53 protein-coding genes (2 of these 53 only partly in view) are annotated in these 57,671 nt (G+C 51.6%); 29 read left to right on the top strand and 24 right to left on the bottom strand.

Annotated elements, in window-relative coordinates; all coding sequences use genetic code 11:
* The 6 genes from M4I31_RS00830 to araD all read left to right on the top strand — a co-directional run.
* Positions 1–721: the 3' portion of a DUF4862 family protein gene (locus tag M4I31_RS00830; RefSeq protein ID WP_085049085.1), read on the top strand. It extends 212 nt beyond the left edge of the window; 721 of the gene's 933 nt are visible here — the last part of the coding sequence; the start codon falls outside the window, past its left edge; it ends in the stop codon at positions 719–721.
* Between the two features lie 31 nt (positions 722–752).
* The gene (locus tag M4I31_RS00825; RefSeq protein WP_038635232.1) at positions 753–2,072 is read left to right on the top strand and encodes an MFS transporter; all 1,320 of its coding nucleotides are present in this window, start codon (positions 753–755) and stop codon (positions 2,070–2,072) included.
* 100 nt (positions 2,073–2,172) lie between these two features.
* Positions 2,173–3,675, top strand: a complete 1,503-nt coding sequence (locus M4I31_RS00820) for an FGGY-family carbohydrate kinase (protein WP_085049086.1) — start codon at positions 2,173–2,175, stop codon at positions 3,673–3,675.
* Complete coding sequence (gene ulaD, locus M4I31_RS00815) at positions 3,675–4,337, top strand: 3-keto-L-gulonate-6-phosphate decarboxylase UlaD (protein ID WP_069323730.1); 663 nt, start codon at positions 3,675–3,677, stop codon at positions 4,335–4,337. The genes M4I31_RS00820 and ulaD overlap by 1 nt, the downstream gene beginning before the upstream one ends.
* Positions 4,330–5,190 (top strand): L-ribulose-5-phosphate 3-epimerase, encoded by an 861-nt coding sequence (locus tag M4I31_RS00810; RefSeq protein WP_085049087.1) that lies wholly within the window; start codon positions 4,330–4,332, stop codon positions 5,188–5,190. Before ulaD ends, M4I31_RS00810 begins: the two co-directional genes overlap by 8 nt.
* Positions 5,184–5,879: an L-ribulose-5-phosphate 4-epimerase gene (araD, locus tag M4I31_RS00805; RefSeq protein WP_085049088.1), complete on the top strand. Its 696-nt coding sequence runs from the start codon at positions 5,184–5,186 to the stop codon at positions 5,877–5,879. Before M4I31_RS00810 ends, araD begins: the two co-directional genes overlap by 7 nt.
* Positions 5,880–5,883: 4 nt before the next feature.
* On the opposite strand, the gene M4I31_RS00800 is transcribed toward araD, so the two are convergent.
* A complete protein-coding gene (locus M4I31_RS00800) occupies positions 5,884–6,699 on the bottom strand; it encodes a helix-turn-helix domain-containing protein (RefSeq protein WP_038635243.1) in 816 nt (271 codons plus the stop codon).
* 251 nt (positions 6,700–6,950) lie between these two features.
* Between M4I31_RS00800 and M4I31_RS00795 the strand changes: the two genes are divergently transcribed.
* The gene (locus M4I31_RS00795; RefSeq protein WP_085049089.1) at positions 6,951–8,351 is read left to right on the top strand and encodes an MFS transporter; all 1,401 of its coding nucleotides are present in this window, start codon (positions 6,951–6,953) and stop codon (positions 8,349–8,351) included.
* Between the two features lie 10 nt (positions 8,352–8,361).
* Positions 8,362–10,317 (top strand): glycoside hydrolase family 127 protein, encoded by a 1,956-nt coding sequence (locus tag M4I31_RS00790; protein ID WP_085049090.1) that lies wholly within the window; start codon positions 8,362–8,364, stop codon positions 10,315–10,317.
* Between the two features lie 87 nt (positions 10,318–10,404).
* Here M4I31_RS00790 and M4I31_RS00785 read toward each other — a convergent pair whose 3' ends face one another.
* The gene (locus tag M4I31_RS00785) at positions 10,405–11,145 is read right to left on the bottom strand and encodes a MipA/OmpV family protein (RefSeq protein WP_038635252.1); all 741 of its coding nucleotides are present in this window, start codon (positions 11,143–11,145) and stop codon (positions 10,405–10,407) included.
* Positions 11,146–11,266: 121 nt separating this feature from the next.
* Between M4I31_RS00785 and M4I31_RS00780 the strand changes: the two genes are divergently transcribed.
* Positions 11,267–12,217, top strand: coding sequence for a LysR family transcriptional regulator (locus M4I31_RS00780; protein ID WP_038635255.1), 951 nt, complete (start codon positions 11,267–11,269; stop codon positions 12,215–12,217).
* 16 nt (positions 12,218–12,233) lie between these two features.
* Here the strand turns inward: M4I31_RS00780 and M4I31_RS00775 are convergent, their stop codons facing one another.
* The 9 genes from M4I31_RS00775 to M4I31_RS00735 all read right to left on the bottom strand — a co-directional run bounded on the left by M4I31_RS00775 (position 12,234) and on the right by M4I31_RS00735 (position 22,541).
* Positions 12,234–13,370, bottom strand: coding sequence for an HlyD family secretion protein (locus M4I31_RS00775; protein ID WP_042311628.1), 1,137 nt, complete (start codon positions 13,368–13,370; stop codon positions 12,234–12,236).
* A gap of 5 nt (positions 13,371–13,375) precedes the next feature.
* Positions 13,376–13,699, bottom strand: coding sequence for a DUF3302 domain-containing protein (locus M4I31_RS00770; RefSeq protein ID WP_042311625.1), 324 nt, complete (start codon positions 13,697–13,699; stop codon positions 13,376–13,378).
* 333 nt (positions 13,700–14,032) lie between these two features.
* Positions 14,033–15,571 (bottom strand): aldehyde dehydrogenase AldB, encoded by a 1,539-nt coding sequence (gene aldB / locus M4I31_RS00765; protein WP_038635264.1) that lies wholly within the window; start codon positions 15,569–15,571, stop codon positions 14,033–14,035.
* Between the two features lie 92 nt (positions 15,572–15,663).
* Positions 15,664–16,815 carry an L-threonine dehydrogenase gene (yiaY, locus tag M4I31_RS00760; protein ID WP_038635267.1) on the bottom strand — a complete coding sequence of 384 codons (1,152 nt, stop codon included), beginning with the start codon at positions 16,813–16,815 and terminating at the stop codon, positions 15,664–15,666.
* Positions 16,816–17,000: 185 nt separating this feature from the next.
* Complete coding sequence (gene selB, locus M4I31_RS00755; protein WP_085049091.1) at positions 17,001–18,848, bottom strand: selenocysteine-specific translation elongation factor; 1,848 nt, start codon at positions 18,846–18,848, stop codon at positions 17,001–17,003.
* Entirely contained in the window at positions 18,845–20,236 is a 1,392-nt protein-coding gene (selA, locus tag M4I31_RS00750) for an L-seryl-tRNA(Sec) selenium transferase (RefSeq protein ID WP_085049092.1), read from the bottom strand. The genes selB and selA overlap by 4 nt, the downstream gene beginning before the upstream one ends.
* Before the next feature lie 98 nt (positions 20,237–20,334).
* Positions 20,335–20,943: a glutathione S-transferase gene (locus M4I31_RS00745; RefSeq protein ID WP_085049093.1), complete on the bottom strand. Its 609-nt coding sequence runs from the start codon at positions 20,941–20,943 to the stop codon at positions 20,335–20,337.
* Positions 20,944–21,039: 96 nt separating this feature from the next.
* On the bottom strand, positions 21,040–22,176 hold the full coding sequence (locus M4I31_RS00740) for an HlyD family secretion protein (RefSeq protein ID WP_038635278.1): 1,137 nt from the start codon (positions 22,174–22,176) through the stop codon (positions 21,040–21,042).
* A gap of 2 nt (positions 22,177–22,178) precedes the next feature.
* Positions 22,179–22,541, bottom strand: coding sequence for a DUF3302 domain-containing protein (locus tag M4I31_RS00735; protein ID WP_069323722.1), 363 nt, complete (start codon positions 22,539–22,541; stop codon positions 22,179–22,181).
* A 530-nt stretch (positions 22,542–23,071) separates the two neighbouring features.
* Here M4I31_RS00735 and mtlA point away from each other — a divergent pair.
* The 3 genes from mtlA (at position 23,072) to mtlR (ending at position 26,954) form a co-directional block, all read left to right on the top strand.
* Positions 23,072–24,988, top strand: coding sequence for a PTS mannitol transporter subunit IICBA (mtlA, locus tag M4I31_RS00730; protein ID WP_038635284.1), 1,917 nt, complete (start codon positions 23,072–23,074; stop codon positions 24,986–24,988).
* A gap of 230 nt (positions 24,989–25,218) precedes the next feature.
* Positions 25,219–26,367 carry a mannitol-1-phosphate 5-dehydrogenase gene (gene mtlD, locus M4I31_RS00725; RefSeq protein ID WP_121529697.1) on the top strand — a complete coding sequence of 383 codons (1,149 nt, stop codon included), beginning with the start codon at positions 25,219–25,221 and terminating at the stop codon, positions 26,365–26,367.
* Positions 26,364–26,954, top strand: a complete 591-nt coding sequence (gene mtlR, locus M4I31_RS00720; protein ID WP_005120486.1) for a mannitol operon repressor MtlR — start codon at positions 26,364–26,366, stop codon at positions 26,952–26,954. The genes mtlD and mtlR overlap by 4 nt, the downstream gene beginning before the upstream one ends.
* 12 nt (positions 26,955–26,966) lie before the next feature.
* Here the strand turns inward: mtlR and M4I31_RS00715 are convergent, their stop codons facing one another.
* Positions 26,967–27,173 (bottom strand): hypothetical protein, encoded by a 207-nt coding sequence (locus M4I31_RS00715; RefSeq protein ID WP_003827334.1) that lies wholly within the window; start codon positions 27,171–27,173, stop codon positions 26,967–26,969.
* Between the two features lie 293 nt (positions 27,174–27,466).
* Between M4I31_RS00715 and M4I31_RS00710 the strand changes: the two genes are divergently transcribed.
* From M4I31_RS00710 to trmL, 6 genes are all read left to right on the top strand, one after another.
* Positions 27,467–27,829, top strand: a complete 363-nt coding sequence (locus M4I31_RS00710) for a YibL family ribosome-associated protein (protein ID WP_038635293.1) — start codon at positions 27,467–27,469, stop codon at positions 27,827–27,829.
* Positions 27,830–28,089: 260 nt separating this feature from the next.
* Positions 28,090–29,745 (top strand): L-lactate permease, encoded by a 1,656-nt coding sequence (gene lldP / locus M4I31_RS00705; protein ID WP_038635296.1) that lies wholly within the window; start codon positions 28,090–28,092, stop codon positions 29,743–29,745.
* Positions 29,742–30,518: a transcriptional regulator LldR gene (gene lldR / locus M4I31_RS00700; protein WP_006687599.1), complete on the top strand. Its 777-nt coding sequence runs from the start codon at positions 29,742–29,744 to the stop codon at positions 30,516–30,518. Before lldP ends, lldR begins: the two co-directional genes overlap by 4 nt.
* A complete protein-coding gene (gene lldD / locus M4I31_RS00695; protein ID WP_038635300.1) occupies positions 30,515–31,705 on the top strand; it encodes an FMN-dependent L-lactate dehydrogenase LldD in 1,191 nt (396 codons plus the stop codon). Before lldR ends, lldD begins: the two co-directional genes overlap by 4 nt.
* Positions 31,706–32,024: 319 nt before the next feature.
* Positions 32,025–33,365, top strand: a complete 1,341-nt coding sequence (locus M4I31_RS00690) for an aromatic acid/H+ symport family MFS transporter (protein WP_085049095.1) — start codon at positions 32,025–32,027, stop codon at positions 33,363–33,365.
* Positions 33,366–33,410: 45 nt separating this feature from the next.
* Entirely contained in the window at positions 33,411–33,884 is a 474-nt protein-coding gene (trmL, locus tag M4I31_RS00685) for a tRNA (uridine(34)/cytosine(34)/5-carboxymethylaminomethyluridine(34)-2'-O)-methyltransferase TrmL (protein ID WP_085049096.1), read from the top strand.
* Positions 33,885–33,978: 94 nt separating this feature from the next.
* Here the strand turns inward: trmL and cysE are convergent, their stop codons facing one another.
* The 5 genes from cysE to M4I31_RS00660 form a co-directional block, all read right to left on the bottom strand.
* Positions 33,979–34,800 (bottom strand): serine O-acetyltransferase, encoded by an 822-nt coding sequence (gene cysE, locus M4I31_RS00680; protein ID WP_016154965.1) that lies wholly within the window; start codon positions 34,798–34,800, stop codon positions 33,979–33,981.
* 77 nt (positions 34,801–34,877) lie between these two features.
* A complete protein-coding gene (gene gpsA / locus M4I31_RS00675; protein WP_085049097.1) occupies positions 34,878–35,897 on the bottom strand; it encodes an NAD(P)H-dependent glycerol-3-phosphate dehydrogenase in 1,020 nt (339 codons plus the stop codon).
* Positions 35,897–36,364 (bottom strand): protein-export chaperone SecB, encoded by a 468-nt coding sequence (secB, locus tag M4I31_RS00670; RefSeq protein ID WP_038635313.1) that lies wholly within the window; start codon positions 36,362–36,364, stop codon positions 35,897–35,899. Before secB ends, gpsA begins: the two co-directional genes overlap by 1 nt.
* 46 nt (positions 36,365–36,410) lie before the next feature.
* Positions 36,411–36,662, bottom strand: a complete 252-nt coding sequence (grxC, locus tag M4I31_RS00665) for a glutaredoxin 3 (RefSeq protein ID WP_003024152.1) — start codon at positions 36,660–36,662, stop codon at positions 36,411–36,413.
* A gap of 52 nt (positions 36,663–36,714) precedes the next feature.
* Entirely contained in the window at positions 36,715–37,146 is a 432-nt protein-coding gene (locus M4I31_RS00660; RefSeq protein WP_003024148.1) for a rhodanese-like domain-containing protein, read from the bottom strand.
* 247 nt (positions 37,147–37,393) lie between these two features.
* Here M4I31_RS00660 and gpmM point away from each other — a divergent pair, with 247 nt between their 5' ends.
* The 3 genes from gpmM to M4I31_RS00645 are packed head-to-tail and all read left to right on the top strand — an operon-like array spanning position 37,394 to position 41,158.
* Entirely contained in the window at positions 37,394–38,938 is a 1,545-nt protein-coding gene (gpmM, locus tag M4I31_RS00655) for a 2,3-bisphosphoglycerate-independent phosphoglycerate mutase (RefSeq protein ID WP_069323718.1), read from the top strand.
* A 33-nt stretch (positions 38,939–38,971) separates the two neighbouring features.
* Positions 38,972–40,231 carry a murein hydrolase activator EnvC gene (gene envC, locus M4I31_RS00650; protein WP_233638173.1) on the top strand — a complete coding sequence of 420 codons (1,260 nt, stop codon included), beginning with the start codon at positions 38,972–38,974 and terminating at the stop codon, positions 40,229–40,231.
* A gap of 3 nt (positions 40,232–40,234) precedes the next feature.
* Complete coding sequence (locus tag M4I31_RS00645; protein WP_085049099.1) at positions 40,235–41,158, top strand: divergent polysaccharide deacetylase family protein; 924 nt, start codon at positions 40,235–40,237, stop codon at positions 41,156–41,158.
* Here M4I31_RS00645 and M4I31_RS00640 read toward each other — a convergent pair whose 3' ends face one another.
* From M4I31_RS00640 to kbl, 3 genes are all read right to left on the bottom strand, one after another.
* Positions 41,159–42,196, bottom strand: coding sequence for a glycosyltransferase (locus tag M4I31_RS00640; RefSeq protein WP_085049100.1), 1,038 nt, complete (start codon positions 42,194–42,196; stop codon positions 41,159–41,161).
* 193 nt (positions 42,197–42,389) lie between these two features.
* Positions 42,390–43,415: an L-threonine 3-dehydrogenase gene (gene tdh / locus M4I31_RS00635; RefSeq protein ID WP_069323715.1), complete on the bottom strand. Its 1,026-nt coding sequence runs from the start codon at positions 43,413–43,415 to the stop codon at positions 42,390–42,392.
* Between the two features lie 9 nt (positions 43,416–43,424).
* Positions 43,425–44,621, bottom strand: a complete 1,197-nt coding sequence (gene kbl / locus M4I31_RS00630) for a glycine C-acetyltransferase (RefSeq protein WP_085049101.1) — start codon at positions 44,619–44,621, stop codon at positions 43,425–43,427.
* 214 nt (positions 44,622–44,835) lie between these two features.
* Here kbl and rfaD point away from each other — a divergent pair, with 214 nt between their 5' ends.
* The 7 genes from rfaD to M4I31_RS00595 are packed head-to-tail and all read left to right on the top strand — an operon-like array spanning position 44,836 to position 52,105.
* Positions 44,836–45,768, top strand: a complete 933-nt coding sequence (gene rfaD, locus M4I31_RS00625; protein ID WP_003827312.1) for an ADP-glyceromanno-heptose 6-epimerase — start codon at positions 44,836–44,838, stop codon at positions 45,766–45,768.
* A 9-nt stretch (positions 45,769–45,777) separates the two neighbouring features.
* Positions 45,778–46,824, top strand: coding sequence for an ADP-heptose--LPS heptosyltransferase RfaF (rfaF, locus tag M4I31_RS00620; protein WP_069323713.1), 1,047 nt, complete (start codon positions 45,778–45,780; stop codon positions 46,822–46,824).
* A 3-nt stretch (positions 46,825–46,827) separates the two neighbouring features.
* Positions 46,828–47,796 (top strand): lipopolysaccharide heptosyltransferase RfaC, encoded by a 969-nt coding sequence (gene rfaC, locus M4I31_RS00615; RefSeq protein ID WP_085049102.1) that lies wholly within the window; start codon positions 46,828–46,830, stop codon positions 47,794–47,796.
* Between the two features lie 16 nt (positions 47,797–47,812).
* Entirely contained in the window at positions 47,813–49,093 is a 1,281-nt protein-coding gene (locus M4I31_RS00610) for an O-antigen ligase (protein WP_139815587.1), read from the top strand.
* The gene (locus M4I31_RS00605; RefSeq protein WP_085049103.1) at positions 49,090–50,103 is read left to right on the top strand and encodes a glycosyltransferase family 2 protein; all 1,014 of its coding nucleotides are present in this window, start codon (positions 49,090–49,092) and stop codon (positions 50,101–50,103) included. Before M4I31_RS00610 ends, M4I31_RS00605 begins: the two co-directional genes overlap by 4 nt.
* Position 50,104: 1 nt before the next feature.
* Positions 50,105–51,160 (top strand): lipopolysaccharide core heptosyltransferase RfaQ, encoded by a 1,056-nt coding sequence (gene rfaQ, locus M4I31_RS00600; RefSeq protein ID WP_085049104.1) that lies wholly within the window; start codon positions 50,105–50,107, stop codon positions 51,158–51,160.
* On the top strand, positions 51,161–52,105 hold the full coding sequence (locus M4I31_RS00595; RefSeq protein ID WP_085049105.1) for a glycosyltransferase family 8 protein: 945 nt from the start codon (positions 51,161–51,163) through the stop codon (positions 52,103–52,105).
* Positions 52,106–52,132: 27 nt separating this feature from the next.
* Here M4I31_RS00595 and M4I31_RS00590 read toward each other — a convergent pair whose 3' ends face one another.
* The 4 genes from M4I31_RS00590 to M4I31_RS00575 are packed head-to-tail and all read right to left on the bottom strand — an operon-like array spanning position 52,133 to position 56,137.
* Entirely contained in the window at positions 52,133–53,125 is a 993-nt protein-coding gene (locus M4I31_RS00590; protein WP_085049106.1) for a glycosyltransferase, read from the bottom strand.
* A 47-nt stretch (positions 53,126–53,172) separates the two neighbouring features.
* Positions 53,173–54,192 carry a glycosyltransferase gene (locus tag M4I31_RS00585; RefSeq protein ID WP_085049107.1) on the bottom strand — a complete coding sequence of 340 codons (1,020 nt, stop codon included), beginning with the start codon at positions 54,190–54,192 and terminating at the stop codon, positions 53,173–53,175.
* Between the two features lie 30 nt (positions 54,193–54,222).
* Positions 54,223–55,020: a lipopolysaccharide core heptose(I) kinase RfaP gene (gene rfaP, locus M4I31_RS00580; RefSeq protein ID WP_038635354.1), complete on the bottom strand. Its 798-nt coding sequence runs from the start codon at positions 55,018–55,020 to the stop codon at positions 54,223–54,225.
* A complete protein-coding gene (locus M4I31_RS00575; RefSeq protein ID WP_085049108.1) occupies positions 55,013–56,137 on the bottom strand; it encodes a glycosyltransferase family 4 protein in 1,125 nt (374 codons plus the stop codon). Before M4I31_RS00575 ends, rfaP begins: the two co-directional genes overlap by 8 nt.
* A 396-nt stretch (positions 56,138–56,533) precedes the next feature.
* On the opposite strand from M4I31_RS00575, the gene waaA reads away from it, so the two are divergent.
* Positions 56,534–57,671 carry the 5' portion of a lipid IV(A) 3-deoxy-D-manno-octulosonic acid transferase gene (waaA, locus tag M4I31_RS00570; protein ID WP_069323706.1) on the top strand. 140 nt of this gene lie beyond the right edge of the window, so the window shows 1,138 of its 1,278 coding nt (coding positions 1–1,138); it begins with the start codon at positions 56,534–56,536; its stop codon lies off the right edge, out of view.

Genomic DNA, 57,671 nt, shown 5'->3' with positions numbered 1-57,671 from the left:
CACAGCGATTATGGAGACCATGCGCCGTCGCGGCATCAATAGCGGTTTTGGGCTGGCCTCCAGCGACGAAGAGCAGCGTCAGGCCTGTGTGGCGTATTACCGCCATCTGCACCAGAAAATCAACCGTATTAATGCGGCTAGCGCCGGGAAAATAATCGCCCTTGAACTGCATGCCGCTCCGCTGGCAAGCAACCCCAATGTCGCTCAGGCCACCGACGCGTTTGCCCGTTCGCTCCAGGAAATTACCCTTTGGGACTGGTCCTGCGATCTGGTGCTGGAACATTGCGATGCTATGACTGGCCCCGCGCCACGCAAAGGATTTTTGCCGTTAGAAAACGTACTGGACGCGATCGCCGGTTACGACATCAGCGTGTGTATTAACTGGGCGCGATCGGCGATTGAAGGGCAGGACCTCGCCCTACCGCTGGCCCACACGCAACAGGTCCAACGGGCCGGGAAACTGGGCGCGCTGATGTTCTCCGGCACGACGATTACAGGAGAATACGGCGAGTGGCAGGACCTACACGCGCCGTTTGCTCCTTTCTGCCCGCAGAGCCTGTTGACCGCCGATCATGCCCGCGAATTATTCACCTGTGCAGGAACCGATCTATTGCAATTTGCCGGTATTAAATTGCTGGAAATAAATGCCAATGCAGATGTGAACCATCGCGTAGCGATATTACGCGACGGCATCGCTGCATTAAACAAAGCAAAACTATAAAAATAACATACTACTCTACGAGAATATTAATATGAACATGACCTCTCGCCCTACACTCAAAGATATACCCCGTCAGCGCTGGCTGCGGATTATTCCCCCGATTCTGATCGCTTGTATTATCTCTTATATGGACCGCGTTAATATCGCATTTGCGATGCCCGGCGGTATGGATGAGGAATTAGGTATTTCCGCCACCATGGCCGGTCTGGCCGGGGGAATTTTCTTCATCGGTTATCTGTTTTTACAGGTTCCCGGCGGAAAAATTGCCGTACACGGCAGCGGCAAGAAATTTATCGGCTGGTCGCTGGTTGCCTGGGCGGTTATTTCCGTTCTGACGGGATTGATCACTAATCAGTATCAACTGCTGGTTTTGCGTTTCTTACTCGGCGTGGCCGAAGGCGGCATGCTGCCGGTGGTGCTGACGATGATCAGTAACTGGTTCCCCGACGCCGAACGCGGTCGCGCCAATGCGATTGTGATTATGTTTGTGCCTATTGCCGGGATCATTACCGCCCCGCTCTCGGGCTGGATAATCACCGTACTCGACTGGCGCTGGCTGTTCATCATTGAAGGTTTACTCTCCGTCGTCGTTCTGGTGCTGTGGGCCTATACCGTTTACGACCGTCCGCAGGAAGCGCGCTGGATCTCTGAGGCGGAGAAAAATTACCTGGTAGAAACTCTGGCCGCCGAGCAAAAAGCGATTGCCGGAACAGAGGTCAAAAATGCCTCTCTGGGCGCGGTGTTGTCCGACAAAACCATGTGGCAGCTTATCGCCCTGAACTTCTTCTATCAGACCGGGATTTATGGTTACACCCTGTGGCTGCCGACCATCCTCAAAGAGTTGACCCACAGCAGCATGGGGCAAGTTGGCATGCTCGCTATTCTGCCGTACGTCGGCGCGATTGCCGGGATGTTCCTGTTCTCTTCCCTCTCTGACCGGACCGGTAAACGCAAGCTGTTCGTCTGCCTGCCGCTGATTGGCTTTGCCCTGTGCATGTTCCTCTCTGTAGCGCTGAAAAATAACGTCTGGCTGGCTTATGCCGCGCTGGTTGGCTGCGGATTCTTCCTGCAATCAGCCGCGGGGGTGTTCTGGACTATTCCGGCGCGTTTGTTCAGCGCGGAAATGGCCGGTGGCGCACGTGGGGTCATCAATGCGTTGGGGAACCTTGGCGGTTTCTGCGGTCCTTACGCGGTCGGCGTACTTATCACCCTGTACAGCAAAGATGCTGGCGTTTACTGCCTGGCCGTCTCACTGGCTCTGGCCGCGCTGATGGCGCTGCTGCTGCCGGCGAAATGTGATGCGGGCGCAGCTCCGCTAAAGACACTGAATCCACATAAACGCACAGCCTGAAACAATGCCCGGGGGCGCTGCGCTCACCGGGCCTACAAAACCAATAAATACCCAAGGCCGGATACGCAAAGCGCCATCCGGCAAAAATGAGATAACAAAGATGAGTGATAGAGAGACCTTTTGGCTGGGGATCGATTGTGGCGGTACGTATCTGAAAGCCGGTTTGTATGATGCCAAAGGTCATGAGCATGGAATTAACCGTCAATCGTTGCAGACCGTATCGCCATTACCGGGTTACGCCGAACGCGATATGCGCCAACTGTGGCAACAGTGTATCGCCACCATTGCCGGGCTGTTGAAACGCACCGGCGTATCCGGTGAACAAATCAAAGGCGTCGGTATCTCCGCTCAGGGCAAGGGACTGTTCCTTCTTGATAAACAGGATAAGCCGCTGGGCAATGCCATTCTCTCTTCCGACCGACGGGCGATGGACATCGTTCAGCGCTGGCAGCAGGATGGGATCCCCGCACAGCTTTACCCGATCACCCGCCAGACATTGTGGACCGGACATCCCGCATCCCTCCTGCGCTGGGTGAAAGAAAATGAACCGCAACGCTACGCGCAAATCGGCTGCGTCATGATGGGCCATGACTACCTGCGCTGGTGTTTAACCGGCGTGAAAGGCTGCGAAGAGAGCAACATCTCCGAGTCAAATCTCTACAACATGACGACAGGTCAGTACGACCCGCGTCTGACCCAGTGGCTGGGCATCAGTGAAGTCGACAATGCGCTACCGCCCATTGTCGGTTCAGCAGAAATATGCGGGGAAATCACCGCTCAAACGGCTGCCATAACCGGTCTGGCGGCGGGTACACCCGTCGTCGGCGGTCTGTTTGATGTGGTTTCCACCGCACTCTGCGCCGGGATCGAAGATGAACACACCCTCAACGCGGTGATGGGGACCTGGGCTGTCACCAGCGGGATCGCTCACGGCCTGCGCGACCACGAAGCGCATCCTTACGTCTATGGCCGCTATGTCAATGACGGGCAGTACATCGTTCACGAAGCCAGCCCGACCTCTTCCGGCAATCTGGAGTGGTTTACCGCCCAATGGGGCGAACTCTCTTTTGATGAGGTCAACCAGGCCGTTGCCAGCTTGCCGAAAGCCAGTAGCAATCTTTTGTTCCTGCCTTTTTTGTATGGCAGTAACGCCGGGCTGGAGATGACCAGCGGTTTTTATGGCATGCAGGCTTTACACACTCGCGCCCACTTATTGCAAGCCATCTACGAAGGCGTGGTTTTCAGCCATATGACCCATCTCAACCGCATGCGCGAACGTTTTACGCAGGCGCATACCCTGCGCGTTACCGGTGGTCCGGCGCACTCCAACGTCTGGATGCAAATGCTGGCGGACGTCAGCGGTTTACGGATCGAACTGCCGCAGGTTGAAGAGACCGGCTGCTTTGGCGCAGCGCTCGCCGCCCGCGTCGGCACCGGTGTTTATCACAATTTCAGCGATGCCCAGCGCAGCTTACAGCACCCGGTACGCACCCTGTTGCCGGACGCCGCGGCGCATGCGAACTATCAGCGCAAATACCGCCAATACCAGAATTTAATTACCGCACTGCAGGGCTATCACGCCCGTATTAAGGAGCACGAATAATGAGTCGACCATTACTGCAACTGGCGCTTGACCACACGAATCTGCAAGCGGCCCAACGCGATGTCGCTCTGTTACAGGAAAGTGTCGATATCGTTGAGGCCGGCACGATTCTCTGTTTAACCGAAGGTCTGGGCGCGGTGAAAGCGCTGCGCGCTCAGTGCCCAAATAAAATTATCGTCGCCGACTGGAAGGTGGCCGACGCAGGTGAAACCCTCGCCCAGCAAGCGTTTGGCGCAGGCGCCAACTGGATGACCATCATCTGCGCCGCGCCCCTGGCTACCGTAGAAAAAGGTCATAGCGTCGCACAGTCCTGCGGCGGTGAAATTCAGATGGAACTGTTCGGCAACTGGACCCTGGATGATGCCCGCGACTGGTATCGCGTCGGGGTTCGCCAGGCGATTTATCACCGTGGACGCGATGCGCAGGCCAGCGGTCAACAGTGGGGGGAAGTAGATCTGGCGCGGATGAAGGCGCTTTCCGATATTGGTCTGGAGCTGTCGATTACCGGTGGTATTACGCCCGCCGACCTGCCGCTGTTTCGCGACATCAACGTCAAAGCCTTTATCGCCGGACGCGCGCTGGCGGGAGCACAAAACCCGGCGCAGGTGGCCGCCGAATTCCATGCGCAAATCGACGCCATCTGGGGAGCACAGTATGCGTAACCATCCGTTAGGTATCTATGAAAAAGCGCTGGCGAAAGACCTCACCTGGCCGGAACGGCTGGTGCTGGCGAAAAGCTGCGGTTTTGATTTCGTTGAAATGTCGGTAGATGAAACCGATGAACGTCTGTCTCGCCTTGACTGGACTCCTGCCCAGCGTGCATCGCTGGTGAGCGCGATGCTGGAAACCGGCGTGGCCATTCCCTCCATGTGCCTGTCAGCCCACCGCCGCTTTCCCTTTGGCAGTCGCGATGAAGCCGTCCGCGCCCGGGCAAGCGACATCATGACCAAAGCCATCCGCCTGGCCCGGGATTTAGGTATTCGTACCATTCAACTGGCCGGTTACGACGTCTATTACGAAGAACATGACGAAGGTACACAGCAGCGCTTTGCCGAGGGGCTGGCATGGGCAGTTGAGCAAGCCGCCGCCGCGCAGGTGATGCTGGCGGTAGAAATCATGGATACCGCATTTATGAACTCGATCAGCAAGTGGAAAAAGTGGGATGAAATGCTCTCATCGCCGTGGTTCACCGTCTACCCGGACGTGGGCAACCTCAGCGCCTGGGGTAACGACGTCAAAGCTGAATTGACGTTGGGCATCGACCGTATCGCCGCGATCCATCTGAAGGACACGCTGCCGGTAACCGAAACCCATCCGGGCCAGTTTCGCGATGTACCCTTTGGCGAAGGATGCGTGGACTTTGTGGGCATCTTCAAAACGCTGCATGAGCTGAACTATCGCGGATCGTTTCTGATTGAAATGTGGACGGAAAAAGCAAAAGAACCGGTGCTGGAAATTATCCAGGCCCGACGCTGGATAGAAGACCGTATGCAGGAAGGAGGTTTCCCATGTTAGAACAACTGAAAGCCGAGGTGTTGGCAGCGAATATGGCGCTGCCGGCACATGGTTTAGTCACCTTTACCTGGGGTAACGTCAGCGCAGTGGATGAAACACGCAAACTGATGGTTATCAAGCCATCCGGCGTGGAATATGACGTGATGACCGCCGACGATATGGTGGTGGTGGATATCGCCAGCGGCGACGTGGTTGAAGGCAGTAAAAAACCCTCGTCTGACACGCCAACCCATCTGGCGCTGTATCGCCGTTACCCTGAGATCGGCGGCATTGTGCACACGCACTCACGCCACGCGACAATCTGGTCGCAAGCGGGTCTTGATCTCCCTGCATGGGGTACCACGCATGCCGATTACTTTTACGGCACTATCCCATGCACCCGACTGATGACCGAGGAAGAGATCAACGGTGAGTATGAATACCAGACCGGCGAAGTCATCATTAAAACGTTTGAGCAACGGGACCTGAACCCGATGCAGGTTCCGGCGGTACTGGTGCATTCACACGGCCCGTTCGCCTGGGGTAAAAACGCCGCGGATGCTGTGCATAACGCCGTGGTACTAGAGGAGTGCGCTTATATGGGGCTGTTCTCACGCCAGTTGGCCCCACAGTTACCGGATATGCAGCCTGAGTTGCTGGATAAACACTATCTGCGTAAACACGGCGCGAATGCCTATTACGGACAGTAGCATGTCAGGCGCTATTGATATGTTCTTTGCAATAGCGCCGTTTCCAGGCCGCGGGCGTCAGGCTGGTATGCTTGCGGAAGATTTTGCGAAAATAGCCCACGTCGTTAAATCCACATCTCCTCGCCACTTCAGTGAGCGACAGCGAATCGCTGATTAACAGTTTTTCTGCCGCCCTCACCCGTTGCCGATGCAACGCTTCGGTGAGGGTCAGCCGAAAAGCGCCACGGAAAACACGTCCCAGATAGTCTGCATTGCAATGCAGTTCTTTCGCCAGCGTTGAAGCGCCAATCGGCAGGTGGAACTGAGTGTGAATCATTTGCTGCGCTTTCCACGCCAGCGCATTCCCGGGGCGATCAACAGGTTGCTCGCTGGCGGCCGCGGATATTTGCTGCAAAATCAACAGCAGGATCAGTTCCAGCGCCATGCTGCGATGAATATTTTCCTGCTCGTGTAAGAACTGGCGGAACAGTGAAATAATATATTGCGGCTCGCTCACCCGGGTATGCTGGGGAATCGCAAGTAACGGTTGTGTTGATGAAGCATCGTTTCCTGTCGTTAACTCAAAGTGCAGCCAGTAAAATTTTAAATCGGGCGGAAATTGTCCTACGCCAATATGTAAGCGATGCGGCCACAGCAGCAGACTTTCCCCGGCACTAACAGAAAAAATGTTACTGCCTTCGCGAATCGTTAATGTCCCTTTTTCAACAAAGATTATTTCCCAGGATTGCAATTGCCGCGCAGGATGGCTACCGATGCCGCGTGAAATAAATAACCCACCGTTTTGCACTTTAATCGGCAGAGACATGGACAATTCGAGCATATATATTCAAATTCCCGCTTTTTTATTAATTAAACCGGTCTTTACCTTTGATTATTCACGATAAAATTGCTTTTCGCCGGATCGAAATCACATTTTCCCAATGAAGTCGGAATTGTCATCTTTTTATACTTTTCTCTTCCCTTGTTGACCCAAACATAACGTGCAAAATTAATCATGTATTTTGCAAACTACATCCAAATAACCCGCGGCGTAGCGGGATACTTTCCGAATATCACTTCCGGGAGTTATTTATGACTTCGGCTCCGATTACGACATCTGATTTGGCACAGCGTGCGCAAGACGACAAATTATCCCTGCGTGAAAAAATAGGTTATGGGTTAGGCGATGCAGGCGGGACGGTCATTACCTGCCTGATCATGAATTTCCTGACGTTCTTCTACACGGATGTCTTCGGGCTAACGCCCGCGCTGGTCGGCACATTGTTTATTGCCCTGCGCGTGTTTGATGCGATTTCCGACCCCATCATGGGCGTTCTCGCCGACCGTACGCAAAGCCGCTGGGGACGCTTCCGCCCCTGGCAACTATGGGTCGCGGTTCCTATTGGCATTATTGGCGTGCTCACATTTACCGTCCCAGACGCCAGCATGGGCGTAAAAATCGCCTGGGCATTCTGCACCTATCTGTTGCTCTCCGTCGGCTATACCGCCATCAACGTACCGTACTGTGCGCTGATTAACACCATGACCACCCGCCACAACGAGGTGATCGCCTGCCAGTCCTGGCGCTTTGTGCTGTGCGGCGTGGCGGGTTTTCTTGTCTCCGTCGGCCTGCCGTGGATGGTGGATGTGCTGGGCCAGGGCAATGCCGCGCAGGGTTACCAGTTCGGTGTCGGCGTGCTCTGCGCCGTTGCAGTGGTCATGTTCCTGTGCTGCTTCTTCTGGGTGCGTGAGCGTGTTCCGCTGGCGATGATGGGGAAATTTACCCTGCGCGAACATATTGGCGGCCTGCGCAAAAATGACCAGTTGCTGCTGATGCTGGTGATGTCGTTCCTGCTGATCAACGTCTTTAATATTCGCGGCGGCGGGTACATGTACTTCATTACCTATGTGCTGGAAGGCAGCACCGCTTACACATCGCTGTTTTTCACCATGGTCACCTTCGCCTCTATCATCGGTTCAGTGCTCGTCAGCCCGCTGACCCGTCGGTTCGATACCGTCAAACTCTATTACTACACCAACCTGGTGTTGGCGGCGCTGGCGGTGCTGATGTGGTTCTTGCCAACCGGCCCGGCTTATCAGACATTGTGGCTGGCGGTTATCCTCGGGAACGGCATTATCCTGGGCTTCACGCTACCGCTGCACTTCTCGCTGATGGCCTTCGCCGATGATTACGGCGAGTGGAAAACCGGCGTGCGCTCTTCCGGCATGAATTTCGCCTTCAACCTGTTCTTCATCAAACTGGCCTGGGCCTCCAGCGCGGGGATCATCAGCCTGTTGTTTATCTTTGTCGCCTATCAGCCCGGCGCCGGTAATCAAACCGCCAGCTCGCTGCAAGGGATTACTGCCATGGAGACGCTGCTGCCCGCACTATTCCACCTGCTGCTGGCGCTGTCTGTTCGCATCTGCAAACTCAATAACCCGATGATGTCGCGCATTGCCACCGATCTGCGTCAGCGTCATATACAGCCTTAAGGAGCACGAAATGAACGTACTGGAAGTCGACCTGCATAAGCTCACGGTCAGCGATCCGTTCCTCGGACAATATCAGCAACTTGTGCGTGACGTGGTGATCCCCTACCAGTGGGATGCGCTCAATGACCGCATTCCAGAAGCGGAGCCAAGCCATGCGATCGAGAATTTCCGCATCGCCGCAGGCCTTCAGGAAGGCGAGTTTTACGGGATGGTTTTTCAGGACAGCGACGTGGCGAAATGGCTGGAAGCCGTCGCCTGGTCGCTGTGCCAGAAACCCGATGCTGAGCTTGAGAAAACTGCCGATGAGGTTATTGAACTGGTCGCCGCCGCCCAGTGTGATGATGGCTACCTCAATACGTATTTTACGGTCAAAGCGCCGGATGAACGCTGGACTAACCTCGCTGAGTGTCATGAGTTGTACTGTGCGGGTCATTTGATTGAAGCGGGCGTCGCTTTCTACCAGGCGACGGGGAAACGTCGTCTGTTAGAGGTGGTGTGCCGCCTGGCAGATCATATCGACAGCGTTTTTGGGCTGGGAGAAGATCAACTGCGCGGCTACCCCGGACACCCGGAAATCGAGCTGGCATTAATGCGTTTGTACGAAGTCACTCAGCAACCACGCTATATGGCGCTGGTAAATTACTTTGTTGAGCAACGCGGTGCGCAACCTCATTTTTATGACGAAGAGTACAAAAAACGCGGCCAAACGTCTTACTGGCACACCTACGGTCCGGCGTGGATGGTGAAGGATAAGCCCTATAGCCAGGCACACCAGCCTGTTTCAGAGCAGCAAACGGCTATCGGTCACGCCGTCCGTTTTGTTTATCTGATGACCGGCGTGGCGCATCTGGCACGCTTAAGTCAGGACGAAAGCAAGCGTCAGGATTGTTTGCGTCTGTGGAACAATATGGCCCAGCGTCAGTTGTATATCACCGGCGGGATCGGCTCGCAAAGCAGCGGCGAGGCGTTTAGCAGCGATTACGATCTGCCCAACGATTCCGTATACGCCGAAAGCTGCGCCTCAATCGGGCTGATGATGTTCGCCCGCCGGATGCTGGAAATGGAAGCCGACAGCCAGTATGCCGACGTGATGGAGCGCGCCCTGTATAACACGGTGCTTGGCGGCATGGCGCTGGACGGGAAGCACTTCTTCTACGTTAACCCGCTGGAGGTGCATCCTAAGTCGTTAAAATTCAATCATATTTACGACCATGTGAAGCCCGTTCGCCAGCGCTGGTTTGGCTGCGCCTGCTGCCCGCCCAATATCGCCCGCGTACTCACTTCTATTGGCCATTACATCTATACGCCACGTCAGGACGCACTGTATATCAACATGTATGTGGGCAATAGCATGGAAGTTCCTGTGGCAGACGGTGTGCTTAAACTGCGCATTAACGGAAATTACCCGTGGCATGAGCAGGTAACAATCGCCATTGAATCACCGCTGCCGGTCGATCATACCCTGGCGTTACGCCTGCCGGACTGGTGTACCACACCGCAGATTTTGCTGAATGGTCAACCGGTTGCACAAGATATACGTAAAGGCTATTTGCACATCAGCCGAACCTGGCTGGAGGGGGATACGCTAAGCCTGACCCTGCCGATGCCCGTGCGTCGCGTATACGGAAACCCACTGGTGCGCCATGTTGCCGGTAAGGTCGCCATTCAGCGTGGGCCGCTGGTGTATTGCCTGGAGCAGGCCGACAACGGCGAAGAGTTGCATAACTTGTGGCTGCCAAAAGAGAGTGAGTTCAGGGTCTTTGAGGGTAAGGGACTGTTCAGCCATAAGATGTTAATTCAGGCGGAAGGCGTGAAGCAAAGTGCCCGCAATGCGGCACAACAAGCGTTGTGGCACTACGATGTTTCACCAGCTTCGCGTCAGGCGCATACGCTGACGTTCATTCCGTGGTTTAGCTGGGCAAACCGTGGTGAAGGCGAAATGCGAATCTGGATAAACGAGCAGTAATGATGACGATGGATGGCGGCAGTTAGCCCCATCCGTCAAGGCATCATGAAAAGATTGCCCTCCTCCCTGAGGACAAACGGGTGAGAATCAGAAACGCCAAGTCAGACCGGACATCAGGGTAAAGCTGTCATCGCGATCAACCATCGGGCTATTTTTAATGTCATCCGGCAGCACACTATAGTTGGCGCTGGCCAGCAGCGTCAGGTTGCTGGTCAACGCGTATTTAGCGGACAGGCCAACATACGGTGTCCAGCTGTCCCCTGGGGAGTAGCTTGATAACCCACTACGGCGGGATTCATTGCCAGAGATGCCGTAGTAATATTCGTTGAAGTTTTCGTCATAGTAGAGCACGCCAATCGCCGGCGTCAGCGTCAGCTTGCCCATTGGCATTTGGCGGAACATAGACATTTCCGCCACCCAGCCATTGCTGTTATCCAGCACATCCGCTGCGGCAGAGACCTTCACGCTGCCCCATTTTTCATGGTGATACCATGCGGCACCCGCCATCGCGGTTGCATCACGCTTGTCCAGCTGCTTCATCGCATGATCGTCGTTATCACCGGGATCAAACTCAAGCGGCATGTAAGAAGCAGTAATGCTAAATTCATTACTTTCACTTTTTGAAAGAATATAGCCTAACGTTGTTTGCCTAAAATAAAATGATTCACTTTCATAACTGATAAGCGGTACTGCATGAACATTATCATTATATCCACGATAAGGAGATTCATTATATACAGCGCCACCGCCAATAGAAAACTCTGCGGCAGTTGCACTCGCCATAAAAGAAAAGGCGAACAGCGCCACAATATTGCGTTTAATTAACATGCCAACATTCCATTTTAAAATAAGCCACAAAGCGGGTGCATAATAATGCTTACAATTTCATCGATGCAACTTCCATATTTATATAGTAATATATACAAACATATATATATTGGGTTTGGCGATGAACAAATTACAACTCAAACACCGGGAACTGAAGATTATTTCGGTAATTGCTGCCAGCGAAAACATCAGTCATGCCGCTACGGTTCTCGGCATCGCACAGGCTAATGTCAGCAAGTACCTTGCTGATTTTGAATCAAAAGTTGGGCTAAAGGTCTTTGATCGCACCACCCGCCAGTTGACCCTGACGCCCTTTGGTGTAGCGCTGCTGCCTTACATCAATGACATGCTGGACAGAAACGATCAGCTAAATAGTTTCATCGCTGATTATAAGCATGAAAAACGTGGCAAGGTAACGGTATATGCACCAACCGGAATTATTGCTTACTTATCGCAACATGTTATTGCAAAAATTCAGGATATCGGTGGTATTACTCTCTCGCTGAAAACCTGCAATCTTGAACGGAAAGCATTTTATGAAGGTGTAGATTTCCCGGATGATTGTGACGTTTTAATTACCTATGCGCATCCCAAAGATGAATCACTGGTCGCCAGCTTTATTACCAAATATGCAGTGATGGCGTTTGCCAGCCCTGAATATATCAAACAGCATCCCATTAACAGCCCTGATGAGCTGGAAAATCATTCCTGTATTTTAATCGACTCCATGATGATTGATGATGCCAATATCTGGCGCTTCAGCTCTGCGGGCGGCAAGGAAATGCATGATTATCGGGTGACCGGAAACTACGTCTGTGACAATACGCAATCCGCGCTGGCGCTGGCGCGTAATCATCTGGGCATTGTTTTTGCGCCTTATGCGAGTATACAAAAAGACGTTCAGTCCGGATTGTTGGTTCCCTGTTTCTCCGAACAGCACGAATGGTGGCTGGATTTAGTGGCGATTTTCCGCAAGCGTGAATACCAGCCCTGGCGTGTACAGTTTATTCTCGACGCAATGTTAGCGGAGATACGTCAGCAGCTTACTCAGACGCTACAGCTGTCTGAGTAAGCTAAATAGCCTGCACCTAGTGGTCGAGATACAGGTAATGCACCCAGCTGGTCATCCGCAACAAGACTTTGCGCATGATTGACACATGTTCGAAGTGATCAGAGTAAACGGCGACCTGGGCGTAAATCCCATCAGGTAACGCGCTCACGTCCGCATTGTCGTTCAGCTCAATCGTGGCGATCACCCCTTCTGAACCGGGCGTAGAGTTTAAGGATTGCAACGCCCCGTTCGACTGGTATGTACCACCCGGTACAGCCGGGCTGATAGCCGCCAGTTTGCCGCTAAATACCTTCCCCGGCAGGGCGTTAAACACCACTTCCGCTTCATCGCCTGGCTCCAGTCGCAGCAGTGAGTTTTGACGGAACTGGGCGATAATTTGCCGTTTCTGTTCCGGGATAAACACCATCACCGGACGCATAGGCAGCGCGGCGGCATAGGTTCCGGGGCGCATCAACACCTGCGTAACGTAACCATCGCTGGGCGCACGAACCACGGTCTGGTCAAGGTTAAACTCCGCTTCGGCGAGTTGTGCCTTCAGGCTGGCAATTTGCGAATTTTCACCCAGTACCAGGCTGTCTAACTGGCTCTGGATTTGCTGTTGCTCCGCAATAGACGATTTCACCGATGCTTCCTGCGCCAGATAGTTTTGGCGCGCCGCATCGATATCGCGTTCAGAAAAAGGGTTGACCTTCGCCTGACTCCCCTGCGCATAGCGCTGGTAATCTTTTGCCAGCTTGTCACGCGTGGCCTTTGCCCGCTGCGTGTTGGCTTTCATTTCGTCTAGCTGCGCAACCAGCGCCTGCTCTTTATGCTGAGCGGTGACAATATCGGCTTTCAGGCGATCAACCCGCGCCTGATAACGTCCAGGATTAAGTTTAAACAGAACTTCGCCTTTTTTGATCAGCGTATTCTTCTTATCCGTCACTTCCGTTACAACACCCGTGACCTGCGGCACGACGGGAATAGAAATTACCGCTTTTTGCGCCTTAAAGGTATACGGATGGTTATAATTCATCAGTAATATAAGCCCGCAAACAATGAAAATACCACCCAATGCTGCAGTGGGTACCGTCCATTTATTTACAGGAATTTTAAAAATTTTAAATATCGACCATGCGCATGCCACATAGGTCAGAACAATCAGTAAATCCATCGATATTACTCCGCCGGAGAGGTCTTAACCTCACCCAGTTTCTTTTCCAGGTCGGCAACCCGCGCCTGAAGCTGGATCAGGGAAGAATCCGCGCTCTGCATACCCCACCCGCGCTCCGGGCGATAAAGCGTTGCCCAGATCCATAAAAAGGGCCAAATAACATGTAAGGTAAACAAGCTAACCCAGCCCGCAACATGTATTGCATCGGCATGAGGATGGTTACGTTTCTTTGCAATAAGATAGGGAATATCATGCAGAATAATAATCCCGTAAAAAATGACCAGGAATACAAAAATAAGCACTCCTAATGCAAAATAATCAAGGAACATATTTGCCTCAGGGATTTAAATTAAAGAACTTGGCTGCTATTTATTTAAAAAATAGAGTTGATAATAGTAGTGGAATGACCAGATTGGATGCAATGGGGTTATTTATATAACGATATATGAGTTTCTATATATACCCGTCGTCTTTCGAGCTGCTTCTTTGTTGGCTGCGTTCACTCACCCCAGTCACTTACCGGAGTAAGCTCCTGGGGATTCCCTCTCTTGCCACCTCGAAGCAACACGAAATCCATAGGGTACCCTTGTCATACTTTGAACTGCAGGACATAACTTGATGCCCGGTACGCTAAATGCGACCGGGCGGTCAGTGACGGGATATTAAAACAGCCCCAGCGGTTTATCCGAGTAGCTCACCAACAGGCATTTGGTTTGCTGATAGTGCTCAAGCATCATTTTGTGTGTCTCGCGCCCAATGCCCGACTGCTTATAGCCGCCGAACGCCGCATGTGCCGGATAAGCATGGTAGCAGTTGGTCCAGACACGCCCCGCCTGAATCCCGCGGCCCATCTTGTACGCGAGATTTCCGTTACGGCTCCAGACGCCAGCGCCAAGTCCATATTGGGTGTCATTGGCAATTTCCAGCGCTTCGTCCATGGTTTTAAAGGTCGTAACAGCCAGCACCGGGCCGAAGATCTCCTCCTGGAAAACCCGCATGTTGTTCTTACCAAACAGAATGGTCGGTTCGAGGTAATAACCCTCTTTTAACTCACCATCCAGTTGCTTACGCCGTCCACCGGTCAGGACATCCGCCCCTTCTTTCTTACCAATATCGATGTAATTCAGAATGGTTTCCAGTTGACCATGCGACACCTGCGCGCCCATTTGCGTCACACTGTCTAACGGGTTGCCGCTACGGATACTCTCCACCCGGCGAATGGCTCTTTCCATAAAGCGTTCGTAAATGGATTCCTGTACCAGCGCGCGGCTCGGACAGGTACACACTTCGCCCTGGTTGAAGGCAAACAGCGCAAAGCCCTCCAGCGCCTTATCAAAGAACGCATCTTCTTCATCCATCACGTCCGCGAAGAAGATATTGGGCGATTTCCCACCCAGCTCCAGGGTGACGGGAATAATGTTCTGCGTAGCATACTGCATGATCTGCTGGCCGACTTCCGTTGAGCCGGTAAACGCCACTTTCGCAATACGTTTAGACGTCGCCAGATATTCACCGATTTCCCCACCCGCACCGTTTACCACGTTCACGACACCAGGCGGGAGCAGATCGCCAATGACCTCCATCAGCAGCAGCACGGACAGCGGCGTCAGGCGCGCGGGTTTAAGCACCACGCAGTTACCCGCCGCCAGCGCGGGCGCCATCTTCCAACTGGCCATTAGCAGCGGGAAGTTCCACGGGATAATTTGCCCGACCACGCCAAGAGGCTCATGGAAATGATAAGCCACGGTCTCACTATCAACCTCGCTGATTCCCCCTTCCTGCGCACGAATACAGGAGGCGAAATAGCGGAAATGGTCAATCGCCAGCGGCACGTCTGCCGCGCTGGTTTCACGGATGGGTTTACCGTTATCCCAGGTTTCTGCCGTCGCCAGCAGTTCCAGGTTTTGTTCCATACGATCGGCGATTTTAAACAGAATCGCCGCTCTGTCCTGCACGGATGTCTGCGCCCATTTATCTTTTATTTTGTGCGCGGCATCCAGTGCCAGATCGATATCCTTCTTACCGGAAGAGGCCACTTCGCACAGCAATTGCCCGGTGACCGGCGTCAGGTTTTGGTAATACTCGCCGTCCACCGGCGCGACCCAGTCACCGCCGATAAAGTTATCGTATCGGGCCTTTAACTTCAGAGGGTAACCATACTCGCCGGGATAAATACGCGTTGAAGGGGGGTTATTGGTCATGACCGTCTCCTTGCTGTAGGGGTACTACAAGGGTAGACGGGGCTGGCGAATAATTCGCCAGCCTTTTACTGCTTTACGACAGGTATCACGAATTACATCGCAGCGCGATAAATCGCCATGATTTCGTCATGAGTCGCCTGAATCGGGTTAGTGAAACCACAGGCGTCTTTCAGGGCATTGGTCGCCAGAACGGCAAAATCTTCTTCTTTCACGTTCAGCTCACGCAGACCGGCCGGAATATTCACTTTCTGCGCCAGTTCACGGATCGCCGCGATACAGGCTTCCGCCCCTTGCTCTTCACTCAGTCCAGCCACGTTAACGCCCATCGCAGCCGCGCAATCACGCAGACGAGCGGCAGCCACTTTGCTATTGAAAACCTGTACATGCGGCAGCAGCACGGCGTTACATACACCGTGTGGCAGATCGTAGAAGCCACCCAACTGGTGCGCCATGGCGTGCACGTAACCCAGAGAGGCGTTGTTAAATGCCATGCCTGCGAGGAACTGTGCGTAAGCCATGGCTTCACGTGCCTGAGCATTGCTGCCATCTTCAACGGCAACCGGCAGATTTTCCGCAATCATGGTGACCGCTTTCAGCGCGCACGCATCGGTAATCGGGGTTGCAGCAATAGAAACGTAGGCTTCGATAGCGTGGGTCAGCGCATCCATACCGGTAGCCGCCGTCAGAGACTTCGGCATACCGACCATCAGCGAGGAGTCATTGACCGACAGCAGCGGAGTGACGTGCTTGTCGACAATCGCCATTTTGATATGGCGTTCTTCATCGGTAATGATGCAGAAACGGGTCATTTCAGATGCCGTACCCGCCGTGGTGTTGATGGCAATCATCGGCAACTGCGGTTTTGCAGAGCGGTCAACGCCTTCGTAATCGCCGATATAGCCACCGTTAGCGGCCACCAGCGCAATGCCTTTCGCACAATCGTGTGGCGAACCACCGCCGAGAGAAATAACGCTATCACAGTCGTTTTCTTTCAACATTTTCAGGCCAGCAGCTACGTTACTGGTCGTCGGGTTAGGATGCGTACCATCGTAAATTACGCTGAAAATATCATGTTCCTGTAATGCTTTTTGAATCTCGCCAGCCATACCTAATTTGGTCAACATGGCATCCGTGACAATCAGCGTGCGGCGAAAACCATATTCAGCCATGGTATTCATCGCGTCCTTTAATGAATCAGCGCCGATTATATTCACAGAAGGAATAAAAAATGTTGAAGCAGCCATTGTACGATCCTTAATTACTCTAAAGAGTCAGGAAGCATACGTGTGCATTTTCCAGCAAAATATGATCGCGGTTGTTATTTTAATCACATTCAAAATAAAAAAGCACATTAGGTTCATAATCTAATGTGCTGATTGCAATCAATATATATTTTGTATTAATTCATTTAATCTCTGAATTAATTGTTTCATTGTTTTTCAGGAAACAGTAATGCATCGCGTAATAAATGATCATTCCCGCGACGACGCGTAAAACCAATGCGGTCAAAATATTCCAGAATCTGGATAGCCAATTTACGCCCCACGTTAAGCCTGTCGCGAAAATCGGCGGCGCAGGTCGATCCTTTCTCCTGGTCCAGCTCGCGGATCATATTGGCGAAAGACACTATGCGATCGTTACGATAATAACGATCTTTCACGATCGCAGTAATAATGCCTTGCTGCGCCGCTTGTCGTAATACCACGCGCATCATTTGCTCATCCGTCCCGGTCTGTTTTGCCAGGTCGCGCACCCACCACGGCTCATCGCCAAAAAGCGGTTCTGCTTTTTGCCAGATAGCCTGCTGTTCATCGCTGAAACCCGCCTTGTGATCCGGCAAATGCAGCCAACCGTGATGGCTATGGATAGCGCCGCTCTCGCGCATCTTTTCAATCAGCAGCAATACCAGCGCTTCATCTTCCATCGGCAACGCCATACGACGCAGGCGTTCGCGCCCTGGCCCTGGCTCATCACGGTGCTGTTCGTGATAGGTCGCCAGCGTATCGAGGACTTTTCGCTGCCAACGCGCGGCAACGGGAGCATTCAACAGGCTATACCCCGCCTGAATAAAACCATGTTGCTCAATCAACGGACGCATACCGTTACCATTGAGCTGACGCGCCCAGGCGAAGTCAGGAATATTCACCGCCCCACGCGACAGATGCAGCGCCAGGGCGTCGCCGTCGGTGTGCGCATTTTCGAGCGCCGACAACCACTGCAGATATTCCGGTTTACGCTTTCCGCGGCGCGGTGGGTTGAGCGTGACGACGCGTGCGCCAGCCAGCGTCGTGCGGGCAGAAATATCGCGTAGCACCAGGCGGTCGTTATCGGCGAGCCACAGCGGTGTATCAAACACCAGTTCCGCCAGCGTTCCTTCAAGCAATGAGATGCGCCCGGTGACATGGCTGGCCGCGTGGTGAATATGCAGCGGTTGCCACTGCATCAGCGGCGCGGCATGCTCTAAAGAGACAATCACGCGGGTAAAAGCCTCTGGCGGGACATCTGAAAGCAGCCAGTCGCCGCGATTTAGCGCTTCTTTTTGCGCATCGCCGGCAATATTCAGCGCAATACGCTGCCCGGCATGAGCATGCTCAGTAGCCTGATTTTGCGCATGCAAGCTACGTACGCGCATTGGCTTGTTGACGCCCGTCAGCCACAGCGTATCACCGACATTCACTTCACCGCTGAGCGCCGTCCCGGTCACCACCAGCCCTGCGCCTTTAACCGTAAAAGCACGGTCAATCGCCAGACGGAAGCTGTGATCGCGGGCATGCTCGCGCGAGGTTAATTGCAATAAATGGTCGCGTAGTTCTTCGATCCCACGGCCTTCACTGGCGGCAGTCACAAACAGAGCCGCATCGGCAAAACCATAGTTTTCCAGCGTGGTGTGTACCTCTTCACGCACCGTATTGATGCGGTCCTCATCCACGCGATCGGCTTTCGTGAGCGCCACGGTGATTTGCGGATTGCCCGTCAGTTGCAGAATTTGCAAATGTTCACGCGTTTGCGCCATCACGCCATCATCACAGGCGACAACCAGCAGCGCGTGGTCGATACCGCCTACACCCGCCAGCATGTTGGACAAAAACTTTTCATGTCCGGGAACATCAATAAACCCCAGCACCTGCCCATCCGGCTGCGGCCAGTAGGCATAGCCGAGATCGATGGTCATGCCACGCTTTTTTTCCTCCGGCAGACGGTCGGCATTTACACCCGTAATTGCCTGTAATAACGTTGTTTTTCCGTGGTCAACGTGTCCGGCGGTTGCAATAATCATTTCAGCATCATCTCCATAAACCGGGTCTCGTCTTCAAGGCAGCGCAGATCCAGCCACATGCGGCCATCATAAATTCGCCCAATGATCGGCACGGGCAACGCACGCCAGCGGGCGGCCAGCGCGTCGAGGCGACTACCGCGCCCGTCATGTGGGGTAAAGGTCAATGCCGCGCTGGGTAACCTGTCAACAGGTAACGAACCGCTACCAATCTGCGACAGGCAAGGCATCACATTCAAAGCAAACTCGTCGCAGTAACGATCGGCAAGCTGCGCCTGTAATTGCTGGGCCTGCGTGTGGATCGCCTCTTGCGAGCGGGTGAGCTGGCGTAACGTCGGCAACTTCGCCGCCAGCGCTTCCGGATGCAGATAGAGCCGCAGCGTTGCTTCCAGCGCCGCCAGCGTCATTTTATCTGCCCGTAACGCACGTTTCAGCGGATGGCTCTGTAAGCGGGCGATCATCTCTTTTTTACCGACGATAATTCCGGCCTGTGGCCCACCCAGCAGTTTATCGCCAGAGAAACTCACCAGACTCACGCCTGCGGCAATCAGTTGCTGCGGCATTGGCTCCTGCGGCAAACCATACTGACTGAGATCGACCAGCGAACCGCTGCCGAGATCCGCCACCACAGGTACATCCAGCTCCCGACCAATGGCGGCCAACTCTGCCTCATCCACCGACTTCGTAAAGCCTTCAATGCTGTAATTACTGGTATGCACCTTCATCAGCAGGCCGGTATTTTCATTCACCGCCTGACGGTAATCCTTCGCGTGGGTCCGGTTGGTGGTCCCCACTTCGCGTAGCGTACATCCGGCCTGACACATCACATCAGGAATACGAAACGCGCCGCCAATTTCCACCAGCTCACCGCGCGAAACGACCACCTCTTTGCCGTTAGCCGTGGCGGCCAGCATCAGCAGAACCGCTGCCGCATTGTTATTCACGATACAAGCGTCTTCGGCCCCTGTCAGGCGACAGAGTAAATCCGCCAGCGCCCGATCCCGATGTCCGCGCCCGGCATCATCCAGGCTGTATTCCAGCGTCACCGGCGTGCGCATCGCCTGTACCACCGCATCGATGGCTTCCTCGGCCTGCGACGCACGACCCAGGTTAGTATGCAGCACCGTTCCGGTCAGATTAATCACTGGACGCAACGCGCTTTGCGATTCACGTTCCAGCCGGGTTCTGGCTTCTTGCGCCCAGTCCTCACACCATGCCGGGAGCGCGTGGGCGTCGCGAATGGCTTCTCTGGCTTCGTCGAGCATGTGACGCAGCAGGTCAACTACCCGGGTATGACCGTGGGATTCACGTAAGGCGGAGAAAGCGCTATCGCGCAATAGACGATCGATAGCAGGAAGCTGGCTGTAGAGTGAACGCATGTCGGTTGTCATGAAAGGGCCTGGCTGTTGGTGGCCCTCTCCACCGCGGAGAGGGCTATCGATATAGGAAGGATTGTATCGTGACTTTGCTCAGGCGGACATAACGTGTATCAAGCCTTTGGCGGTTCCGTACGGGCAAAACTTTCGCGTTGAAAGAGCGTTTCCACCAGTTTGACCAGACGCGGGCGGTCCACACACCAGCCGGGCGCGACCCGACGGAAATTGAGATAGCCGACAGCGCAGGCAATCGCAATGGTGGCCAGGTTAACCGTATCCGTTTTCAGCGTACCGTCCGCCAGATAGCCTTCCAGCACATCCAGACTGCGGGTGATTTTCTCCCGCTGGCGTAACAACTCTGTTTCTGACTGCTGTGCGGCGGGGCGAGCCTGTTCTCGTACCGAGACTAAACCGGCATCCATAATGCCGTCTGCCAGCGCTTCCAACTGACGCACCTTCAGCGCCGCCAGCGGTTCACGCGGCAACATAGCTGGCGCAATTTCCAGCAGCTCTATGTATTCCGCGATGATTGGAGAATCAAACCAATACTCGCCTTCATCAGTAACCAGCGCGGGCACTTTTCCTAACGGGTTATAGCGCGCCACGCCGCTATCCGCGTTGTAGGGGAGTTCATTTACAAATTCGAAGGTGATGCCCTTTTCCAGTAACAGAATAGAAATTTTACGCACAAAAGGGCTGGTATAGCTGCCAATGAGTTTCATGCCGGGTCCTTTTTGCCAACAAAAAGCTATGCCCAACGATTGGGGGGCACAGCTTAGTATGGCTCAGGTCAGCGCAAATGGCAGGTGATGACGGTCTCAATGATCCAAATAAAGGTAATGCATCCAACTGGTCATGCGCAGCAGCACTTTACGCATCACCGACACATGGGCGAAATGGTCGGAATAGACCGCCACCTGGGCATAGATACCGTCCGGCAGCGCATCTACCTCGGCATTCGGATCCAGTTCAATGGTTGCCATTACGCCATCGGTACCCGGTACTACTGTTAAGGATTGTAATGCCCCTTGCGCCTGATAAGAACCTCCCGGCACAACGGGAAGGATACTGGTCAGCTTGCCGCTAAACACCTGGCCTGGCAGCGCGTTGAATACCACTTCGGCTTCATCGCCCGGTTCAAGACGCAGCAGTGAATTCTGGCGGAATTGCGCCACGATTTGCCGTTTTTGTTCAGGAATAAATACCATCACGGGTCGCAGAGGCAACGCGGCGGCGTAAGTCCCCGGGCGAATAAGCACCTGCGTCACGTAACCGTTGCTGGGCGCACGCACAACGGTCTGTTCAAGATTATATTTGGCTTCGGCGAGCTGGGCGCGCAGGGAGGCGACCTGGGATTGCTCACCGTTGACCATACTGTCTAACTGGCTCTGAATCTGGGTCTGTTCCGCTACTGAGCCTTTTACCAGCGCATCCTGAGCCAGATAGTTCTGGCGGGCATTGTCGATATCACTTTCGGAAAACGGGTTAACCTTCGCCTGGCTACCCTTCAAATAGCGCTGATAATCTTTATACAGGCGGTCACGTTCAGCAGACACGCGAGTGGTATTAGCGACCGCTTCCGACAGTTGCGCTTTCAAATTGTCGATGTTGTGGGTCGCGGTGACCAGGTCGGCCTGCAGCCGGTCAACTCGCGCCTGATAACGCACAGGATCGAGTTTAAATAACACTTCGCCTTTTTTAATCAGCTGATTATTTTTATCTGTTACCTCACTAACAATTCCTGTGACCTGTGGAGTGACGGGAATTGAAATAACCGCTTTTTGCGCCGTAAAGGTATACGGATGGTTATAGTTCATTAATAAGATGAGTCCCGCCACAATAAACACCCCACCTAATGCTGCGGTGGCAAGCGTCCACTGGTTTACCGGAATACGGAATATTTTAAAGATGGCCCAGGCGAATGCCACATAAGTCAGGACAATTAACAAATCCATGATTAAATCTCCGGAAAGGTGGAGTTATCGATTTTTTTATCCCCATCCAGTTTTTTTTCCAACTGGGCTATACGCGCGGCCAGCACGGCGATTTCAGGGTCAGGTTCCTTTCCGGTCGGCGTGATGTGCGACTGCATCCCCCACCCCTTTTCGGGCTGGTAGAGCGTGGCCCAAATCCACAGGAACGGCCAAATAACATGCAACGTAAAAAGACTTACCCACCCTGCCGTATGGATAGCGTCGGCATGCGGATGGTTGCGCTTTTTAGCGATGTTATAGGGAATGTCATGGATGGCGATGATTCCGTAAAACAGAACCAGAAAAACGAAGATCAGCACGCCTAACGCGAAATAATTTAGAAACATACCTGCCTCGAATTCACGCTAATTAGAGTTTTTTTATGCCGGCAGCCGTACGCATCCTGGCTGATGCTTTGAACATAACCGCAGTTTGCGGTTTTCGCCATACCACAAAAAAAATATTTTTTCTGGTTTTAAGTTGCTTTATCTGGCAAGAAAAATATGAGCTCCAGAACCCGTCGCAGATCACATTTGGTTAAACCGAGACAAAAATACTTTGTGAATCACATCACAAAAATTCAACAAACAGCAAATACAAAAACGTGAATAAGATCACATTTAACCGCCATTTTTAGCGATTACTTGCACTGTGATGTTTTTTTGTACCGTTATTTTGTGATGAAAATCACATTAACTGACACCACACACCCTATATTTACGTGACCAACATCACATTAAAGGCCGTCGACTGGACAGTTGAACGATTCAGTGCCAGATTTCGCAGTATCTACAGGGTCCGGCTACCTCCTGCCGCTACATTAACAAACCTCGGGCTTTCAGCCTGCGCGATAGCAAACATAAGAAGGGGTGTTTTTATGTCATCCGATATTAAGATCAAGGTGCAAAGCTTTGGTCGATTCCTCAGCAATATGGTGATGCCAAATATCGGCGCGTTTATCGCGTGGGGTATTATCACCGCATTATTCATTCCGACAGGGTGGTTGCCGAACGAAACGCTGGCGAAGCTGGTCGGTCCGATGATCACCTATCTGCTGCCGCTGCTGATCGGTTATACCGGTGGTAAGCTGGTGGGCGGCGAGCGTGGCGGCGTGGTTGGTGCTATCACCACCATGGGCGTTATCGTCGGCGCGGATATGCCGATGTTCCTTGGCTCCATGATCGCAGGCCCGCTGGGCGGCTACTGCATCAAAAAATTCGATAACTGGGTAGACGGTAAGATCAAATCCGGTTTTGAGATGCTGGTGAATAACTTCTCCGCAGGCATCATCGGTATGATCCTCGCCATCCTGGCTTTCCTCGGCATTGGTCCATTGGTTGAAGGTCTGTCCAAAATTCTGGCGGCAGGCGTTAACTTCATGGTTGTCCATGACATGCTGCCGCTGGCGTCTATCTTCGTTGAACCGGCAAAAATTCTGTTCCTCAACAACGCCATCAACCACGGTATTTTCTCACCGCTGGGTATTCAGCAGTCCCATGAGATGGGCAAATCCATCTTCTTCCTGATTGAAGCTAACCCAGGTCCGGGTATGGGCGTCCTGCTGGCGTACATGTTCTTTGGTCGCGGCAGCGCTAAGCAGTCTGCGGGCGGCGCGGCTATCATCCACTTCCTGGGCGGTATCCACGAAATTTACTTCCCGTACGTGCTGATGAACCCACGTCTGATTCTGGCCGTTATCCTTGGCGGTATGACTGGCGTATTCACCCTGACCATCCTGAATGGCGGTCTGGTTTCTCCGGCTTCTCCTGGCTCGATTCTGGCCGTGCTGGCGATGACGCCAAAAGGCGCTTACTTCGCAAACATCGCTGCTATCTGTGCCGCCATGGCGGTCTCCTTTGTGGTCTCAGCTATCCTGCTGAAAACCAGTAAAGTGAAAGAAGAAGACGATATTGATGCGGCGACCCGTCGTATGCAGGACATGAAAGCGGAATCTAAAGGCGCATCTCCGCTGGCGGCTGGCGACGTGACCAACGACCTGAGCCATGTACGTAAAATCATCGTGGCTTGCGATGCCGGTATGGGTTCCAGCGCCATGGGCGCAGGCGTACTGCGTAAGAAAGTGCAGGATGCCGGTCTGTCTCAGATTTCCGTCACCAACAGCGCGATTAACAATCTGCCGCCGGATGTGGATCTGGTCATTACCCACCGCGACCTGACTGAACGTGCGATGCGTCAGGTGCCTCAGGCACAGCACATCTCGCTGACTAACTTCCTCGACAGCGGTCTGTATACCAGCCTGACCGAACGTCTGGTCGCTGCACAGCGCCACAACGTGAACGAAGAGAAAGTCCGCGATCACCTGAAAGACAGCTTTGATGAGGGTGATACCCATCTGTTCAAACTGGGTGCGGAAAATATCTTCCTTGGCCGGAAAGCCTCTAACAAAGAAGAAGCGATTCGCTTTGCCGGTGAACAACTGGTGAAAGGCGGCTATGTTGAGCCGGAATACGTCGATGCCATGCTGGACCGCGAAAAGCTGACGCCGACTTACCTCGGTGAATCCATCGCAGTACCGCACGGTACGGTAGAAGCCAAAGACCGCGTGCTGAAAACCGGCGTGGTGTTCTGCCAGTACCCGGAAGGCGTACGCTTTGGTGAAGAAGAAGACGATATTGCCCGTCTGGTCATTGGTATCGCCGCACGTAACAATGAGCACATCCAGGTCATCACCAGCCTGACCAACGCGCTGGATGATGAATCCGTGATCGAACGTCTGGCCCATACCACCAGCGTGGATGAAGTTCTGGAACTGCTGGCAGGTAAAAAAGCTTAACAGTTAAGTATCTCCAAAATAGTTCGAGCTGCAGGAAGGCGGCAACGCAGTGAATCCCCAGGAGCGTACATAAGTACGTGACTGGGGTGAGCGAGGAGAGCCAACGCATCTGCAGTTCGAAATATGAAGGCGATATCCTCTCCCTTGTGGAGAGGGTTAGGTTGAGGGGAAAGCTATGCGGTCCCTCACCCCAGCCCTCTTGGGTAAAAACATTAATGAAGGTTAATACTATGAAAGCATTACATTTTGGCGCAGGTAATATCGGTCGTGGCTTTATCGGCAAACTGCTGGCGGACGCGGGGATACAGCTGACGTTTGCAGATGTAAACCAGGTCGTGCTCGATGCCCTGAATGCCCGTCATAGCTATCAGGTTCATGTTGTGGGTGAAAACGAGCAGGTTGATACCGTTTCCGGCGTCAACGCCGTCAGCAGCATCGGCGATGATGTCGTCGATCTGATTGCCCACGTTGATTTAATCACTACTGCCGTAGGTCCGGTTGTGCTTGAGCGTATCGCTCCGGCCATCGCTAAAGGGCTGGTAAAACGCAAAGCGCAGGGCATCTCTACCCCGCTGAATATCATCGCCTGTGAAAACATGGTGCGCGGAACCACGCAGTTGAAAGGCCACGTCATGAACGCGCTGGCAGATGAAGACAAAGCCTGGGTTGAAGAACATGTTGGCTTTGTCGATTCCGCCGTGGATCGCATCGTGCCGCCATCTGCTTCTGCGACCAACGATCCGCTGGAAGTTACCGTCGAAACATTCAGCGAGTGGATTGTCGACCAAACGCAGTTCAAAGGCGAGCTGCCAAACATCCCGGGAATGGAATTAACTGATAACCTGATGGCATTTGTCGAACGTAAACTCTTCACGCTGAACACCGGGCATGCTATAACCGCGTACCTCGGAAAATTGACCGGTCATCAGACCATCCGTGACGCGATTCTCGACGAGAAAATCCGCGCAGTGGTAAAAGGTGCAATGGAAGAGAGCGGCGCGGTACTGATCAAACGCTACGGTTTTGATGCCGATAAACACGCGGCTTATATCCAGAAGATTCTCGGTCGTTTTGAAAACCCGTATCTGAAAGATGATGTTGAGCGCGTTGGACGTCAGCCGCTGCGTAAACTGAGTGCAGGCGACCGTCTGATTAAACCGCTGCTGGGCACGCTGGAGTATGGTCTACCGCACGTTAATCTGGTTACCGGTATTGCTGCTGCAATGCATTACCGCAGTGAAGAAGATCCGCAGGCACAGGAACTGGCCGCGCTGATTGACGAAAAAGGTCCACAGGCCGCGCTGGCGCAGGTATCCGGTCTGGATGCCAACAGTGATGTGGTGGCGGAGGCGGTTAACGCATATAACGCGACCAAATGATAGAGAATGTGGCGCAGGTCAGCCTGCGCCCGAATGACAGATTGTCAGATATGCAGGCAATAATGGAACAAACGCAGGCCTTTGAAAATCGTGTGCTTGAGCGTCTGAATGCTGGCAAAACCGTACGCAGCTTCCTCATCACCGCCGTAGAACTGCTCACCGAGGCGGTGAATATCCTTGTGCTTCAGGTATTTCGCAAAGATGACTATGCGGTGAAATATGCCGTAGAACCGTTGCTCGACGGCGACGGTCCATTGGGCGATCTTTCGGTTCGTTTGAAGCTAATCTATGGTCTGGGCGTACTCAGTCGCCCGGAGTATGAAGATGCGGAGCTTCTGATGGCGCTGCGGGAAGAGCTGAATCACGACGGCAATGAGTATGCGTTTACCGACGACGAGATTCTTGGGCCGTTTGGCGAGCTTCACTGCGTGACGGCACTCCCGCCACCGCCACAGTTTGATACCTCAGACTCAGGTTTGCACGCCATGCAAATCCAGCGCTACCAGCAAATGGTACGCTCCACGATGGTACTTTCCCTGACCGAGCTGATTTCTAAAATCAGCTTAAAAAAAGCCTTTCAAAAATAAGGCCATGCAGGCTTATTTCTCTTCCTGCTGCGGTCGATAAAGCTGTCGATAGTACGCCAGACGTTGCAGATACAGCTGCGCATTCTCCTGCGGTATTTCAGAAGGGACAACGTTGCGCGGCGGTGTTTTATTCAGATACTCACGAAAAGCCTGGCTTGAGGCCATGAAATCAACAGTCTTATCAATAAGGACCGAAACATTCTCACCTATTTTCGCCATAATCTTCCCTCCTCCATGTATTAACCACGCTTAGCCTGCGCGGTTGATCATTTAAGTTTAGGATCGGTTGGGCGATTATATTGAGGAAAACGTGCTTCGCTATCAACCCGCCAACAGAAAGCGCCATCGCCGATCTTATTGCTTAAAATTCCTTATCAATCAAAAACGTAATATTATCATTAGCTGATTAATACTTGCGGCATTTGATTATTTATCTTCGATTTGTTGTGAAGAATCCCGCTCTGCGCGCATACTATAAGATATACATTCTATTTTTTATCAGAAGCTATCCTATGAAAGAAGTCGAAAAAAACGAAATTAAACGCCTGAGCGATCGCCTGGACGCTATCCGCCACCAGCAGGCTGACCTGTCGCTGGTTGAAGCCGCTGACAAATATGCCGAGCTGGAAAAAGAGAAAGAAACCCTGGAAGCCGAGATCGCGCGCCTGCGTGAAGTACACGGCCAGAAGCTGAGCAAAGAAGCGCACAAGCTAACGAAACTTCCCTTTCGCCGCGCCATTACCAAAAAAGAACAGGCCGACATGGGCAAGCTGAAGAAAAGCGTGCGTGGTCTGATTGTCGTCCACCCGATGACCGAACTTGGCCGTGAAATGGGCCTGAAAGAGATGACAGGCTTCGCAAAAACCGAGTTCTGATCTCTTGCCGGGCAACATCCGTTTGCCCGGTCTTTCCCGCACCACCAATTGGCCCTACCAATTATAACCAGATCCTACCATCACCTCACATTTCATTAAAATTCGCGTACAATACCGTTGCCAATAAATAACATCTGATTAACCATTCATTGTCATTACCCCTACACAACAATATTGGCAGGGCCACTTTTACACATAATGTGACGAAGAGATGAGCAAAGACTCATTTCATTATGTCTGAGGCCCCCAGGAGACCTGCAATGAATCTCTGGCAACAGAACTACGATCCAGCCGGTAACATCTGGCTTTCCAGTCTGATCGCATCGCTCCCAATCCTGTTCTTTTTCTTCGCCCTGATTAAGCTCAAGCTGAAAGGCTATGTTGCTGCGTCATGGACGGTGGTGATTGCTCTGGCTGTCGCCCTACTGTTCTACAAAATGCCGGTCGATCACGCTCTGGCCTCGGTGGTGTACGGCTTCTTTTATGGTCTGTGGCCGATTGCCTGGATAATCATCGCAGCGGTATTCGTCTATAAAATCTCGGTAAAAACCGGGCAGTTCGACATCATCCGTTCATCAATACTCTCCATTACCCCAGACCAGCGTCTGCAAATGCTGATCGTTGGTTTCTCCTTTGGGGCATTCCTTGAAGGTGCAGCTGGCTTTGGCGCGCCGGTCGCCATTACCGCCGCGCTGCTGGTGGGGCTTGGCTTTAACCCGCTGTATGCGGCGGGGTTGTGCCTGATCGTGAATACCGCGCCGGTCGCCTTTGGCGCAATGGGCATTCCGATTCTGGTTGCCGGCCAGGTTACCGGACTGGACAGCTTTGAGATTGGCCAGATGGTCGGTCGTCAGTTGCCGTTCCTGACGATTATCGTGCTGTTCTGGATTATGGCGATTATGGATGGCTGGCGCGGCGTGAAAGAAACCTGGCCTGCGGTAATGGTCGCTGGCGGCTCGTTTGCTATCGCCCAATACCTCAGCTCGAACTTTATTGGGCCGGAACTGCCGGACATTATCTCTTCGCTGGTCTCACTGGTGTGTCTGACGCTGTTCCTGAAACGCTGGCAGCCGGTACGTATCTTCCGCTTCGGCGACATGGGCGCTTCGCAGGTCGATATGGACCTGTCGCGCACCCGCTACACTGCGGGGCAAATCATCCGCGCCTGGTCTCCATTCCTGTTCCTGACAGCCACCGTCACGCTGTGGAGCATACCACCGTTTAAAGCGCTGTTTGCGCCGGGTGGCGCAATGTACCACTGGGTAGTGAATGTTCCGGTTCCGTTCCTCGACAAGCTGGTAGCCCGTATGCCGCCGGTCGTACACGAAGCCACAGCCTACGCGGCAGTGTACAAATTTGACTGGTTCTCCGCGACCGGTACCGCGATTCTGTTTGCCGCCCTGCTGTCTATCGTCTGGCTGAAGATGAAGCCGTCCGCTGCGCTGCAGACCTTTGGCAACACGCTGAAAGATCTGGCGCTACCGATCTATTCCATCGGGATGGTGCTGGCATTCGCATTTATCTCTAACTACTCGGGGCTTTCATCAACCCTGGCGTTGGCCCTGGCGCACACCGGCAGCGCGTTTACTTTCTTCTCGCCGTTCCTCGGCTGGCTGGGGGTATTCCTGACCGGGTCCGATACCTCATCTAACGCCCTGTTTGCCGCCCTGCAGGCCACCGCGGCTCAGCAAATCGGCGTTTCGGATGTGCTGATGGTGGCGGCAAATACCACCGGCGGCGTGACCGGCAAGATGATCTCTCCACAATCTATCGCTATCGCCTGTGCGGCAGTGGGATTAGTGGGGAAAGAGTCTGATCTGTTCCGCTTTACCGTGAAACATAGCCTGATTTTCACCTGCATGGTGGGAGTGATTACCACCCTGCAGGCCTATGTATTAACCTGGATGATTCCATGATTGTGATGCCCAGACGCCTGTCCGACGAAGTCGCTTCTCGTGTGCGGGCGCTGATTGAAGAACAACAGCTGGAGGCGGGCATGAAGTTGCCCGCTGAGCGCCAGTTGGCCGTACAGCTCGGCGTATCGCGCAACTCGCTGCGCGAGGCGTTAGCAAAGCTGGTGAGTGAAGGCGTGTTAATCAGCCGTCGCGGCGGCGGGACGTTTGTTCGCTGGCAGCATGAAGCCTGGTCTGAACAAAACATCGTTCAGCCGCTGAAATCCTTGATGGCGGACGATCCTGATTACAGCTTCGATATTCTGGAAGCCCGCCACGCCATTGAAGCCAGTACCGCCTGGCACGCAGCCATGCGGGCCACCAGCGCCGACAAAGAGAAGATCAGACTCTGTTTCGAGGCCACGCAGAGCGAAGATCCGGATCTCGCTTCGCAAGCGGACGTGCGCTTTCATCTCGCCATTGCGGAAGCCTCGCATAACGTGGTGCTGTTACAGACCATGCGCGGTTTCTTCGACGTATTGCAGTCTTCGGTTAAACAGAGCCGCCAACGTATGTACCTTGTGCCGCCCGTATTTTCACAGCTTACAGAACAACATCAGGCCGTGCTGGACGCCATTGTCGCCGGTGATGCCGATGGCGCACGTAAGGCCATGATGGCGCACCTCAGCTTTGTCCACACCACGATTAAACAATTTGATGAAGATCAGGCCCGCCAGGCGCGTATCACCCGCCTGCCCGGTGACCCTGGTGAGAATAGCAGGGAGAACAACACATGATTATTTCAGCCGCCAGCGACTATCGCGCCGCCGCCCAACGTATTTTGCCCCCGTTCTTGTTCCACTACATTGACGGCGGCGCATATGCCGAGCGCACTCTGCGCCGTAACGTCGAAGACCTGTCGGAAGTGGCGCTGCGCCAGCGTGTGCTGAAGAATATGTCCGATCTGAGCCTTGAGACAAAGCTGTTCAACGAAACGCTCTCCATGCCCGTGGCCCTCGCGCCTGTCGGCCTGTGCGGAATGTATGCGCGTCGGGGAGAAGTGCAGGCCGCCGCTGCCGCTGACGCCAAAGGCATTCCGTTTACGCTTTCCACGGTTTCCGTATGTCCAATTGAAGAAGTCGCTCCGACCATCAAGCGTCCGATGTGGTTCCAGTTATATGTTCTGCGCGATCGTGGCTTTATGCGCAACGCGCTGGAACGCGCCAAAGCGGCGGGCTGCTCCACGTTGGTCTTTACCGTCGATATGCCTACGCCGGGCGCACGCTACCGTGACGCCCATTCCGGTATGAGCGGTCCCAACGCCGCGCTGCGTCGTTACTGGCAAGCGGTTACCCATCCGCAGTGGGCATGGGACGTGGGCCTGAATGGTCGCCCACATGACTTAGGCAATATCTCAACCTATCTTGGCAAACCTACCGGCCTTGAGGATTACATTGGCTGGCTGGCGAATAACTTCGATCCGTCAATTTCGTGGAAAGACCTTGAGTGGATCCGCGAATTCTGGGATGGCCCGATGGTGATCAAAGGGATCCTCGATCCGGAAGATGCCCGCGATGCCGTCCGTTTTGGCGCGGATGGCATTGTTGTTTCTAACCATGGTGGCCGCCAGTTAGATGGTGTGCTGTCTTCTGCTCGCGCGCTGCCCGCCATTGCCGATGCGGTGAAAGGCGATATCACTATTCTGGCAGACAGCGGGATCCGTAACGGTCTGGACGTTGTGCGCATGATTGCGCTGGGCGCGGATAGCGTGCTGCTGGGGCGTGCTTATCTGTACGCACTCGCAACCCACGGCCAGGCCGGTGTGGCAAACCTGTTGAACCTGATCGAGAAAGAGATGAAGGTGGCGATGACCTTAACCGGTGCGAAATCGATTAGCGAAATCAGCCGCGATTCACTGGTACAGGAGCTGGGTAAGAACCTGCCTGCTGCATTAGCGCCTCTGGCCCAGGGTAGCGCTGCATAGCACTTTCTCCCGTAAAATCGCGTTTTCTGTATGGTCGGCCTGTTTTCAGCCCGACCATTTTTTATGCAAAAATAACGACTGGTTAACATTTACAACCAATATATTTGACAACTTTTTATCCAACTGCCAAATGTATATACAAGCTAATACAAGAGCATTTTATACAGATACCAAATAATTCGAGCTGCAGGAAGGCGGCAACGCAGCGAATCTCAGGAGCGTACATAAGTACGTGACTGGGGTGAGCGAGGAAAGCCAACGCACATGCAGCTTGAAGTATGACGGGTAGATAACAACCATCATAACGGGCGAGGGTGACATGGCTTATTCCGGTAAAGTGAATATCCAGCAGGCGATAGACGACAGTCCTTTTTCACGCTTTCATTGGGTGATTATTGTCCTGGGCTTTCTGGTGTTAGCCATTGACGGCTTCGATACGGCGGCGATGGGTTATATTGCGCCCACGCTCTCTGCTGACTGGGGCATCCAGAAGCAGGATCTCGGGCCTGTTTTAAGCGCCGCATTGTTGGGTCTCTCATTTGGCGCATTATTGGCCGGACCGATTTCCGATCGGATGGGCCGTAAGCGCGTACTGGTCTTTTCCTGCCTGTTCTTTGGCCTCGCCAGTCTCGGCACCGCCTATGCACAGACGCTGAATATGTTAACGTTCTGGCGCTTCCTCACCGGGCTTGGACTCGGCGCAGCAATGCCCAATGCCATTACCCTGGTGTCAGAATTTGCGCCCAAACGCTGCCGTTCGATGGCAATAAACACCATGTATTGCGGCTTTCCATTAGGGGCTGCGGGCGGTGGCGTCATCTCGTCCTGGCTGATCCCCAACTACGGCTGGCACAGCGTGCTGCTCGCTGGCGCAATCGCCCCACTGACGCTCACCGTGCTGTTGGTGCTGTTCCTGCCGGAGTCGGTTAAGTATTTGGTGCACCGTGGCAAAAGCGTTGCGCAGGTGAAACGTATTGCCCAACGCTTTATGTCAGGCAGTCTGGAACAGGTCACCCAGTTTTATCTGGATGAAGACAAGGTTACGGTCAAAAAAGGCAGCGTGGCGCAGTTGTTCAGTATGCCCTGGCTGCCTGGCACGCTGATGCTGTGGCTGACCTACTTTATGGGACTGGTTATCTATTACGTACTGCTGAGCTGGATGCCCACTCTGATGTTGGGCATGGGCTATCCACTGGCGGAATCGGCCTGGTTAACTTCGCTGTTTACCTTCGGCGGTACGGCCGGGATCCTGCTGGCCGGTTGGTTAATGGATCGCTGGGAAGCACATAAAGTGGTATCACTCGGCTTTATTCTGACGATGCTGTTTGCCCTCGCCCTCGGGTTTGAGCATAACCATATCATCCTGTTCGGCGCACTGATTTTCCTGATGGGGATTACCATGAACGGTGCGCAGTCCGGGCTGCAGACGCTGGCCGCAACGTTCTATCCTACCCACTGCCGCGCGACGGGTATTGCGTGGATGCAGGGCGTGGGTCGATTCGGCGGCGTGGCCGGAACGATGATGAGCGCCCAGTTGCTTTCCCTGCAATGGCAGGCTGATAGTATCTTAATGTTCCTTAGCCTTCCCGCGCTGCTGGCTGCTGCGGCCACGATTTACAAGCTGCAACGCTATAAACCGCGCGCGCTGACCGTCGCATAGTACCCGCTGTTTCTGCTATTCTGCCCCCGTTATTAAGGGGGCAGTATGCTTAACATCGTTTTATTCGAACCAGAAATCCCGCCAAATACCGGCAATATTATCCGTCTTTGCGCCAATACTGGCTTTCGTCTGCATATTATTGAGCCAATGGGCTTTACCTGGGACGACAAGCGCCTGCGTCGTGCAGGCCTGGATTACCATGAATTTACCGCCGTGCTGCGCCACCCTGATTACGCCGCCTTCGTCGCCGCAGAAAACCCGCAGCGTCTGTTTGCCCTGACCACCAAAGGTACGCCAGCGCACAGCGCAGTAAGTTATCAGGATGGGGATTATCTTATGTTTGGCCCGGAAACACGCGGTCTGCCAGCCAGTATCCTCGACGCTCTGCCGGCCGAACAAAAAATTCGTATTCCGATGATGCCGGACAGTCGTAGCATGAACCTGTCAAATGCGGTGTCAGTGGTGGTGTATGAAGCCTGGCGCCAACTGGGATATTCTGGCGCGGTATTACGGTCGTAAAAAAATTCAATGCCGGATGGCGGCTGACGCCTTATCCGGCCTACAAATACCACGTATGCCCGGTAAACGCAGCGCCACCGGGCATGGCTCGAAATCAGATGCCATCGCCGTATTCGAACGTATGATGTATCCCGTTGAAATGCTGATCCATATCCATGGACGGCTTATCGCTGTCAGGCTTGCCAACGATGCGTGCCGGGACGCCTGCGGCGGTAGTATGTGGCGGTACGGGTTGTAAAACGACGGAACCCGCGCCAATCTTCGCGCCGCGCCCGACTTCAATGTTGCCGAGAATTTTCGCGCCCGCGCCAATCATCACCCCTTCACGAATTTTTGGATGACGATCGCCGCCCGCTTTACCGGTCCCGCCAAGCGTAACGGATTGCAAAATAGAGACGTCATTTTCAATCACGGCGGTTTCACCCACCACAATACCGGTGGCGTGATCGAGCATAATCCCACGGCCAATTTTTGCCGCCGGATGAATATCTACCTGGAAAGAAACAGATACCTGATTTTGCAGGAAGATTGCCAGCGCCTGACGCCCCTGATGCCATAGCCAGTGGCCGATGCGATAGGCCTGAAGCGCATGAAAGCCCTTCAGATACAGAAGTGGGGTGGAATATTTGTCGACGGCCGGGTCGCGCGTGCGTACCGCCTGGATATCACAAGCCGCCGAAGCAATCATTTCGGGATCGGCCGCGTAGGCCTCTTCCACAACTTCGCGAATCGCAATGGCAGGCATGATTGGAGACGCGAGCTTATTCGCCAGCATATAGCTCAGCGCGCTACCGAGGTTTTCATGCTTGAGCAGCGTTGCGTGGTAAAAACTGGCCAGCATAGGCTCACATTCCGCCAGTGCCCGGGCTTCCGCTTTAATGTTTTTCCAGACGATATCCAGTTCTTCACACGGCATTGCGTACTCCAGAAGGTAGCAAAACGACCGACCCGTTCTTCGCGGGTCGGGTCGTTATATTCAACAGTTCCTTACAGCTAGTGGCGGCTCAGCTCATCCTTGCGTGCACGGCCTAATAACGTTAATGCTGCCTCGCGCGCGTTTTTTCCGCAATACAATACTTGATAAATTTCCTCGGTTATTGGCATCTCAACACCAAAACGGTGTGCCAATTCACGAACTTCTTTCGTATTGCGGTAGCCTTCCACCACCTGACCAATCTTGTCTTGCGCACCCTGCACGTCCATCCCCTGGCCGAGCATCATGCCAAATCTACGGTTGCGCGACTGGTTGTCGGTACAGGTCAGCACCAGATCGCCTAAACCCGCCATCCCCATAAAGGTGGCAGGATCGGCACCCAGCGCCGCGCCAAGACGCGACATTTCGGTCAGTCCACGGGTGATCAATGCGGTTCGCGCATTGGCGCCAAAACCGATGCCGTCGGACATTCCCGCGCCAATCGCAATGACGTTTTTCACCGCGCCGCCAAGCTGCACGCCAATGAAATCCGGGTTGCTGTAAACGCGAAAGCTTTTGCCGCAGTGCAGCAACTGCTGGAGATCGTCAGCAAAGGTGTCGTCCGTCGAGGCCAGAGAAATCGCCGTCGGCATACCCGCCGCCAGCTCTTTGGCGAACGTCGGGCCGGAGATGACCGCCAGCGGAATAGAATCCCCCAGCGCTTCACGCGCCACATCCTGCAACAGACGCCCTGTTTCCGCTTCCAGACCTTTTGTCGCCCAGACCAGACGCGCATCAGGACGCATCAGCGGTTTGATCTTACGCAGCACTTCGCCAAAGACGTGGCTCGGCACTACCACCAGAATATTACGGCTGGCGGCCAGCGCAGTGGCTAAGTCACTTTCCAGGCGCAGCGTGTCGGGAAAAGGCACATCAGGGAGGAACGCGACGTTGCAGCGATCGTGCTCAAGGGTCGCGATATGTTTTGGATCATGGCCCCACAGGACAACCTGATGGCCATTTCTTGCCAGGGTAATGGCAAGAGCGGTGCCGTACGAGCCGGCACCAATCACAGTCATTGAAGCATTACTTTGGTTCATCAGGCATCCTGATGTTCTTCAGTACCTTCGCCAGCCTGCTGCTGTAAATAGTTCATGAACAGCGCATCAAAGTTGACCGGCGCAAGGTTCAGTTGCGGGAACGTACCGCGTGAAACCAGGCTAGTGATGCATTCGCGGGCATACGGGAACAGAATGTTCGGGCAGTATGCGCCGAGGCAATGCGCCATCTGAGTCCCTTCGATACCGCTGATGGAGAAAATACCGCCCTGCTGAACTTCACACAGGAACGCCGTTTCTTCGCCAAGAGCAGCCGTTACGGTGACACGCAGCACGACTTCATACACGTCATCTGCCAGTTGGGTAGATGCGGTATCAAGATCAAGTTTAACCTCTGGCTGCCAATCTTTCTGGAAAACATGTGGTGCATTTGGCGCTTCGAAAGATACATCCTTGGTATAGATACGTTGGATCTGGAAAGCCATTTCAGTGTTATTTTGTTCTGACATGTTTAGAAAACCCTTAGTGTTGTCCTTTAAATACTTTCAGTACGCCTTATCGCAGCAGGGGATCCAGTCCACCACGCGCATCCAACGCATACAAGTCGTCACAACCGCCAATGTGCTGTGCATCAATAAAAATCTGCGGAACCGTCGTACGGCCACTGCGTTTGATCATCTCTTCACGCTTTACGGCATCGCCGTCAATCGGAAGTTCCTGGAAACTCACACCCTTGCTGTTCAACAGCGCTTTTGCGCGATGGCAAAACGGGCAGGTTGCTTTGGTGTAGATCTCAATATTGGCCATGACTTATCTCCAGTGTTCTTTTTACCCTGCGGCATGAAAGAAGACGGGTAAATTACTTGCCGCGAACCAGTGGCAGATTCTCACCACTCCAGCCCGCTACGCCGTCTTTCAGTACGGATACCTGCTCAAAACCGGCTTTAATCAGCGCAGTTGCTGAATCCTGGCACTGCATGCCTGAACCATCAACCACAATCACAGGTTTGTTTTTGTGTTTTTCAAGCTCGCCAAAATTGTTGGCTTTGATTTCGCTCGGCAGCAGGTTAGTGGAGCCTGCGATATGGCCTTTGCGGAAGTCGTCGCGCTGGCGTAAATCCACAACAACGGCGTCTTCTTTATTGATGAGACGTGTAGCTTCGCCGCGAGTAATCACCTTCACTTTTGAGGTCAGGCTCTTAAACGTGGTAAATAATACAGCCGCCAGTAACGCAATCCAGGCGATACTCAAGACAGGGTGGCGACTAACAAATTGCATAATTTCTTGCATGGGGGGTAACAACTCCCGACTAGTGATTAAAAAAACCAGGAAAGGAGTATACCTGCGCGTTGGCGCAAATACAGCCAGAGCGTGCATTGGATTGCATTTTTGCGGGGCGCTACGGAAAAAAAAATGTAAATCGGTGTTCCCCCTGGCACGCGATCCCCCATTATTTGATCTTCGGGGGCTACTTTATCGATTCAGCTGTAGTAAAATTACGCAATTATTTTTTATCTATGAGTGTGAGGTTGTCGCAATGTCGGTTTCTAAAAAACCTATGGTACTGGTGATTCTGGATGGCTACGGCTATCGCGAAGACAGCCAGGATAACGCCATTTTTACTGCTAAAACCCCGGTAATGGATGCGCTGTGGGCAAAACGTCCGCATACCCTGATTGATGCGTCTGGTCTGGAAGTCGGCCTGCCCGATCGCCAGATGGGCAACTCCGAAGTGGGTCACGTCAACCTGGGCGCGGGCCGTATCGTGTATCAGGACCTTACCCGTCTGGATGTCGAAATCAAAGAGCGTACGTTCTTCGCTAACCCGGTGCTGACCCACGCGGTCGACCAGGCAAAAAATGCCGGAAAAGCGGTACATATCATGGGTCTACTCTCTGCTGGCGGCGTTCACAGCCACGAAGATCACATCATGGCGATGGTAGAACTGGCCGCTGAACGCGGTGCGGAAAAAATCTATCTGCACGCTTTCCTTGATGGCCGTGATACCCCGCCGCGCAGCGCTGAACATTCACTGCAGAAATTCGAAGAGAAATTTGCCGCGCTGGGCAAAGGTCGCGTAGCCTCCATCATCGGTCGTTACTACGCTATGGACCGCGACAACCGTTGGGATCGCGTAGAACAGGCTTACGATCTGATGACGCTGGCGAAGGGCGAGTTCCAGTTCGCTACGGCGGTTGAAGGCCTGCAGGCCGCTTATGCCCGCGACGAGAACGACGAATTCGTCAAAGCGACCGTGATCCGTGCCGAAGGTCAGGCAGAAGCCGCTATGGAAGACGGCGATACGCTGATTTTCATGAACTTCCGTGCTGACCGTGCGCGTGAAATCACTCGCGCATTCGTTAACGCTGACTTCGATGGCTTCGCCCGTAAGAAAGTCGTTAACCTCAACTTTGTGATGCTGACGGAATACGCGGCCGACATCAAAACTGCGGTGGCTTACCCACCAGCATCTCTGGCCAACACCTTCGGCGAGTGGATGGCGAAGAACGAAAAAACGCAGCTGCGTATTTCCGAAACCGAAAAATATGCGCACGTAACCTTCTTCTTCAACGGCGGCGTAGAAGAGCCGTTCACAGGCGAAGACCGTATCCTGATCAACTCGCCGAAAGTCGCGACCTACGATCTGCAGCCGGAAATGAGCTCTGCTGAACTGACCGAGAAGCTGGTTGCAGCGATTGAGAGCGGTAAATACGACACCATCATTTGTAACTATCCGAACGGCGACATGGTTGGCCACACCGGCGTGATGGAAGCAGCGGTTAAAGCGGTTGAAGCGCTGGACCATTGCGTTGAGCAGGTAGCGAAAGCCGTTGAATCCGTTGGCGGACAGCTGCTGATCACCGCAGACCACGGTAACGCAGAGCAAATGCGCGATCCGTCTACTGGTCAGGCGCATACCGCGCATACCAACCTGCCGGTTCCGCTGATTTATGTCGGTGGTAAAAACGTTAAAGCGGTCGAAGGCGGTAAACTTTCAGATATCGCCCCAACGATGCTGACGCTGATGGGTATGGAAATCCCGCAAGAGATGACTGGTAAGCCGCTGTTCATCGTGGAATAATCCCTCCCCATGAGGGGAAAGGCGATTAATACCATCACTCGGGCCGTGAAACTGCCAAAGTTTTCAGTCAGGCCCTTGTTCTACGCCAGCGCGCTTAGCGCTGGCGTATTGCTGTGCACCTTTTCCGCCCACGCGGACGAACGCGATCAGCTCAAATCGATTCAGGCCGATATCGCGGCAAAAGAACGCGCGGTACGCCAACAGCAACAACAACGTTCCACTCTCCTCGCTCAGCTTAAAGCTCAGGAGCAGGCCATCGCCGTCGCCGCAAGGCAACTGCGCGAAACGCAAAACTCACTGGCACAGTTGAACGCACAAATCGCTGAGATGAACGCCGCGCTCGCGAAGCTGGAAAAACAGCGGGCAGCGCAAGAGCGCAGCCTGGCAGCCCAGTTAGACGCCGCGTTTCGCCAGGGTGAACACACCGGTCTTCAGCTCATCCTTAGCGGCGAAGAAAGCCAGCGCGGACAGCGTCTGCAGGCCTATTTCGGCTACCTGAACCAGGCGCGGCAAGAAACTATCGCGCAGCTGAAACAAACCCGCGAAGAGGTCGACTCACAAAAAGCCGAGCTGGAAGATAAGCAGAGCGAACAGCAGACCCTGCTGTACGAACAACGCGCTCAGCAGGCTAAGCTGGAGCAGGCGCGTAACGAACGTCAGAAAACACTGTCGGGTCTGGAGTCATCGATTCAACAGGGCCAGCAGCAACTGGGCGAAATGCGCGCTAACGAATCCCGTCTACGCAACAGCATTGCTCGCGCTGAAGCCGCGGCCAAAGCGCGCGCGGAACGTGAAGCGCGCGAGGCGCAGGCCGTACGTGATAAGCAGAAGGATGCGTCACGAAAAGGCTCGACCTACAAGCCGACCGAAAGCGAAAAATCACTGATGTCCCGTACCGGCGGCCTGGGATCGCCGCGCGGCCAGGCATTCTGGCCTGTTCGCGGCCCAACGCTGCATCGTTATGGCGAACAACTGCAAGGTGAGCTACGTTGGAAGGGTATGGTTATTGGCGCATCCGAAGGCACCGAAGTTAAAGCCATTGCCGATGGTCGCGTCATTCTGGCGGACTGGTTGCAGGGCTATGGTCTGGTCGTCGTGGTCGAGCACGGTAAAGGCGATATGAGCCTGTACGGTTATAACCAGAGCGCGTTGGTCAGCGTCGGTACGCAGGTTCGCGCCGGGCAGCCTATTGCGCTTGTGGGTAGCAGCGGCGGTCAGGGCAGGCCGGCACTCTATTTCGAAATTCGTCGCCAGGGTCAGGCGGTCAATCCACAGCCGTGGTTGGGAAGATAAGTTTTGCCTCAATTTCGTCGTCTATTACTCTCTCTTGCCAGCGTGCTGGCCTTCGCAACACCTGTTTTTGCTGGCAAACTCGCCATCGTTATTGATGATTTCGGCTATCGTCCACAAACTGAAAATCAGGTACTGGCGATGCCTTCCACCATCTCCGTTGCCGTTTTACCCAATGCTCCACATGCGCGTGAAATGGCGATTAAAGCGCATAACAGTGGACATGAGGTGTTAATCCATCTGCCGATGGCGCCGCTGAGCAAACAACCGTTAGAGAAAGATACTTTGCGCCCGGAAATGAGCAGCGAAGAGATTGAGCGCATTATTCGCGACGCGGTAAGCAAAGTGCCGAATGCCGTGGGGCTGAACAACCATATGGGCAGTGCGATGACTTCCAGCTTGTTTGGCATGCAGAAGGTGATGCAGGCGCTGGAACGTTACGATCTCTACTTTCTGGACAGCATGACCATCGGCAACAGCCAGGCCATGCGCGCAGCGTCAGGAACCGGTGTGAAGGTCATCAAACGCAAAGTCTTCCTGGATGACACGCAAAATGAAGCTGACATTCGTCGTCAGTTTACTCGCGCCGTCGATCTTGCGCGCCGCAACGGCTCAGCGATCGCCATTGGACACCCTCATCCTTCCACGGTGCGAGTATTACAGCAGATGCTTTATAATCTGCCAGCCGATATTACGCTGGTTCGTCCGAGCAGCCTGCTCAATGAACCGCAGGTCGATACCTCCAGACCTAACCTCACGCAACCGAATAACGGCGCACCGCGTAATCCTTTCCGCGGTGTGAAATTGTGCAAACCGAAACAGCCGTTAGAACCCATTTACGCCAGTCGATACTTCACCGTACTCGGTGAAAGCATCGCCCAAAGCACACTGGTGCAATATATGCGCCTGCAGTGGCAGGGCTGGCAATAATCAGTCGTTAAGATCCAGCGTTAAATGGGCCAGGCGGCGCGGCGTCAGTGATTTATCGCGCCACTGGCTAAAGCGGATGGCCCACAGCAGCACCTGATAACCCAGCTTAACGCTGCAGATATTACTTAGCATCCGTTTGAACATACCCGACACAAATACTTCAGCAATCATACGCTGGCGGATTTTTTCGTCCGGCTCTTTACGTATGCAATGACAAACGCGTAGCGCTTCGTAAATCACTTGCTGTTTGAATTCCGGGTAAATGGGAATGCGCCCGGCGTACTCATGATTCATTTTGTCGAGCAGGCGGGTAATCTTGATGTAGTGACGCTGATAGGCGAGGTTTTTCAGCCCGGTGCGCGGCAGTCGGCTCACGGATGCGCCGTGCAGGAAGTATTTGTACAATGGGACTTCCGTGTAGCGTGCGCGTTTCGCATTAAACATAAACTCCGTGGTCCAGATGATATCCTGGTGATGCAGGCCAGACAGGAAGGCCAGCCCTGCGTCGCGGATGGTCTGATGACGGTAAACGCCCATCCAGACAACGTGCCGCCACCGACGACTGGCTAACGCTTTGCGTAACCAATCTGGCCCGGTCATCACGCCGGTAGAACGAATTCGATCGGTAGGAATAGATGTCCAGGTTTTACCCGTCTCGGCAATACACCAATCAGCGTTGCATTGCGCAACATCCAGATTGTCCTTCAACGCCATCGTCATCAGCGTTTCATACATTTCCGGATAAGCAATATCATCACCGTCAACATAAGCGATGTACTCGCCCCTGGCGACTTCCATGCCGGTATTACGCGCCGCTGAGACTCCCCCGTTCTGCTGATGCAGTAGATGAACGTGCGGATAACGATCCGCATACGCCTGTGCGAGCTGCGCAGAGTTATCCGTAGAGCCATCATTAACAATGATGATCTCCAGATTTTTCCACGTTTGCGCAATCAGCGAATCCATACACGCAATGAATGGTTCACCCGTATTGTAGAGCGGCATAATGACGCTCAATAGGCCGGGGGTATAGGTCATATCAAATCCTGCCAAACAGTATAATTAACGGCAATTTCTAACATATTTAGCGGTAATTCTTCAGAGAAAATTTCTCAAACCTTTAGCGGAAAATGCGCCTGACGAATGAGCGCAGCAAACAAAAAAAATCCCCGGAGAGTTAACGATAGTCAACATCCGGGGACGGCGTGCAGAATCCACTACGTGGATACGGTTAATCCCAGCTCAGGATCACTTTCCCTGACTGCCCTGAACGCATCGCGTCAAAGCCTTGCTGGAATTCATCGATGGAGAATCGATGGGTGATAATTGGCGACAAATCCAGACCAGACTGAATCAGAGCGGCCATTTTGTACCAGGTTTCAAACATCTCACGACCGTAGATGCCTTTAATAAACAGCCCCTTAAAGATAACTTTAGTCCAGTCGATGGACATATCAGATGGCGGAATACCCAGCATAGCAATACGGCCACCGTGGTTCATGGTATCCAGCATAGCGCGAAACGCTGGCGGCGCACCGGACATCTCCAGGCCTACATCAAACCCTTCGGTCATGCCCAGCTCAGCCATCACGTCGGTCAGATTCTCTTTCGATACGTTGACCGCGCGGGTGATACCCATTTTGCGTGCCAGCTCAAGGCGATACTCATTCACGTCGGTGATCACCACGTGGCGTGCGCCAACGTGCTTCGCAACCGCCGCCGCCATAATACCGATTGGACCCGCGCCGGATACCAGCACATCTTCTCCCACCAGATCGAACGACAGCGCCGTGTGCACCGCATTACCGAACGGATCGAAGATGGACGCCAGATCATCGGAGATATTGTCCGGGATTTTAAACGCGTTAAATGCCGGGATCACCAGGTATTGTGCAAAACAACCAGGACGGTTTACACCGACACCGGTCGTATTGCGACACAGGTGTGTACGTCCACCGCGGCAGTTACGGCAATGCCCACAGGTGATATGACCTTCGCCAGAAACGCGATCGCCGATTTTAAAGCCTTTAACTTCCTGACCAATGCCAACAACTTCGCCGACATATTCATGCCCCACGACCATCGGAACCGGGATAGTTTTTTGCGACCAGTCATCCCAGTTATAAATGTGAACGTCAGTCCCGCAGATGGCTGTTTTACGGATTTTAATCAGCAAATCGTTATGGCCGACTTCCGGTTCAGGAACGTCGGTCATCCAAATGCCCTCTTCCGCTTTCAGTTTGGATAACGCTTTCATTTCACATCCTCAGGCAATAACGCCCAGTTGTTTACCAATGCGTGTGAACGCCTCAACAGCACGCGTAATCTGCTCAGGGGTATGCGCTGCAGACATCTGAGTACGGATACGCGCCTGGCCTTTTGGAACCACTGGATAGAAGAATCCAGTAACGTAAATCCCCTCTTTTTGCAGTTCACGGGCAAACTCCTGCGCCACCACCGCATCACCCAGCATAACCGGGATAATCGCGTGGTCCGCACCGGCTAAGGTAAAGCCTGCGGCAGACATTTGCTCGCGGAACTGGCGCGCGTTCGCCCACAGGCGATCGCGTAGTTCGCTACCTTGCTCGACCATTTCCAGCACTTTAATGGAAGCAGCCACAATCGCCGGAGCCAGTGAGTTGGAGAACAGATAAGGGCGGGAACGCTGACGCAGCCACTCAACGACCTCTTTACGGGCCGCGGTGTAACCACCGGATGCGCCGCCGAGCGCTTTACCCAGCGTACCGGTAATGATGTCCACACGGCCCATCACGTCACAGTATTCATGAGAGCCACGACCATTTTCGCCGACAAAGCCGACCGCATGGGAGTCATCAACCATGACCAGCGCACCGTACTTGTCCGCCAGATCGCAGACGCCTTTCAGGTTCGCAATCACGCCATCCATAGAGAACACGCCATCGGTGGCAATCAGGATATGACGAGCCCCCGCTTCGCGCGCCTCTTTCAGACGCGCTTCCAGCTCGACCATGTCGTTGTTGGCGTAACGGAAACGCTTCGCTTTACACAGACGAACGCCATCAATGATTGAAGCATGGTTCAGGGCATCGGAGATGATCGCGTCTTCTGCACCCAACAGCGTTTCAAACAGACCGCCGTTGGCGTCAAAGCAGGAAGAGTAAAGGATGGCATCTTCCATACCAAGGAAAGCCGCCAGTTTTTGCTCCAGTTGCTTATGGCTGTCCTGGGTACCACAAATAAAGCGTACCGAAGCCATACCAAACCCGTGAGAATCCATACCCGCTTTTGCCGCGGCAATCAGTTCCGGGTGGTTAGCCAGTCCCAGATAGTTGTTCGCACAAAAGTTAATAACGTGGCTTCCATCTGCCACGGTGATATCCGCCTGCTGGGCAGATGTAATAATGCGCTCTTCTTTAAACAATCCTTCCGCACGTGCGGTTTCGAGATCGTTGGTTAACTGTTTGTAAAAATCCCCACGCATTTCAATTCTCCAGACTGGGCAAATTTCAGCACATATTACCCAAAGCTATACATTGATACGAGATGACGCATCATCACTTCTTCAAAATGAAGCATAAATCACGCGTACCCGCACAGCTTATCGGTGAATGGCTGAAGCCTGGACCATGTAGTGATATGATAGAAGTATTCGTGTCTGAGATTGTCTCTGACTCCATAATTCGAAGGTTACATTTATGATCATCGTTACCGGCGGCGCGGGCTTTATCGGCAGCAACATCGTTAAGTCCCTGAATGATAAAGGCATCACCGATATTCTGGTGGTGGACAACCTGAAAGACGGCACTAAATTTGTTAACCTAGTGGACCTGAATATTGCTGACTACATGGATAAGGAAGACTTCCTGATCCAGATTATGGCTGGCGAAGATTTCGGCGATATCGAAGCGATTTTCCACGAAGGCGCATGCTCTTCCACCACCGAGTGGGATGGCAAGTATATGATGGATAACAATTATCAATACTCCAAAGAGCTGCTGCACTACTGCCTGGAGCGCGAAATTCCGTTCCTGTACGCCTCTTCCGCCGCGACTTACGGCGGTCGTACGTCTGATTTCATCGAATCCCGTGAATATGAGAAACCGCTGAACGTCTATGGCTACTCAAAATTCCTGTTCGACGAATACGTGCGTCAGATCCTGCCAGAAGCCAACTCTCAGATTGTTGGCTTCCGCTATTTCAACGTCTACGGACCGCGCGAAGGCCACAAAGGCAGCATGGCAAGCGTCGCTTTCCACCTCAATACCCAGCTTAACAATGGCGAAACACCAAAACTGTTCGAAGGCAGTGAAAACTTCAAACGTGATTTCGTTTATGTTGGCGATGTGGCGGCGGTAAATCTGTGGTTCCTCGAAAACGGGGTATCCGGCATCTTTAACCTCGGCACCGGTCGCGCGGAATCTTTCCAGGCCGTTGCCGATGCAACGCTGGCGTACCATAAAAAAGGCAGCATTGAGTACATTCCATTCCCGGAAAAACTGAAAGGCCGCTACCAGGCATTTACTCAGGCAGATCTGACTAACCTGCGCGCAGCGGGCTATGACAAGCCGTTTAAGACCGTTGCCGAAGGCGTAACGGAATATATGGCCTGGCTGAACCGCGACGCGTAAGAAGTTAGCATGAAAATACTGGTGATCGGCCCGTCATGGGTGGGCGACATGATGATGTCGCAAAGTCTCTATCGCACGCTCAAGGCGCGCTATCCCCAGGCGATAATCGACGTGATGGCACCGGCGTGGTGCCGTCCGCTGCTGTCGCGTATGCCTGAAGTCAACGAAGCCATCGCCATGCCGCTGGGACACGGCGCGCTGGAGATCGGCGAGCGCCGTAAGCTCGGTCATAGCCTGCGTGAAAGACGCTATGATCGCGCCTGGGTGCTGCCGAATTCTTTTAAATCCGCTCTGGTGCCGTTTTTTGCTGGCATCCCCCATCGTACCGGCTGGCGTGGCGAGATGCGCTACGGCCTGCTAAACGATGCGCGCGTGCTGGATAAAGAAGCATGGCCGTTGATGGTCGAGCGCTATGTGGCTCTGGCCTATGATAAAGGCGTGATGCTGACGGCCAAAGATTTGCCGCAGCCTCTGCTATGGCCGCAGTTGCAGGTCAGCGAAGGTGAAAAATCCCTGACCTGTAGTCAGTTCTCTCTTTCTGCCGAACGCCCCATCATCGGTTTTTGCCCTGGTGCGGAATTTGGTCCGGCGAAACGCTGGCCGCATTACCACTATGCGGAACTGGCGAAACAATTAATCGATGAAGGCCATCAGATTGTGTTGTTTGGCTCTGCAAAAGACCACGAAGCCGGAAATGAGATCCTCGCTACGCTGAGCCTTGAACAGCAGTCCTGGTGCCGCAATCTGGCGGGTGAGACACAGCTGGAGCAGGCAGTCATTCTTCTCGCTGCCTGCAAAGCGGTTGTCACCAATGATTCTGGATTAATGCACGTTGCCGCCGCGTTGAATCGACCTCTGGTAGCATTATATGGCCCAAGTAGTCCGGACTTTACCCCGCCGTTGTCGCACAAAGCGCGAGTCGTCCGCCTGATTACGGGCTACCACAAAGTGCGTAAAGGCGATGCAGCAGAAGGCTATCATCAGAGCCTGATCGACATTACTCCTCAGCGCGTACTGGAAGAACTTAATGACCTGTTGTTACAAGAGGAAGCCTGACGGATGCGGGTTCTGATCGTTAAAACATCGTCTATGGGCGATGTGCTGCATACGTTGCCCGCATTAACCGATGCGCAGCAGGCCATACCGGATATTCACTTTGACTGGGTGGTGGAAGAAGGGTTCGCTCAGATCCCCTCCTGGCATTCGGCCGTTGACCGCGTGATTCCGGTAGCGATCCGCCGCTGGCGTAAAGCGTGGTTTTCAGCGCCGATTAAAGCTGAGCGTAAAACGTTCCGCGATGCGGTCCGTTTACTGCAGTATGACGCGATAATTGATGCGCAGGGGTTGGTAAAAAGCGCAGCGCTGGTTACTCGTCTGGCTCACGGGATCAAGCATGGTATGGACTGGAGCACGGCCCGTGAACCGCTGGCGAGCCTGTTTTATAATCGCAAGCATCATATTGCCAAACAACAGCATGCCGTAGAACGTACGCGTGAATTGTTTGCGAAAAGTCTGGGATATAACAAACCGCAATCGCAGGGTGATTACGCTATCGCTCAGCATTTTTTGACAGAAGTAAATGCTGATGCAGGGCAATATGCGGTGTTTCTGCATGCCACGACCCGTGATGATAAGCACTGGCCGGAAGCCAACTGGCGGGAGCTGATTGGCCTGTTAAACAATGCAGGCATACGCATTAAACTGCCCTGGGGAGCCGCGCATGAAGAAGCGCGTGCCAGGCGACTGGCGGAAGGGTTCCCTTACGTTGATGTCATGCCACGAATGAGTCTGGAAGAGGTCGCCCGTGTTCTCGCAGGGGCCAAATTTGTAGTATCGGTTGATACAGGCCTAAGCCATTTAACCGCCGCATTGGATCGCCCAAATATTACGCTGTATGGCCCAACTGATCCGGGACTGATTGGGGGATATGGGAAAAACCAATATACACAACAGAGTCATTCCGGAAAATTGCAGGATCTGCATGCTAGTTTAGTCAACGCATCGCTGGTTGATAATAATTTGCTTTAACTTTAAGAGATGAACCATGCTTCACCAACACATGTTTTCTCGCTTTATATATAGTATAAAAAATAATCCATTCGATTTTGTATACTGCTTATTTTATGCCGGGATACTTGCTACTCTCGGGATGGTGCTGGTCAATCCAGATGAAGCGCTGAAGATATTTATTTTCTCCACGGCTCTGTCTCTGCCTCTTATAGGTAAAAACTTAAAGTATGTATGCAGTGAGAAAAAGAATCTGGTTTTGCCTTTTATGTTGCTGCTCTTCGGTTTGCTCCAGATTATTTGGGTAGAAATATTTAAACAACCAGGCTCGGCCTTTACCGGAGCCTACCGCTCATATCAGAACGGTGGCAAAGTGATGCTGTTTGCCGCGCTGGTTCTTACTGCTTTGGCAACACATACCTCATGCGCAATCAAACCTCGTTTCACCAATATCTGGTGCATTATTACCGCCATCGGTCTGTATCTTTTTGCAGGCTATCAGCTTGCTGTGGCACCAGAACCGATGAACTACCGTGTTGCTCTCGGTTTTGAACATCCAACCGGAGCGGCTTACGGCCTGACATTTATCGCTTTGTTAGCATCACAGGCCATCCTTAATCTGCGACTAAAACACACTGTTTTACTCTATCTTTTGCATTTTTTGCTCTCTCTTGCTGTCATGGTTATGACACAGACCCGAGCGGCCATTCTGGTCTATCCAATCCTGAGTATTGGGCTATTTTTCATGCACTACCGACATAATCACAGAATGTTATTAAGAGCATTGCTAGCCTTTATAATACTCGGCGGTTTGGCAACTATTCCGCTAAAATCGGTTATTGAGGTGCGCTACCAGAATCTGATGACCGACTTGCATTCTTACAGCCAGAGTAACAGTAATACATCAATTGGCGCGCGATTTGCGATGCAACAGGTCGGTATCAAAGCAGGAAACGCACACCTCTGGGGACAATCACTTGAACAACGAGATGCAGAAATCAAAGCGTTCGCATTACAAAATGTCGCAATGCAAGGGGCTCTCGCCTATGTTGACATCCATCTGCATAACGAAATTATCGATACCTATTCGCTGAAGGGTATCCCCGGAGTTGTTGTGCTACTCTTGCTCTATACCGCTATGTTTTTAAGAGCTTACTGGCAACGTAGTCCTCTGTTGTTTGTCATCTCAGGCGCTATCGCTATCTATGGCCTGAGTGATTTATTACTATATGCCAAAGGTGAAGCCTTGAGCAGCGTACTGGCGTTATGCGTAGCAGTAATGCTGAGCTCGAAATCCAACGAGAGAAAAATGCCATGATTAATGCTTCAGGTTATTTATTGAGCATTATAATACCTGCATACAACAATGCCGAATTTATCACGGCGACGTTGGCATCTATCCATCAGAGCGTTACTGACGAGGTGGAGATAATAATTGTTAATGATGGCTCAACAGATTTAACAGAAGAATGTATCAAGGCATTTTATCGTGAGCATAGCTGCAACAACGTTAAATATATAAACCAAAAAAATCAAGGTGTTGCAATCACCCGTAACGTTGGGCTTGCGCATGCAACGGGAAAGTATATTGGTTTTGTCGACAGCGATGACCTTGTCTGTAAGGATTATTTCACTATTCTCCTCCCTAAATTAAGGGAGGAAAAATATGATATCGTGGAATTCAACTTAACCAGGGATATCAACAATCTGTATCAGAATAAACCTGCTGCAAAGCAGGCTTTAGCCGAACACGAAATTATGTTGGCTGATGATAACTATGCTCCCCTGTTGCCAACATTTCGTGCCGGGCAATGGCATCTTATGACAAAAATCTTTCACCGCGACATTATTGGCAACGATCGATTCGAAGAACATCGTCGTTATGAAGATGTCATTTTTTGCCCGTTCCAATATTTCAAATGTCGTTCTATTTTAAAAATAGAGAACCAGCTTTATTACTATCGATTAAATGACAAAGGCATTACCGAAAATATTATTGATAGCGATGCGGACAGCATCTTCTTTGCTATGCGAAAAATGTATAAGTATGTGAATAAAAATAAAGAAAAACGTACTGTCGCCACATTAATGATCATCAATTGTTTTCTGGAAGGCCGCAAACTTTTACGTAAAAAGAAAGGCTACTATCGTTATAATGAAAGTATGTTAAATGACATTCAGAATGCACTTGCATGCTGCGATACCAAAATCGTTAAAAACAAAATAATCCTTAAGATGAAATATCCGCATATCGACCGCTCAATTTCTGAAATAAGGTACAAGATACTATCTGCATGCAAAAATTTATTGTTTCGGAAGGGATTTTAACATGTTTGATAAAGTCGACCGTGTTCTTATTTGCAAGCTCAAATTTTATGGTGATGTTCTATTAACAACTCCTGTCATTGCCAGCATTCGGGCTCGTTATCCTCATGCTCAAATCGATCTGCTTCTTTATAAAGATACAAAATCAATTTTGGCAGCAAATGAAAGTATTAATGAGTTTTATCTAATTGAGAAAAAGAAAGGCCTTTTAGATACAGTAAAAAATTATCTTTCGGTGCGCCAACAACTGAAAAAAAATCACTACGACCTGATCGTTAATTTAACCGAGCAGTGGCCGATTGGCGCTCTTATTGCCTCATTACGTCGCCCCTCAATTGCATTTGAGCGTGATAAGAAACAATGGAACAAGCTTTTTTCACGGGTTACACCGCTGACCGGTACGCACATAGTTGAACAAAATCTCTCCATTCTAAAAGGTGTTGGGTTTAGCGAGACCGATCTGAAAAAAGAGATGTCACTGCACTACCGCCAGGATGATTACCACTATTTGGTTTCCCAACTTCCGGCATTACCTTCACAAAAATATGTCGTTATTCAACCGACAGCCAGACAAGAATTCAAATGTTGGGATGATGATAAATTTGCCCATGTGATTGACTATCTGCATCAGCGTGGTCTGCATGTTTACCTAACCTGTGGGCCAGCAGTGAGTGAACAACAGCAAGTCCAGCGTATTGCTGAACAGTGTCAATCATCACCTGACCTGACACTGGCAGGCAAAACAACCTTCCTGCAATTGGCCGCGTTGATCGACCATGCGGTTCTTTACATCGGGGTCGATTCTGCACCTATGCATATGGCGGCAGCATTAGGGACACCACAGGTCTGCCTGTTTGGGGCAACCAATTATCAGCAATGGAGACCATGGTCAGATAATGCTGTATTGATTTGGGCTGGCGATTACCATCCCATGCCTCCCAGAGATGAACTCGACAGGTCAAAAAAATATTTAACATGGATACCGGAGCAAGCCGTGATTGACGCTATCGATAGGGTACTTCATGATAGTGGCAATAATAAAGGCAATGAGAAAGTATAGATGGACAACAAAAATAACGTTATTAATATTGCTTACTGTACAGATGCTAATTATCTGGAGTATGTAGCAGTGTCCATTATGTCCGTCATAATGAACAACCCAGGACAAGACCTGTCATTTTTCGTTTTTGTCTATGACGTCTCAGACAACGAAATCAATAAACTGCGCGTAACCAGCGATAAAATTCAGGTTATCAATATTGATAAAGAAGAGATTGAAAAATATAACAATGACTTTGCAATCAAACACCTGAACCGTTCAATCTATATGAGGCTGGCCGTACCTCGTCTGCTTAAAGATAAAGTAGAGCATTTTATCTATTTAGATGCTGATACTCTGTGCTTCGACAAAATCCATGAAATTAATAGTATTGATATTAGTGAAGTAATTTGTGCTGCCAGTCATGATTCGTTAAATAACACTGATAATAAAAATGCTAAACGCTTGAAACTTAGCACTTCCTCTTATTTTAACTCCGGATTTCTGTACATAAACATAAAAAAATGGCTTGAAAATGATATTGAAACAAAAGCCAATCAGATTTTATTTGATCGAGGAGAAAGTCTTCCCTACCCAGACCAAGATGCCTTGAATATTGCAATGGGTGGCAACGTCAAATTTATTGATAATCGATGGAATTTTTTGTTTAACTGGTTTAACGACCAACAAAAAGAGTGTTTCTTCTATCAAAAAGATATCCTGCCACGCATTATCCATTTCACCGGAGGAAGAAAGCCTTGGTACAAAGAACACTCCGGGCTTTCACAACAACTTTACCTCTTCTACCATCATTTCACACCATGGCGGTATACAGAAATGCGTTCCTACGCTCCGCGCATGAGACCTACTGATTATCGGGTCTACTCCCGTCAGGAAGTCAAAAGGGGAAATTATTGTGCTTCTATCAAATGGTATATAAAATATCTCAAAACAAAACTGCGCTAAATAAAAAACTCCCTTTCGGGAGTTTTTTTACTTACTTTGTAACTTTGCTCGTAAATAGCCGATATAGCTAATTACTGAAGCGAAATACTTTCCTTGTAGCCTTTCATGCCGTGATTTCTTTTTGTATTGTTTTGGTGTTCTGGCTGCTAACAAAGGAACATCTGCCCATGGAGAAGCTTTCCACGCTTCAACAAAGTACTGTGCCGAAGGATAGTTTGCCCAAGAGTTCCACGGCTTAGTCACGCCGACATAATGGATTAGAATAGTATCGGGTGTTATATATTCTTTATATTTTGCAAGATCTTTGCTTTTTAGCTCTTGTTTTATGCCGTAAATAGCATTAAACCTTCTTTCCAGAAAGATCACTTTCTTTAAGAAGAGAATATTCAAAACATCCTGATCCGGGAATGCAAGCTTATTTTTTTTATCCAATAAAATATCAAAGGCTGCGTTGATAAAATCTTCTTCTTTCCACTTTTTAAGATTTGCAAAAATGACACCAGAATTGAAATAATCTCTATTTTCTTCAATATCTCTGGCAGGGCTATCATCAACATCTGTAATTACAGCAGCCACATACTCACCAAGTTCAATTTGGGTTAGCTCTTCAAGTGAACCTTTGCAAATCACATCCGCATCAATGTATAAAAGCGAATTTATTTTCTCAGCAAGATATTCAAAGGCAATGAATCTAAAGTACATTGCATGCGACCAGGCATTACCACTAGGTAATATTTTTAACCCATTAGCATCCATAATGTAAATTGAGATGTTAGTTGCAAATTGCTCTGCTAATTTTGCAATACGTTGCTGGTAATCAGCATCAATATAATCAGTAAAAAGATGAAAGTGGATATTCAGATCTTTATTATGCAATAGCACTGATGTCATCGAGATTGCAGCACCAAACATAAAGTTTTTGTCCACACCCCAGGCGATATTGAGCTGTGTTTGTTGTTCAGATGGCGCTTGATTAAAATCAAGGATCTTTGTTATAGACTGATGACAATCAAAGTTCATTCGCTACACCTATTTAATTTATTATCAATAAGTTACTGTTTTTAATTTCAATGAGCCTTAGAGCTATGTAACTTATTTTTTATATACATAACATGACTTAGCACAGAACGGATATATTTTCGCTGCACTCTTTCATGTCGTGACTTACGTTTATACAACTTGGCTGTGTTTGCGTTTAACAGAGACTTTTCTGCCCATGCGGATTTCTGATATGCCTCAATAAAAAATTTAGCCACCGGGTATTTGGCCCATGAATGCCATGGTTTAGTGACACCGGCATAGTGAATTAATACCGTATCGTCGGTAATGAAATCCTGATAAGTTTTATCGTTTTTATTTTTGAGTTCCCGATCAACTTCATAAATGCAGTTAAAGTCTCTCCTCAGGAAAATAACATTTCCGACAAATAAAATATTGAGTACGTCCTGATCGAAATAAAGTAATTCTTTTTGGCGTTTTTCTAATATAGAAAATGCTTTGGTTAACAACTGCTGCTCACGCCATACTTTGAGATTCGCAAATACAACACCAGAATTAAAATACCCATTACTCAGTTCAGGGATACCGAGTCTGGTACCGGATTTAATCCGCACTTCATCAATATCATTAATGACAGCAGCATATTCCCCACAAAAATGAACCTCGGTAAACTCTCGTAGAGAACCTTTACAAATGACGTCGGCATCCAGATACAGTACCGAGCTTAATTCGGCGCTTAAATATTCAAATGCAAAGTAACGATAGTACATTGCATAAGTCCATGATTTCGTAATCGGTAGTTCACGAAATGCCGCATTATCGAAAACAAGGACAGTCACGGTCGTACTGTACATTTGTGTCAGTCGTTTTATGCTTTCCAGATAGTCGTCATCGATATAGTCAGTGGCGATATAAAAATGGATATCAATATCAGGATTATTCACTAATACTGAGGTCATAGAAATGCCAGAACCAAACAAAAAATTACGATCGACACCATACGCAACGCTTAGTTTTTTACTCTTGTCATGCATAGAGCTGTCGATGATATGTTTTTGAATGATCAACTTCTGGAAATCGTTGTTCATAATAAAATAGCCTCAAACTCCATGTGTAATTTATAGCGCTTTTCTTATTGTTCTTTGTCTTATTTTTTGCGCTTTTGTGACAGCCTGTTCAAACAACCTGACTTCCTGACGAAAGATTTCACGTAATGGCATCGAAAAATAGACACGTAAAAAACGGTAGATATCTCTGGACGTTAGACCAATTTCCAGTGAGGAGAAATAGAGCCCGATCAAATCCTTATCCCGCCAGCGGCGTGGTACCTGCTGACGTATTTGAGCACGATGTAGATCAATCACAGAGAGTTTGATATCCGCAACATCTGCTGGCATCGGCTGTTGGAGCAGGAAATGGCAAATATAACAATCCCGATGATTTACCCCACCTCGATGCATTTTACCCACCATTTCCGCCACGCGGGTAATAATGGTCCGTTTTAATACAAAATCGGGCCGTTCAACTCCCCAGTTGGCGCAAAAATCTTCAAGACTGATGGCAGGAGAAAGATCCTCGGTGATAATAAATGAGGTTCGCTCTAACGGATTCAGCCCTTTCTGTCCAAAAGCAACCCCCGTCATTGTATCCACATTCAGTGCTTGCAAACGGTGAATCGCCAGCCACTCCCGGTCCGCGCCAAGCACAGGCATGCGCAGAGAAATAAGGTTTTTCACCACTTCTTTAAGCGTGGTCCCATGATGATATTTAAGAAAGTAACCTTTTCCCATCATCTCAAAACGCAGGGTACGCCGAGTTTCCAGAGCGCGAAAAACCTCGCCATCCAGCTTAGTGACTTCCGTGAACGGGTCTTTTCCTTGCCATTGCGTGGCAAATGGTTCTTTCAATTCAATCATTTTCGAGACCTAAAATGATATCTGCAGCTTTATCTGCCAGACTGTAGAGATCTTCTGTATCAGCAAAATGTCGCGCATTTCCAGCCCAACGACTTCTCTGCTCATTATTTTGCAGCGCATCGAAAAGCGCTGTATTCAAATTTTCCTGCGCAAAAGGTTCAGGAATCACCACGCCGCATCGGGCGGCAGTGATATAACCTGCGTAGCCGCATACCTCAGTAGTTAATACTGGCAGCCCGGCTACTACGGCTTCTAGCAAGACAATACCAGCGGCTTCCTGAACTGCCGGGTGAAGCAATAAATCAGCAGCGGACATCAATTCAGCGACATCATCTCGCCCCGAGAAGAATTGCACATGCTTTTCAATACCCAATTGGCGGGCCAGAGCACGATAACGATCGGCCTTATCCTGACCAACAACCATCAACTGAGTACGGTGACGTATAGTCTCAGGTAAAGAAGCCAACGCGTGTACGCTTCTTGGCACACCTTTACGCTTGAAATCTGATCCGACCTGCAGAAGCAGGAACTGATCGAGAGCAATACCATTCTTTTCTCTGACAATCTGCCTGCTGTTTTCAGGTTGCAGGCTGTATTTTCTGTCTGGGTAGATACCTGGCGGCAGAATACGAAAACGCTGGCTCTCGGTATGATAATGCTGTTTGAAATCACCGATTTGCTTATCGGTTAACATCAAAAGCGTGGTACCGGAACCTTGTTGAAACGTCGCTTTTTCAAATGCAGAGTAGTGCCGATACCGACGCGTCAACTTATAGAAGAAGCCCTTCTCGCGGGCGACCTTTTCCGCATAGCAAACGTCGGCGGCGTAATACACATCCAACCCAGGCATTTTATTAAAACCAACGATACGATCGACGGGATGCTGACTTAAATAATGCTGAACCCACTGATAATATTGCTCGTTTTTCCCATGATTAGTTCTGGCTGTGACGGGTACGAGTATAATTTCGAGTCCTTCCGGACGTTCGCCCTGCCATGACTGGGTAAACACCTGGACATGATGACCTCGTGCAGCAACCGTGAGCGCTACTCGCAGAAAATCACGCTGTAGCCCACCATAGGGGAAATACTTGTACAAACAAAAAGCAATATTCATGCATTAATATCCGCATCGCGTCGCCAGGCATAGCAGGTCTGATACATCCAAAGTTTACCGCCCATGTTTTCGAAACGTTTCTGCCGGCTAGCTACCTGAAATTGCGCAGTAGTATATCATTTATTACCATGCATTCCGAAACGAATATTTTTTGAACAAAATAAAGAAATAAATCATTAAAAACAAAAAGATATAAAATTAACGCATTCACCTTAAAACACGCGCCGCACAAGACGTTAAGCCGCGTCAGTACGTTCATAGGCATTTTTAAAAATGCCGCCGATTAAAACAGTGCCGCGACGATTCCATCGTTTTGCTTCGACCTGGATAAAAATGATGGTAAAGCCATAGTTAAATACATAGAATCCCCAGCACATTCATAAGTTAGCTACCATTATGCTCGAATTGCTTTACACCGCCCTTTTCTACCTTATTCAGCCTTTGATCTGGATACGGCTTTGGGTGCGCGGACGTAAGGCTCCGGCCTACCGTAAACGCTGGGGTGAACGCTACGGTTTTTACCGCCGTCCGCTAAAACCAGGCGGCATCATGCTTCACTCAGTTTCTGTGGGCGAAACGCTGGCAGCTATTCCATTAGTCCGTGCTCTGCGACATCGTTATCCCGACTTGCCGATCACGGTAACCACCATGACGCCAACCGGCTCTGAGCGCGTACAATCCGCGTTTGGTACTGACGTTCAGCACATTTATTTGCCATACGATTTACCGGATGCTTTGAACCGTTTCCTGAATAAAGTTGACCCCAAGCTGGTGTTAATCATGGAAACCGAGCTGTGGCCAAATCTGATCGCGGCACTCCATAAACGCGGTATTCCTCTGGTCATCGCCAACGCACGGCTTTCTGCGCGTTCAGCCGCTGGCTACGCAAAATTAGGCAAATTTGTTGGTAAGCTACTGCGTCGAATTACGTTGATTGCCGCACAGAACGAAGAAGATGGCGCTCGTTTTATTACGCTTGGCGCCAGGAGCAATCAGGTCACCGTCACCGGCAGCCTGAAGTTTGATATTTCCGTCACGCCACAGTTGGCCGCCAAAGCGATTACGTTGCGTCGTCAATGGGCGCCTCATCGCCCGGTGTGGATTGCAACCAGCACGCACGATGGTGAAGAAAGCATTATCATTGCAGCCCACCAGGCGTTATTAAATCAGTTTCCTAATCTTTTGCTGATCCTGGTTCCCAGACATCCTGAGCGATTCCCGGATGCCATTAACCTCGTACGCCAGGCTGGGCTAAGCTATACCACACGCTCTTCTGGCGAAGTTCCATCCTCAGATACTCAGGTCGTTATCGGCGACACCATGGGCGAGCTGATGTTGCTTTACGGCATTGCTGACCTTGCTTTTGTCGGTGGTTCACTGGTTGAACGTGGCGGACACAACCCACTGGAAGCCGCGGCACACGCCATTCCGGTACTGATGGGGCCACATACTTTTAATTTTAAAGATATTTGTGCTCGTCTCGAACAGGCAAGCGGATTGATCACCGTCACCGACGCAACCACGCTGGTGAAAG

It is taken from the genome of Citrobacter sp. XT1-2-2 (assembly GCF_023516235.1).
GTDB classification, from domain to species: Bacteria; Pseudomonadota; Gammaproteobacteria; order Enterobacterales; family Enterobacteriaceae; genus Citrobacter; species Citrobacter werkmanii.
Note: the sequence above shows the minus strand (reverse complement) of the source record. Positions and strands in the feature narration are given on the sequence as shown.

Excerpts from the sequence above, each read along its gene's own strand:
- aldB (WP_038635264.1), bottom strand. The coding sequence starts at position 15,571 with ATGACCAATAACCCCCCTTCAACGCGTATTTATCCCGGCGAGTATGGT.
- rfaD (WP_003827312.1), top strand. The coding sequence starts at position 44,836 with ATGATCATCGTTACCGGCGGCGCGGGCTTTATCGGCAGCAACATCGTT.
- selA (WP_085049092.1), bottom strand. The coding sequence starts at position 20,236 with ATGACAACCGACATGCGTTCACTCTACAGCCAGCTTCCTGCTATCGAT.
- lldP (WP_038635296.1), top strand. The coding sequence starts at position 28,090 with ATGAATCTCTGGCAACAGAACTACGATCCAGCCGGTAACATCTGGCTT.
- M4I31_RS00775 (WP_042311628.1), bottom strand. The coding sequence starts at position 13,370 with ATGGATTTACTGATTGTTCTGACCTATGTGGCATGCGCATGGTCGATA.
- M4I31_RS00800 (WP_038635243.1), bottom strand. The coding sequence starts at position 6,699 with ATGCTCGAATTGTCCATGTCTCTGCCGATTAAAGTGCAAAACGGTGGG.
- mtlD (WP_121529697.1), top strand. The coding sequence starts at position 25,219 with ATGAAAGCATTACATTTTGGCGCAGGTAATATCGGTCGTGGCTTTATC.
- M4I31_RS00595 (WP_085049105.1), top strand. The coding sequence starts at position 51,161 with ATGGACAACAAAAATAACGTTATTAATATTGCTTACTGTACAGATGCT.
- M4I31_RS00575 (WP_085049108.1), bottom strand. The coding sequence starts at position 56,137 with ATGAATATTGCTTTTTGTTTGTACAAGTATTTCCCCTATGGTGGGCTA.
- rfaQ (WP_085049104.1), top strand. The coding sequence starts at position 50,105 with ATGTTTGATAAAGTCGACCGTGTTCTTATTTGCAAGCTCAAATTTTAT.
- M4I31_RS00605 (WP_085049103.1), top strand. The coding sequence starts at position 49,090 with ATGATTAATGCTTCAGGTTATTTATTGAGCATTATAATACCTGCATAC.
- selB (WP_085049091.1), bottom strand. The coding sequence starts at position 18,848 with ATGATTATTGCAACCGCCGGACACGTTGACCACGGAAAAACAACGTTA.
- M4I31_RS00810 (WP_085049087.1), top strand. The coding sequence starts at position 4,330 with ATGCGTAACCATCCGTTAGGTATCTATGAAAAAGCGCTGGCGAAAGAC.
- tdh (WP_069323715.1), bottom strand. The coding sequence starts at position 43,415 with ATGAAAGCGTTATCCAAACTGAAAGCGGAAGAGGGCATTTGGATGACC.
- M4I31_RS00825 (WP_038635232.1), top strand. The coding sequence starts at position 753 with ATGAACATGACCTCTCGCCCTACACTCAAAGATATACCCCGTCAGCGC.
- M4I31_RS00690 (WP_085049095.1), top strand. The coding sequence starts at position 32,025 with ATGGCTTATTCCGGTAAAGTGAATATCCAGCAGGCGATAGACGACAGT.
- yiaY (WP_038635267.1), bottom strand. The coding sequence starts at position 16,815 with ATGGCTGCTTCAACATTTTTTATTCCTTCTGTGAATATAATCGGCGCT.
- M4I31_RS00715 (WP_003827334.1), bottom strand. The coding sequence starts at position 27,173 with ATGGCGAAAATAGGTGAGAATGTTTCGGTCCTTATTGATAAGACTGTT.
- gpsA (WP_085049097.1), bottom strand. The coding sequence starts at position 35,897 with ATGAACCAAAGTAATGCTTCAATGACTGTGATTGGTGCCGGCTCGTAC.
- ulaD (WP_069323730.1), top strand. The coding sequence starts at position 3,675 with ATGAGTCGACCATTACTGCAACTGGCGCTTGACCACACGAATCTGCAA.
- M4I31_RS00745 (WP_085049093.1), bottom strand. The coding sequence starts at position 20,943 with ATGAAACTCATTGGCAGCTATACCAGCCCTTTTGTGCGTAAAATTTCT.
- M4I31_RS00770 (WP_042311625.1), bottom strand. The coding sequence starts at position 13,699 with ATGTTCCTTGATTATTTTGCATTAGGAGTGCTTATTTTTGTATTCCTG.
- M4I31_RS00590 (WP_085049106.1), bottom strand. The coding sequence starts at position 53,125 with ATGAACTTTGATTGTCATCAGTCTATAACAAAGATCCTTGATTTTAAT.
- rfaC (WP_085049102.1), top strand. The coding sequence starts at position 46,828 with ATGCGGGTTCTGATCGTTAAAACATCGTCTATGGGCGATGTGCTGCAT.
- M4I31_RS00790 (WP_085049090.1), top strand. The coding sequence starts at position 8,362 with ATGAACGTACTGGAAGTCGACCTGCATAAGCTCACGGTCAGCGATCCG.
- lldR (WP_006687599.1), top strand. The coding sequence starts at position 29,742 with ATGATTGTGATGCCCAGACGCCTGTCCGACGAAGTCGCTTCTCGTGTG.
- M4I31_RS00740 (WP_038635278.1), bottom strand. The coding sequence starts at position 22,176 with ATGGATTTGTTAATTGTCCTGACTTATGTGGCATTCGCCTGGGCCATC.
- M4I31_RS00585 (WP_085049107.1), bottom strand. The coding sequence starts at position 54,192 with ATGAACAACGATTTCCAGAAGTTGATCATTCAAAAACATATCATCGAC.
- M4I31_RS00710 (WP_038635293.1), top strand. The coding sequence starts at position 27,467 with ATGAAAGAAGTCGAAAAAAACGAAATTAAACGCCTGAGCGATCGCCTG.
- M4I31_RS00660 (WP_003024148.1), bottom strand. The coding sequence starts at position 37,146 with ATGCAAGAAATTATGCAATTTGTTAGTCGCCACCCTGTCTTGAGTATC.
- secB (WP_038635313.1), bottom strand. The coding sequence starts at position 36,364 with ATGTCAGAACAAAATAACACTGAAATGGCTTTCCAGATCCAACGTATC.
- gpmM (WP_069323718.1), top strand. The coding sequence starts at position 37,394 with ATGTCGGTTTCTAAAAAACCTATGGTACTGGTGATTCTGGATGGCTAC.
- mtlR (WP_005120486.1), top strand. The coding sequence starts at position 26,364 with ATGATAGAGAATGTGGCGCAGGTCAGCCTGCGCCCGAATGACAGATTG.
- M4I31_RS00785 (WP_038635252.1), bottom strand. The coding sequence starts at position 11,145 with ATGTTAATTAAACGCAATATTGTGGCGCTGTTCGCCTTTTCTTTTATG.
- mtlA (WP_038635284.1), top strand. The coding sequence starts at position 23,072 with ATGTCATCCGATATTAAGATCAAGGTGCAAAGCTTTGGTCGATTCCTC.
- lldD (WP_038635300.1), top strand. The coding sequence starts at position 30,515 with ATGATTATTTCAGCCGCCAGCGACTATCGCGCCGCCGCCCAACGTATT.
- trmL (WP_085049096.1), top strand. The coding sequence starts at position 33,411 with ATGCTTAACATCGTTTTATTCGAACCAGAAATCCCGCCAAATACCGGC.
- M4I31_RS00820 (WP_085049086.1), top strand. The coding sequence starts at position 2,173 with ATGAGTGATAGAGAGACCTTTTGGCTGGGGATCGATTGTGGCGGTACG.
- M4I31_RS00780 (WP_038635255.1), top strand. The coding sequence starts at position 11,267 with ATGAACAAATTACAACTCAAACACCGGGAACTGAAGATTATTTCGGTA.
- rfaP (WP_038635354.1), bottom strand. The coding sequence starts at position 55,020 with ATGATTGAATTGAAAGAACCATTTGCCACGCAATGGCAAGGAAAAGAC.
- M4I31_RS00795 (WP_085049089.1), top strand. The coding sequence starts at position 6,951 with ATGACTTCGGCTCCGATTACGACATCTGATTTGGCACAGCGTGCGCAA.
- M4I31_RS00610 (WP_139815587.1), top strand. The coding sequence starts at position 47,813 with ATGCTTCACCAACACATGTTTTCTCGCTTTATATATAGTATAAAAAAT.
- araD (WP_085049088.1), top strand. The coding sequence starts at position 5,184 with ATGTTAGAACAACTGAAAGCCGAGGTGTTGGCAGCGAATATGGCGCTG.
- rfaF (WP_069323713.1), top strand. The coding sequence starts at position 45,778 with ATGAAAATACTGGTGATCGGCCCGTCATGGGTGGGCGACATGATGATG.
- grxC (WP_003024152.1), bottom strand. The coding sequence starts at position 36,662 with ATGGCCAATATTGAGATCTACACCAAAGCAACCTGCCCGTTTTGCCAT.
- M4I31_RS00735 (WP_069323722.1), bottom strand. The coding sequence starts at position 22,541 with ATGTTTCTAAATTATTTCGCGTTAGGCGTGCTGATCTTCGTTTTTCTG.
- M4I31_RS00640 (WP_085049100.1), bottom strand. The coding sequence starts at position 42,196 with ATGACCTATACCCCCGGCCTATTGAGCGTCATTATGCCGCTCTACAAT.
- kbl (WP_085049101.1), bottom strand. The coding sequence starts at position 44,621 with ATGCGTGGGGATTTTTACAAACAGTTAACCAACGATCTCGAAACCGCA.
- cysE (WP_016154965.1), bottom strand. The coding sequence starts at position 34,800 with ATGCCGTGTGAAGAACTGGATATCGTCTGGAAAAACATTAAAGCGGAA.